The organism is Bradyrhizobium sp. UFLA03-84 (assembly GCF_002289535.1).
In the GTDB taxonomy this organism is placed as follows: Bacteria; Pseudomonadota; Alphaproteobacteria; order Rhizobiales; family Xanthobacteraceae; genus Bradyrhizobium; species Bradyrhizobium viridifuturi.
Genome location: NZ_NSJY01000016.1, coordinates 440645 through 498315, shown reverse-complemented (window position 1 = coordinate 498315; position 57671 = coordinate 440645). Strand labels below are relative to the sequence as shown.

52 protein-coding genes (1 of these 52 cut by a window edge) are annotated in these 57671 nt (G+C 64.5%); 33 read left to right on the top strand and 19 right to left on the bottom strand.

From position 1 onward, the window contains the following. Positions 1–101: 101 nt before the first annotated feature. Together CK489_RS32380 and CK489_RS32375 are read right to left on the bottom strand one after the other, a co-directional pair. On the bottom strand, positions 102–587 hold the full coding sequence (locus CK489_RS32380; RefSeq protein ID WP_349626966.1) for a thermonuclease family protein: 486 nt from the start codon (positions 585–587) through the stop codon (positions 102–104). 88 nt (positions 588–675) lie between these two features. After that, positions 676–2424: a retroviral-like aspartic protease family protein gene (locus CK489_RS32375; protein ID WP_095735152.1), complete on the bottom strand. Its 1749-nt coding sequence runs from the start codon at positions 2422–2424 to the stop codon at positions 676–678. A gap of 116 nt (positions 2425–2540) precedes the next feature. Between CK489_RS32375 and CK489_RS32370 the strand changes: the two genes are divergently transcribed. Next, positions 2541–3020, top strand: a complete 480-nt coding sequence (locus tag CK489_RS32370; protein ID WP_245350569.1) for a LysR substrate-binding domain-containing protein — start codon at positions 2541–2543, stop codon at positions 3018–3020. Between the two features lie 58 nt (positions 3021–3078). Here the strand turns inward: CK489_RS32370 and CK489_RS32365 are convergent, their stop codons facing one another. Next, positions 3079–3285 carry a hypothetical protein gene (locus CK489_RS32365; RefSeq protein WP_050625679.1) on the bottom strand — a complete coding sequence of 69 codons (207 nt, stop codon included), beginning with the start codon at positions 3283–3285 and terminating at the stop codon, positions 3079–3081. A gap of 1147 nt (positions 3286–4432) precedes the next feature. Beyond that, the gene (locus tag CK489_RS41530) at positions 4433–4585 is read right to left on the bottom strand and encodes a hypothetical protein (RefSeq protein ID WP_157860843.1); all 153 of its coding nucleotides are present in this window, start codon (positions 4583–4585) and stop codon (positions 4433–4435) included. 409 nt (positions 4586–4994) lie between these two features. Here CK489_RS41530 and CK489_RS41525 point away from each other — a divergent pair, with 409 nt between their 5' ends. Next, the gene (locus CK489_RS41525; protein ID WP_157860845.1) at positions 4995–5144 is read left to right on the top strand and encodes a hypothetical protein; all 150 of its coding nucleotides are present in this window, start codon (positions 4995–4997) and stop codon (positions 5142–5144) included. A 377-nt stretch (positions 5145–5521) separates the two neighbouring features. Here CK489_RS41525 and pyk read toward each other — a convergent pair whose 3' ends face one another. The 5 genes from pyk to CK489_RS32340 all read right to left on the bottom strand — a co-directional run bounded on the left by pyk (position 5522) and on the right by CK489_RS32340 (position 10730). Further along, positions 5522–6937, bottom strand: a complete 1416-nt coding sequence (gene pyk, locus CK489_RS32360; RefSeq protein WP_095735150.1) for a pyruvate kinase — start codon at positions 6935–6937, stop codon at positions 5522–5524. Positions 6938–7002: 65 nt separating this feature from the next. After that, on the bottom strand, positions 7003–8364 hold the full coding sequence (gene oxlT, locus CK489_RS32355) for an oxalate/formate MFS antiporter (RefSeq protein WP_245350568.1): 1362 nt from the start codon (positions 8362–8364) through the stop codon (positions 7003–7005). A gap of 61 nt (positions 8365–8425) precedes the next feature. After that, complete coding sequence (locus CK489_RS32350; RefSeq protein WP_095735149.1) at positions 8426–9208, bottom strand: fumarylacetoacetate hydrolase family protein; 783 nt, start codon at positions 9206–9208, stop codon at positions 8426–8428. Between the two features lie 5 nt (positions 9209–9213). Further along, positions 9214–10230 (bottom strand): 2-dehydropantoate 2-reductase, encoded by a 1017-nt coding sequence (locus CK489_RS32345; RefSeq protein ID WP_095735148.1) that lies wholly within the window; start codon positions 10228–10230, stop codon positions 9214–9216. A gap of 86 nt (positions 10231–10316) precedes the next feature. After that, the gene (locus CK489_RS32340) at positions 10317–10730 is read right to left on the bottom strand and encodes a CBS domain-containing protein (RefSeq protein ID WP_095735147.1); all 414 of its coding nucleotides are present in this window, start codon (positions 10728–10730) and stop codon (positions 10317–10319) included. Between the two features lie 230 nt (positions 10731–10960). On the opposite strand from CK489_RS32340, the gene CK489_RS32335 reads away from it, so the two are divergent. The 5 genes from CK489_RS32335 (at position 10961) to CK489_RS32315 (ending at position 17287) form a co-directional block, all read left to right on the top strand. Further along, a complete protein-coding gene (locus tag CK489_RS32335) occupies positions 10961–11809 on the top strand; it encodes an IclR family transcriptional regulator (protein WP_095735146.1) in 849 nt (282 codons plus the stop codon). Positions 11810–11991: 182 nt separating this feature from the next. Beyond that, positions 11992–13779 carry a glyoxylate carboligase gene (gcl, locus tag CK489_RS32330; protein WP_050625689.1) on the top strand — a complete coding sequence of 596 codons (1788 nt, stop codon included), beginning with the start codon at positions 11992–11994 and terminating at the stop codon, positions 13777–13779. 38 nt (positions 13780–13817) lie between these two features. Further along, a complete protein-coding gene (gene hyi / locus CK489_RS32325; RefSeq protein WP_095735145.1) occupies positions 13818–14603 on the top strand; it encodes a hydroxypyruvate isomerase in 786 nt (261 codons plus the stop codon). A 25-nt stretch (positions 14604–14628) separates the two neighbouring features. Then, the gene (locus CK489_RS32320; RefSeq protein ID WP_095735144.1) at positions 14629–15516 is read left to right on the top strand and encodes a 2-hydroxy-3-oxopropionate reductase; all 888 of its coding nucleotides are present in this window, start codon (positions 14629–14631) and stop codon (positions 15514–15516) included. A 178-nt stretch (positions 15517–15694) separates the two neighbouring features. After that, positions 15695–17287, top strand: coding sequence for a gamma-glutamyltransferase family protein (locus CK489_RS32315; RefSeq protein ID WP_095735143.1), 1593 nt, complete (start codon positions 15695–15697; stop codon positions 17285–17287). A 152-nt stretch (positions 17288–17439) separates the two neighbouring features. Here the strand turns inward: CK489_RS32315 and CK489_RS32310 are convergent, their stop codons facing one another. The 3 genes from CK489_RS32310 to CK489_RS32300 form a co-directional block, all read right to left on the bottom strand. Beyond that, positions 17440–18174 carry a TetR/AcrR family transcriptional regulator gene (locus CK489_RS32310; protein ID WP_095735214.1) on the bottom strand — a complete coding sequence of 245 codons (735 nt, stop codon included), beginning with the start codon at positions 18172–18174 and terminating at the stop codon, positions 17440–17442. Positions 18175–18333: 159 nt separating this feature from the next. Next, positions 18334–19536 carry an amidohydrolase family protein gene (locus CK489_RS32305; RefSeq protein ID WP_095735142.1) on the bottom strand — a complete coding sequence of 401 codons (1203 nt, stop codon included), beginning with the start codon at positions 19534–19536 and terminating at the stop codon, positions 18334–18336. Between the two features lie 16 nt (positions 19537–19552). Next, positions 19553–20524 carry a polysaccharide deacetylase family protein gene (locus CK489_RS32300; protein ID WP_143278276.1) on the bottom strand — a complete coding sequence of 324 codons (972 nt, stop codon included), beginning with the start codon at positions 20522–20524 and terminating at the stop codon, positions 19553–19555. 142 nt (positions 20525–20666) lie between these two features. On the opposite strand from CK489_RS32300, the gene CK489_RS32295 reads away from it, so the two are divergent. From CK489_RS32295 to CK489_RS32225, 15 genes are all read left to right on the top strand, one after another. Continuing rightward, a complete protein-coding gene (locus CK489_RS32295; RefSeq protein WP_095735141.1) occupies positions 20667–21869 on the top strand; it encodes an ABC transporter substrate-binding protein in 1203 nt (400 codons plus the stop codon). A gap of 40 nt (positions 21870–21909) precedes the next feature. After that, a complete protein-coding gene (locus tag CK489_RS32290; RefSeq protein ID WP_095735140.1) occupies positions 21910–22785 on the top strand; it encodes a branched-chain amino acid ABC transporter permease in 876 nt (291 codons plus the stop codon). Next, complete coding sequence (locus CK489_RS32285) at positions 22782–25316, top strand: branched-chain amino acid ABC transporter ATP-binding protein/permease (RefSeq protein WP_095735139.1); 2535 nt, start codon at positions 22782–22784, stop codon at positions 25314–25316. The genes CK489_RS32290 and CK489_RS32285 overlap by 4 nt, the downstream gene beginning before the upstream one ends. A gap of 120 nt (positions 25317–25436) precedes the next feature. Continuing rightward, positions 25437–26270, top strand: a complete 834-nt coding sequence (locus CK489_RS32280) for an oxamate carbamoyltransferase subunit AllH family protein (RefSeq protein ID WP_245350567.1) — start codon at positions 25437–25439, stop codon at positions 26268–26270. Between the two features lie 205 nt (positions 26271–26475). Further along, positions 26476–26664 carry a hypothetical protein gene (locus CK489_RS32275; protein WP_050625694.1) on the top strand — a complete coding sequence of 63 codons (189 nt, stop codon included), beginning with the start codon at positions 26476–26478 and terminating at the stop codon, positions 26662–26664. A gap of 10 nt (positions 26665–26674) precedes the next feature. Next, the gene (locus CK489_RS32270) at positions 26675–27925 is read left to right on the top strand and encodes a YlbE family protein (protein WP_095735138.1); all 1251 of its coding nucleotides are present in this window, start codon (positions 26675–26677) and stop codon (positions 27923–27925) included. Beyond that, a complete protein-coding gene (gene fdrA, locus CK489_RS32265) occupies positions 27922–29430 on the top strand; it encodes an acyl-CoA synthetase FdrA (RefSeq protein ID WP_095735137.1) in 1509 nt (502 codons plus the stop codon). Before CK489_RS32270 ends, fdrA (CK489_RS32265) begins: the two co-directional genes overlap by 4 nt. Before the next feature lie 4 nt (positions 29431–29434). Further along, positions 29435–30394 (top strand): carbamate kinase, encoded by a 960-nt coding sequence (arcC, locus tag CK489_RS32260; RefSeq protein ID WP_095735136.1) that lies wholly within the window; start codon positions 29435–29437, stop codon positions 30392–30394. Between the two features lie 232 nt (positions 30395–30626). Beyond that, positions 30627–32225 (top strand): acyl-CoA synthetase FdrA, encoded by a 1599-nt coding sequence (gene fdrA, locus CK489_RS32255; protein WP_095735135.1) that lies wholly within the window; start codon positions 30627–30629, stop codon positions 32223–32225. Continuing rightward, positions 32225–33670 (top strand): YlbE family protein, encoded by a 1446-nt coding sequence (locus CK489_RS32250; RefSeq protein WP_095735134.1) that lies wholly within the window; start codon positions 32225–32227, stop codon positions 33668–33670. Before fdrA (CK489_RS32255) ends, CK489_RS32250 begins: the two co-directional genes overlap by 1 nt. 98 nt (positions 33671–33768) lie before the next feature. After that, complete coding sequence (locus tag CK489_RS32245; protein WP_095735133.1) at positions 33769–34755, top strand: BMP family protein; 987 nt, start codon at positions 33769–33771, stop codon at positions 34753–34755. A 2-nt stretch (positions 34756–34757) separates the two neighbouring features. Further along, the gene (locus tag CK489_RS32240) at positions 34758–36314 is read left to right on the top strand and encodes an ABC transporter ATP-binding protein (protein ID WP_095735132.1); all 1557 of its coding nucleotides are present in this window, start codon (positions 34758–34760) and stop codon (positions 36312–36314) included. Beyond that, entirely contained in the window at positions 36307–37416 is a 1110-nt protein-coding gene (locus tag CK489_RS32235) for an ABC transporter permease (protein ID WP_245350566.1), read from the top strand. Before CK489_RS32240 ends, CK489_RS32235 begins: the two co-directional genes overlap by 8 nt. Continuing rightward, positions 37413–38336 (top strand): ABC transporter permease, encoded by a 924-nt coding sequence (locus tag CK489_RS32230; RefSeq protein ID WP_050625699.1) that lies wholly within the window; start codon positions 37413–37415, stop codon positions 38334–38336. The genes CK489_RS32235 and CK489_RS32230 overlap by 4 nt, the downstream gene beginning before the upstream one ends. 44 nt (positions 38337–38380) lie before the next feature. After that, positions 38381–39211, top strand: coding sequence for a cysteine hydrolase family protein (locus CK489_RS32225; protein WP_095735131.1), 831 nt, complete (start codon positions 38381–38383; stop codon positions 39209–39211). 47 nt (positions 39212–39258) lie between these two features. On the opposite strand, the gene plsY is transcribed toward CK489_RS32225, so the two are convergent. Then, a complete protein-coding gene (gene plsY, locus CK489_RS32220) occupies positions 39259–39945 on the bottom strand; it encodes a glycerol-3-phosphate 1-O-acyltransferase PlsY (protein ID WP_095735130.1) in 687 nt (228 codons plus the stop codon). 197 nt (positions 39946–40142) lie between these two features. Between plsY and CK489_RS32215 the strand changes: the two genes are divergently transcribed. The 3 genes from CK489_RS32215 to CK489_RS32205 all read left to right on the top strand — a co-directional run bounded on the left by CK489_RS32215 (position 40143) and on the right by CK489_RS32205 (position 41472). Next, the gene (locus CK489_RS32215; RefSeq protein WP_095735129.1) at positions 40143–40658 is read left to right on the top strand and encodes a GNAT family N-acetyltransferase; all 516 of its coding nucleotides are present in this window, start codon (positions 40143–40145) and stop codon (positions 40656–40658) included. A gap of 85 nt (positions 40659–40743) precedes the next feature. Then, the gene (locus CK489_RS32210) at positions 40744–41199 is read left to right on the top strand and encodes a cupin domain-containing protein (RefSeq protein ID WP_095735128.1); all 456 of its coding nucleotides are present in this window, start codon (positions 40744–40746) and stop codon (positions 41197–41199) included. Between the two features lie 90 nt (positions 41200–41289). Next, positions 41290–41472 (top strand): hypothetical protein, encoded by a 183-nt coding sequence (locus CK489_RS32205; RefSeq protein WP_050625702.1) that lies wholly within the window; start codon positions 41290–41292, stop codon positions 41470–41472. Between the two features lie 27 nt (positions 41473–41499). Here the strand turns inward: CK489_RS32205 and CK489_RS32200 are convergent, their stop codons facing one another. Further along, positions 41500–42435 carry a diacylglycerol kinase catalytic domain-containing protein gene (locus CK489_RS32200; protein WP_095735127.1) on the bottom strand — a complete coding sequence of 312 codons (936 nt, stop codon included), beginning with the start codon at positions 42433–42435 and terminating at the stop codon, positions 41500–41502. Further along, complete coding sequence (locus CK489_RS32195; protein ID WP_095735126.1) at positions 42419–43465, bottom strand: SPFH domain-containing protein; 1047 nt, start codon at positions 43463–43465, stop codon at positions 42419–42421. Before CK489_RS32195 ends, CK489_RS32200 begins: the two co-directional genes overlap by 17 nt. 123 nt (positions 43466–43588) lie before the next feature. On the opposite strand from CK489_RS32195, the gene CK489_RS32190 reads away from it, so the two are divergent. Further along, positions 43589–44296, top strand: a complete 708-nt coding sequence (locus tag CK489_RS32190; RefSeq protein WP_095735125.1) for an NUDIX hydrolase — start codon at positions 43589–43591, stop codon at positions 44294–44296. On the opposite strand, the gene CK489_RS32185 is transcribed toward CK489_RS32190, so the two are convergent. After that, entirely contained in the window at positions 44233–44694 is a 462-nt protein-coding gene (locus tag CK489_RS32185) for a protein kinase family protein (RefSeq protein WP_095735124.1), read from the bottom strand. The two genes, CK489_RS32190 and CK489_RS32185, sit on opposite strands and share 64 nt — an antisense overlap. A gap of 130 nt (positions 44695–44824) precedes the next feature. Between CK489_RS32185 and CK489_RS32180 the strand changes: the two genes are divergently transcribed. The 4 genes from CK489_RS32180 (at position 44825) to CK489_RS32165 (ending at position 48451) form a co-directional block, all read left to right on the top strand. Next, positions 44825–45310, top strand: a complete 486-nt coding sequence (locus CK489_RS32180; protein WP_245350565.1) for a copper chaperone PCu(A)C — start codon at positions 44825–44827, stop codon at positions 45308–45310. Positions 45311–45442: 132 nt separating this feature from the next. Then, positions 45443–47215 carry a PQQ-dependent dehydrogenase, methanol/ethanol family gene (locus CK489_RS32175; RefSeq protein ID WP_244485877.1) on the top strand — a complete coding sequence of 591 codons (1773 nt, stop codon included), beginning with the start codon at positions 45443–45445 and terminating at the stop codon, positions 47213–47215. 115 nt (positions 47216–47330) lie between these two features. Continuing rightward, entirely contained in the window at positions 47331–47825 is a 495-nt protein-coding gene (locus CK489_RS32170) for a c-type cytochrome (protein ID WP_095735210.1), read from the top strand. Next, the gene (locus CK489_RS32165) at positions 47822–48451 is read left to right on the top strand and encodes a hypothetical protein (RefSeq protein ID WP_063781754.1); all 630 of its coding nucleotides are present in this window, start codon (positions 47822–47824) and stop codon (positions 48449–48451) included. Before CK489_RS32170 ends, CK489_RS32165 begins: the two co-directional genes overlap by 4 nt. A 25-nt stretch (positions 48452–48476) precedes the next feature. On the opposite strand, the gene CK489_RS32160 is transcribed toward CK489_RS32165, so the two are convergent. Continuing rightward, complete coding sequence (locus CK489_RS32160) at positions 48477–49415, bottom strand: IclR family transcriptional regulator (protein WP_050625709.1); 939 nt, start codon at positions 49413–49415, stop codon at positions 48477–48479. Positions 49416–49711: 296 nt separating this feature from the next. On the opposite strand from CK489_RS32160, the gene CK489_RS32155 reads away from it, so the two are divergent. Next, positions 49712–51490 (top strand): acyl-CoA dehydrogenase family protein, encoded by a 1779-nt coding sequence (locus CK489_RS32155; protein WP_095735209.1) that lies wholly within the window; start codon positions 49712–49714, stop codon positions 51488–51490. Positions 51491–51510: 20 nt separating this feature from the next. Here the strand turns inward: CK489_RS32155 and CK489_RS32150 are convergent, their stop codons facing one another. Both CK489_RS32150 and CK489_RS32145 read right to left on the bottom strand, forming a co-directional pair. Next, the gene (locus CK489_RS32150; RefSeq protein WP_095735123.1) at positions 51511–53214 is read right to left on the bottom strand and encodes a bifunctional protein-serine/threonine kinase/phosphatase; all 1704 of its coding nucleotides are present in this window, start codon (positions 53212–53214) and stop codon (positions 51511–51513) included. A 33-nt stretch (positions 53215–53247) separates the two neighbouring features. Then, a complete protein-coding gene (locus tag CK489_RS32145; protein WP_095735122.1) occupies positions 53248–54507 on the bottom strand; it encodes an MFS transporter in 1260 nt (419 codons plus the stop codon). A 638-nt stretch (positions 54508–55145) separates the two neighbouring features. Between CK489_RS32145 and nirB the strand changes: the two genes are divergently transcribed. After that, a complete protein-coding gene (nirB, locus tag CK489_RS32140; RefSeq protein WP_095735121.1) occupies positions 55146–57605 on the top strand; it encodes a nitrite reductase large subunit NirB in 2460 nt (819 codons plus the stop codon). Beyond that, a protein-coding gene (gene nirD / locus CK489_RS32135) for a nitrite reductase small subunit NirD (RefSeq protein WP_095735120.1) crosses the window boundary here: on the top strand, positions 57602–57671 show its start. Its footprint extends 260 nt past the window's final position; the window shows 70 of its 330 coding nt (coding positions 1–70); it begins with the start codon at positions 57602–57604; its stop codon lies beyond the right edge, outside the window. The genes nirB and nirD overlap by 4 nt, the downstream gene beginning before the upstream one ends.

The window sequence follows — 57671 nt, the reverse complement described above, 5'->3', positions numbered from 1 at the left end:
TTCGCTTATCCTGTCATCAACCCGCCGCATAGCCGTTCCGACAGCGTGAAATTGTCTAATGATCTCAATCGTCCGCAAGGCTGCAAAATATCGGAATGGGCCTAGAAATCATTGCGGAAATTCGAAGACTTCCAAGCTGAATACGAGGGTTCGATTCCCTTCACCCGCTCCAGTGTTTTCAAGTACTTATCGGACTTTCCACCAGCCCTCATGCATGCTCGACAGAGCCAGGGCGCCACATAGCTACCCGCCCAGATACCGCGCCCGGCGCGCTCTGCATCTCGCTGTGGAGTGCTATGCCTGCCGTGGGAATAGTGCGCCCAATCCAGCGCGAACCCCTCGCGTACAAGCCATTCGCCGAGATCGACGCCACCAACTGTGCACGCGGCAACTGTGCGACCATAGGGATCAAGCGAAACCGGCGCGCAACTCACTGGTCGCTGTGCGATGAAGGCGTCAGGATTGTTCGCTGCTTTTGCGCCACAACGATAGGGCAGGCTATCCTCGTCCCGACACGACTGCTTGCTTTCTGGCGCGTCAATGCCCCAGCCTGATGCGGGTGCTGTGGATCTCCAGGGTATCGCCATCGACGACGCTGGCCTGACCGATCAAATCGGCAGCGATGCAGCATGACGCTGGTGCAGTGCGTAGATAACGAACGGCAAGAGCAGAAAGCTATTGCAGTACAAGCTCGTGACTCACGTTATCCTGTGACCAAGACTTGAACCTATTCAAAAAGGACTGTCCAAGCAGCAAAGGGGCATTCGCGCGTGCGACGCTCGCACGAACATTGGTCACCGTTCGATCTCCAACCGTCAAAGATCTGATGATAAACGTCCTTGATGAGACAATTGAACCATCAGCAAGGCGATGGTTCGCCGATCCAGTAAAGTCGCTTTCGCTGATCGTGCCGGTGCTCATCAAGGTGCGGGCAACATCGGCGGGGATCGAAACGTCAGAGGCGCCGCTGTCAACAACGAAGTTTAGCTTCAGAGTATCGTTTATGAGAACGGGCACGTGAAAGGTCCCGTTGCCTGAAACCATCCTCACGCGCACCTCGCCCACAGATTGTTCGGTCGTTATCGGAGATGCCGCGGGCCGAACCCCGCTGAGACGGGCCAATGCTGCTTGGGCAAAACCATTTCCGTGATCTGCGGCCAACCTGTACAGACGGACGGCTTCGCGCTCATCTCTTACTAACCCGCCGTCGCCGCGCTCGTATGCAGCTGCGAGATTTGCCTGACCTTGAGCGTTGCCGCCCTCTGCAGACATTTTGAAAAACCGTACAGCCTCGACGACATCTTTCGGCAGTCCTCCGAGCCCACGCAAATAGGCAAGTCCTAGATTCGCCTGCGCCAGCGCATTCCTGTGTTCTGCTGAGAGCTTATAAAGCCGTACTGCTTCGGTCTCGTCCCTCGTTAAGCCACCAGAACCGCGCAAATACGCCGCGCCCAAGTTATTTTGCGCCTGATCGTTGCCTTGATCAGCCGACAGCTTGTAGAGACGCACAGCTTCACGATCGTCTCTTGCTAGCCCGCCTTCTCCGCGCTCATAGGCGAATCCGAGGTTCAGCTGGCCGACAGCGTTACCTTGATCAGCCGAAAGCTTAAAAAGTCGTACGGCTTCACGCTCGTTTTTTGATAACCCTGCGCGGCCTCGCGCATAGGCGAGTCCTAGATAGGCCTGTCCGAGAGCATTACCTTGGTCGGCCGATGATTTGTAAAGTCGGCCCGCTTCACGTTCATCTTTGGTGACTCCGCCGCGTCCCTCGAGATAAAAGAGCCCGAGATAGACTTGCGCGAAGGCGTTACCGCGCTCTGCTGCTGCTCTGTATAGACGGACGGCCTCGTACTCATCCTTGGCTAAGCCGCCACGTCCCGTTTGATAGAGCTTGCCGAGATTATATTGCCCCGGCGGGAAGCCCTGATCTGCGGAAAGCCTGAAAAGACGAGCGGCTTCAACATCATTTTGAGGAAGCCCGCCACGCCCCTCTAGATAAAGAACTCCAAGGTCGTTTTGACCTTGCGCATTCCCGCGATCTGCAGCGATTTTCGACAAGCGGACCGCTTCGGCGTCATCTTTCGGGATGCCGCCTTCTCCAATCAGATAAAGCGACGCCAGGTTGGCCGTAGCTTGAACGCTGCCACCCTCGGACGCCTTCAAGTATTGCTGCCGGGCCGCATCAACGTTCTTTGCGGCCTGATATGCCCGACCAAGCTGCAGGGCGATCCGGGGATTGTTTGGGGCCACCTTCGCTGCGCGTTCGCAGGCATCGATCGCGACCTCTGCGACGATCTTTTCAAAACTGACGCCGGCAACTCGATCGCAGGCTGCTAGAAGTTCAACGACTGGCTTCTCGGCGGCGGAAATAGAGGACCCACTAAATCCAATCAAGAGTCCGACGGAGATATAAATCAGCCTCACCGCACTCCCCCTGTGAGACGAATTGAAAGTGTTTCGCTACAATAAGACCCAAGCCTATCCGTCCGGCCCGCTCCTGCCAATGCCGGATACTCAGGAAGATGTGTGGTGCCAGGGTCATGCCTCCGCCGGGACGAGCGAAGGGATACTGTGACGGGATAGCGGCCCGGATCGGATCTATCCGCATCGTCGTTTGCGGGAGCCCTTCATACCTGGAGGCGCGAGGTCGTCCGCAGCATCTGGCCGATCTCGCCGACCACGATTGCGTCACCATCGACGATCGCGTTTCGCCGTCTATCTGGCGCTTCGTGCGAGGCGGTCGGGCCAAGATAGCCCCGATCAAGTCGCGGCTGTGCGTCAACACCTCGGAAGCAGCCGTGCTGGCCGCGATCGCTGGCGCCGGATTGACACGGGTGATGTCGTACAAGATGGACGCGGCAAAGCAGGCTGGAACGCTTGCCATCGTGCTCGACAACTTCGAGCCTGAACCGCTTCCCGTCCATATCGTCTATTCTCCGCGAAAGCCCGTACCGATGAAGCTACGAGCATTCGTGAATTGGATGACGCCGCGCCTCAAGACGCGACTGGCGCTGGACTGACCTTCCCGCCGCAAGCTCAGGCGCCGTCATCAGCATCAGAGGATTCATGCTGGCTCGGTCATCGCATCAACTGGAACAGCTCGAGGACATCGGCGAGACGTAGCTTGGCGCCCTTGGGCATGTGCTGCAGCAGGATATGCCTGGTGTCCGCGGCGATTTCGTCTCGCTTGTGTGGACTGTGCTCGGCGTGAAACAGCCGCATATTGGCCGCGAATTTCTTGGCGACCTCTGGCGGGATCTCGAGCGGATTCCTCGTGATAGGCATGCTCGGAAGGTATCCGGCTCGGTTTTTCGAATCAGCACAGCGCCGTCCGCTTAAAATGCTCGCGGCAGCGCTGGCTCTAATTCCCAGGAAGGAGAGCAAAATCCTGACGATGATTAGACGCGTCAGTCCAGCAATAGTTCTGTAGCCCTGAAGGAGTAGCTCGCGGCTGAAACCAACTCGACCAACGTGGCGTAGCTGCCAAGTCGGCCACCGCTTCTAACTGGGCAAAAGGGAGAAGTGGACCGGCAGGGGTCGTCCGTTTCCAAGTTACGGGCGACCCCACTTCCGGGTTTCAAGCCGAACAGCCGGGTGCGAACAAGCAGAGACTAACCCCTATGGCTTGCCCGTAGAGCCACTGTAAGTCGAAATTTCAACTGCTCGATGTGTGGCTCGGCAGTAGGTTGAAGGGCGAGGGGGCGGCACCTCAAAGGACAGGAAGGGCCGCTATGGAACGACTGTACTTAGGCATCACCATCACGAGCACATATGCTCTGGTTACGATGCTATTGATGGTGGCATTCCTGCGCTAGCGACACACGACAGGCTCGGTAATTCATGCCGTGGGTTGCCCGACGGTCGCATGCACAAATCCGATTGTTGGCTGATTGTGCGCCACTCTCTCAACGACTCGCACCGGTCGCCCGTTTGCGAGTTCTCAAGTTGAGAGCTGGGCGACCCAATGCGAACGCCCTCCGAGCGCACCATAACCCAGGCGCGCGGCGTTACCGTCGCCGATTAGCCTTTTCGATTGGCAGACTTCGCCAACTTTGCCGTAGGCTGAAACGCGAAGCAGACCCATGGATCTTGAGGCTTCGACAATGATGGTACCGGCATCGCAAAGCAAAGAGGCGATTTCGTTTGGTCCCTTCAGTCTGCTCGCGAGCGAGAGGCGGTTAGGCAGCCTCGCCTTGACGACGCTACGGCAACCGTCGGATTGAACGTGCACTGTAATGAGGTAGAGGAGGCCGGCGATACACGCGGTCGTTAGACTTGCAGCCAGTACGGGCTTCCACCTTGCAGCAGTAGCTTACCTGGTTGGATGCCCCGCGGGATAAGCTTGAGTTGCTAACCGTACGCACGCCCGCATCGGTTGGACGCAACCAGAGAAGCTCCGAAACTCGGGTTTCTCGCAAGGCACGGAGGCGATTTAGTCGGCCAAGCGTCGAATGGCGACAATTCGCCAACGAGCCCCGTCGAACCACTTCTCTGCCACGCTACGGGCCGAGTCCTCGTTGAGCGCTTTGAGGTCAGTCTTGAGGCTCTTTTCGCCGTCGGCGAGTTGAATTCGAAACATTGCCATTTGCGACTCCTTGGTACGGGGTCAGGAGGGTGGCGCCCTCATGGTTAATCGAAGGTTAATGGAGCGGCCTACGGGCATGTTCCAATGACTTCGTGAGACGCCATCGGAGACCGGCACCAATTCGGGCCGGCCAAGATTGGCAGGTATCGTTCGCTTATCCTGTCGCCAACCCGCCACATAGCCATTCCGGGTTCGATTCCCTTCACCCACTCCAGTATTTTCAATCACTTGCGGCACGGTCTCGGCTGCTGCTCCCTCGGACAGAATCCGCGCATTGGTTCGCGCTGCGCGGTGCTTCCAGATCTCGCCGAGTGCCTGGCGGGGTGCGCCGCAACGGCGTGCGGCCTCCTTATTGAACTCGGCCCAGGATAGCGACGACCAATCTGTCGGTAGACCGGAGGACCGTGACATGCCCGACTGGATTCTCGCGCCGATCTGTGTGGCCGCGCTGGGCGGCTTTATCTGGTTCGCGTTTCGACAGGGGTTCAGGGTCAAGCCCGACGAGAACAACCGCGACCATCCGACCTTGCCCCTTGGGCCGGACGGGTCGTGGCGCTAAGGGCAGCATCGCGCGAGCGGCGCTGCCGGCGCCAGGATTAGGTATCAATGACGCCCCTTGCGGTCGGCGATCTCTACAGCCTTTGGAGTATGCCGATCGTCACGTGAACTCTCTGCCCCGATGTGCAACCCTAGTGGCTACCGGGATTTTGCAATTCCTTCCTGGGGCTAGGGCCGACACCGTTCGCATGCATTTTAAGCGGGCGGTGTTGCGCTGATCTGAACCACCGCCCCGTCGCAGCATCCCGCTCCCGCGCGCGGAGGCGGCCCATGAAGCGAATACCGACGAGCGAAGCGATCATCACTGTCGTCCTGCTGGTGATGTTCGCGCTCGTGATCTGGTATGGCGCCATGCCCTGAGCCTCGGGCGCCGCCCCGTCAGGGGAGCGAAACCACTCGCAGATTGTTGGTGCTTCCCGCTTGCCCGAAGGGAATGCCGGCGACGACGACCAGCAGGTCGCGGCTTGATGCAAACTGCTCTGCGTGCGCGAGGGCCGTTGCGCGCTCGACCATCTCCTCATAGCTTCCGACATCGTCGGAAAGGACGCTGTGGGCGCCCCACAGCAGGCAGAGGCGGCGGGACACCTCGCGGCTCGGGGTGATGGCGAGGATCGGCAGGCTCGGCCGCTTGCGTGCGACGCGCGCGGCGGTGGTGCCGCTCGACGTGTAGGCCACGATCGCCGCGGCGTGAATCACGGAGGCGAGGTCGGCAGCAGCCGTGGCGACGGCATGCGGCGGCGTCTGCTCCTCGCCGGGCTGGGTCGCCTCGACGATCGAGCGGTACATCTTGTGCTGCTCGGTGCTGCGGATGATGCGATCCATCATCTCGACGGCCTCGCGCGGATAGCGGCCCGTCGCGGACTCCGCCGACAGCATCACGGCATCTGCGCCATCGTAGATTGCGGTCGCAACGTCGGAGACCTCCGCGCGCGTCGGCGTCGGCGCGGCGACCATGGAGTCCAGCATTTGCGTGGCGACGATCACCGGCTTCACCGCGAGACGGCACGCCCGCACCAGCTCCTTCTGACGTCCCGGCACGTCCTCATCCGGAATTTCGACGCCAAGGTCTCCGCGCGCGACCATGATGGCGTCGCACAGCTGGATGATATCATCGATCCGCTCGAGCGCCGCCGGCTTCTCGATCTTGGCCATCAGGCCGGCGCGGTCGCCGACGAGGGCTCTCGCCTCGATGATATCGGACGGCTTTTGCACGAACGACAAGGCGACCCAATCGACGCCCAGCTTCAGGCCGAACTCCAGATCGAGGCGGTCCTTGGTGGTGAGCGGCGAAAGATCGAGCACCGTCCCCGGCAGGTTGACGCCCTTGTGGTTCGAGATCGTGCCACCGACGATCACCTTGGCCTCGATGAAATCGTCACCGAGACCGGCGACGCGAACCCGCACCCGGCCGTCGTCGATCAGAAGGTCGTGGCCAGGGGCCACCGCCGCAAAGATTTCTCGATGCGGCAGGGGAATTGAGGTTCGGTCGCCTTCCGATCCGGACAGCACAAACCGGATGGTCTCTCCGGCCGCCACGGTAATCTTGCCGTCGCGCAAGGTCCCGACGCGGATCTTCGGGCCTTGCAGATCCATCAGGATGCCGATCGGACGGCCGACGTCTTGTTCCAGTCTGCGGATCGCGGCGTGGACGGTCGCGTGGTCGGTCTGGGTTCCGTGGCTGAAGTTCAGGCGAAACGTATCGACGCCCGCCAGCAGCAGCGCCTTGAGCATCTCGGGGGAACTGCTCGCAGGGCCGACGGTTGCGACGATCTTGGCCCGTCGATGACGACGCATGGGTCACCTCATTGCTGGTTTGCCGGCTGCAACCAATCGTGAGGCTCCGGCCGATAAGTCTCGTATTATGGCGTCTTCTTGAGACCTTCGTAAGACGCCGGTGCCTCCAATAGATCATTTTCGCCGAGGGCTGGCTTTGCGCGGGCGATTGTAACGCCAGCCGTCCGTTCGCTGCCGAGAATGAACGCGCGCCGCATCGGCTTGATCACCAGCAACGCCGTGAGGGCTGCGGTGGCATTGAGCGCCACCGCGACGATGAACACGGCCTGCCAGCCGAACTGCGAGGAGATGATGCTCGCGAGCGGGACGAGCAACGCCGCGGTGCCCTTCGCGGTGTAGAGCATGCCGTTGTTGGTGGTTGCGTATTTGGCGCCGAAGGTGTCGCCCGACGTCGCCGGGAACAGGCTGTAGATTTCGCCGAACACGCCGAAATAGACCGCCGTGGCGAGCACGAAGACCACCGGAATGTGACCGTAGACGGACAGCGTCAGCAGCATCAGCGCCGCCGTCGCGAACGCAATGAACATCGTGTGCTCGCGGCCGATCGTGTCGGAGATCCAGCCGAAGAATGGGCGGCCGAAACCGTCGAGGACACGATCGAGCGAGATGGCAAAGGTCAGCGCCGCCATCTGGAAGCCCGCGAGCGTAACCGGCGTATCCGCGATCTTGAAGTCATGGGCGATCGGCCCGATCTGCGCGGCGGTCATCAGTCCGCCGGAGGCCACCATCACGAACACCAGGTACATGACCCAGAAGATCGGGGCGCGCAGTACCTGGGGCGGCGTGTAGTCGATCGCGCTCTGCGGCAGGTTGAGCTGCTTCTTCCTGGGTGCCTCGACGCCTTCAGGCGGACGGACGAACCAGGCCAGCAGCAGAACCGTGAGGCCTTGCCCGATTCCGAACGTCAGGAAGGTGCTCTGGTAGCCGCTGGCGGCGATCATGTTGGCAATCGGTACGACGGTGAGGGCCGCGCCCGCGCCAAATCCGGCGGCGGTCGCGCCTGCGGCGAGGCCACGCCGATCCGGAAACCATTTCAGCGCGTTGCCGACGCAGGTGCCGTAGACGGCGCCGGCGCCGATGCCCGCGACAATGGCTGCGGCATAGAGCATGACGAGAGACGCGGCGAATGCGTTCAGCACCCAGGCCAATCCGATCATCAGCCCGCCGAACATGATGACGATGCGGGGACCGTATTTGTCGACGAACAATGCTTCCACCGGCACCAGCCAGGTCTCGGTCATCACGAAGATCGTGAAGGCGAGCTGGATGGCCGGACGGCCCCAGTGAAATTGCGCGTCGATCGGATCAACGAACAGCGTCCACCCGTATTGCAGGTTGGCGATCATCGCCATGCAGACGATGCCGATCGCAAGCTGCAGCCAACGGAAGCCGCCGGGCGACGTTGCCGGTTTCGTGCTGGAGATCATGTGCGCTCCCAAAGCAGGTGTGGTCGTTTGGTCCGGCGTCGGGCCGTCGTCCTGCCGCCGCCTACTGACGAAATTCGTTGGTCAGTTCGCCGATCCCGTCGATCGCGACGGTGACCGTATTGACCGGCTCCTTCATCACCCCGACACCGATCGAGGTCCCGCAGCAGATGAGATCGCCCGGCAACAGCGTCATGTCGTGCGAGATCTTGCTGACCAGCGCCTGTGCGCTGAAGATCATGTCCGCGATCGGATAGTTCTGGCGCTCCACGCCGTTGAGGATGGTGCGCACCACGAGGCGCGCGGGGTCGAGGCCCGAGGCGATGACGGGGCCGAAGGGGCCATATCCGTCGAAGCCCTTCGCGCGCGCCCATTGCGGGAAGGTCGGGTCGCGATTGAGGATGTCCGCTGCGGTGACATCGTTGGTGCAGGTGTAACCGAAGATGAAGGCGTCGGCCTGTTCGGGGGTGACCGCCGTGCAGCGCTTGCCGATGACGATGCCGAGCTCGCCTTCGTAGGTCGTCTTGCCGTCGTAGCCCGCCGGGCGCGTGATCACGGCGCCGGGCTCGGTCACGCTGGTCACAGCTTTCAGCAGGTACAACGGTTCGGGCGGCTCAGGTGATTTCAGCTTCGCCGCAAGGGCGTGAAAGTTGTTCCAGAGCGCGATGACCTTGCTTGGTTGGGCCGGCGCCAGCAGCTCGACGTCGTCGAGCGCCAACGTCCGTCCGGTCGGTCGTGTGTCGCCGAACATCTCCCCTGCGTGCACGGAGATGCCGGACGGAGTGAGTTGCCCGAAGCCGATTTCGGTATCGTGGCGGAAGCGGACCCAGCGCGTCACATTGGCCATCGCGATCACGCCACCGCAAGCGAGCGTGCTTCGACGCCGGCCGCCCCGTCGTAGAGACCGGCCAGCCTGGTGCGTTGCGCGACCAGCGCGAGCACCGCGTCGAGGGCGGGCGTCGCAATATCAGTCATCCGGCCCATCTCCTGCACCACGGTGATCAGCGGATCGATCTCGACGGGACGTCCACGTTCGAGATCCTGCAACATCGAGGTCTTGTGCGCGCCGACCTTGCGTGCGCCCTCGATGCGGCGTTCGACATCGACCCGGAACTTGACGCCGAGGCTTTCCGCGATCGCCTGGGCCTCGAGCATGATCGCCCGGGACAGCGCGCGCGTGCCGGGATTGCTGCAGATCACGTCGAGGGTCGCGTGGGTGAGGGCGCTGATCGGGTTGAAGCAGACATTGCCCCACAGTTTGAGCCAGATCTCGTCGCGGATGCGGTCGAGGACCGGCGCCTTCATGCCCGCCGCGGTGAACAGCTCGGACAGGCGCTGGACGTCGGGCGTGACCTCGCCGGAGGGCTCGCCGAGCGGAAAGTTGTTGCCGTAGACGTGACGGATCACGCCGGGCGCCTCGATCTCGGTCGCCGGGTACACCACGCAGCCGATGGCGCGCCCAGCGCCAAGCTCGCTCCACTGCCGTCCGCCGGGATCGATGCTCTCGAGCGTCGATCCCTCGTGCCGGCCGCCATGCTTGTAGAAATACCAGTAGGGAATGCCGTTGACGGCGGTGACGATGCGGGTCCGCTCGCCCAGCAGGGGGCGCATCGGTTCGATGACGCCGGTGATCGAATGCGCCTTGAGGCAGATGATGACGTAATCCTGCTCGCCGAGTTCGGCGGGATTATCGGTGCAACGAGGATGCACCACGCGCTCTTCTTCGCCGATCAGGAGCTTCAGGCCGTTCTGCCGCATCGCGGCGAGGTGCGCGCCGCGTGCAACCAGGCTGACATCGGCGCCAGCGCGCATCAATTCGACACCGAGATAGCCGCCGATGGCACCGGCGCCGTAGATGCAGATCTTCATGAAAATCCTCGCGAGCAGAGTGGGGACACACTACGAGCCGTAACGGCTCGAGCCGGGTTACATGGCAATGGTTTTCGGAACGTCCGTCAGGCCGCGCACTCGGCTTCCTCGAACGCAAGGCTGATGTCCCGCATGCTCACGACGCCGACGAGCCGGCCGTTGTCGATGACCGGGATATGGCGGACGTCGTGACGGGCCATGAGGTGCTCGACCTCGGTGAGGGTGTGCTGCGAAGTGCAGGACACCAGCGGCCGCGGCGAAATGAACTGCGCGATTTTTGCGGCGAGGCCACCAGTGCCGCGCTCGGCGATCACGGCGACCACGTCGCGCTCGCTGAACATTCCGACTACGGCAGCGTCGACGCTGCGCGAGACGTTCCTGACCACGAGTGCGCCGACATTGCTGGCGTACATCAGGTTCGCCGCGATGCTGACGGTTTCGCTTGAGCCGATCGTCACCGCGGGCGCACGGTGGGTGCGAAGGATGTCCCCGACGAACATGGCATGGTCCTCCCGATTGGGTTGTTAAGAAACAATCGTGGTATACATTATCCCAGAAGTCAAACAAAAGAATCGAAGCATTCTTCGATAAGAACGGCACAATTGCTGACCTATTCGCCAGTATTGTCGCCTTGACTTCGATGTCTTTTGGTATGCCATATGCCAATTCCGGCGCTCGTTGCCGGCAAGCGATTTCGTTCTGAACCACAACCGGTTAGGGTCAGGTCGTCATGAAAAGAGAGCCGATCCGCCGCAAGCCGTCCGATCCCGATGTTCGCGCGCAACCGGATCCGGACGCACGAGATGGCGGCGTTCAATCCGTCGATCGCGCGCTGCAAATCATGGAAGCGCTTGCAGAGGACGACGAAGGCTATCGGCTGACCGATCTTGCGATCCGCATCGGCTTGCCGCCGTCGACGGCGCATCGGCTGCTGACGACGCTGGAGAATCGCAGGTTCGTGCAGTTCGACCGCGAGGAGTCGAAATGGCACATCGGTGCGCAGAGCTTCGTGGTCGGCTCGACGTTCATGCGCCGGCGCAATTTTTCCGCGCGGGCCTTGCCCTATCTGCGCAAGCTGCGCGACCAGACCAGGGAAACCGCGAATCTTGCTGTGGTCGACGATGAATCCATCATCGTCGTATCCCGCATCGAAAGCCGGGAGATCATGCGCTCGCTGACCAAGGTTGGCGGGCGCGTCGCGTTGATTGCTTCGGGCGTGGGGAAGGCGGTGCTCGCCGCGTATTCCGATGCCGACATCAATGCGATCATCCGCCGTCGCGGCATGCCGCGCCTGACCGAAAAGTCGATCATTCGACCGGGCGAGTTGTTCAGGGAATTGGAGATCGTGCGGCGGCAGGGCTATGCGGTGGACGATGAAGAGGCCCGGCTCGGCCTGCGCTGCGTGGCCGCGGTCGTCTTCAACGATTGCAGCGAGCCGTTCGCTGCGGTCTCGGTATCGGGCATGGCGGATCGGATGACGGACGAACGCCTGCCGGAGATCGGAGCCACCGTGCACAAGATCGCAGCCGAGCTCACGGCGGAGCTGCGCGGCAGCAGCCCTGCGCAGCCGCAGGCGTGAGCGCCGCCGGCTTTCCCGTCGTTGCCGATTTCCATTTCGTCGTCGGCGCTAATCGCTTGGAGATAGGCAAGAAATCGCGAGCGCTGCCACAGCGTGGAAAATCCCATCGATTGCGTTGAGATCGATGGTCGTGGCGCTGATGATCCTGCTCAGGCCAACTCATAGCGAAGCGGGATCATCACATGAAGATGCGAGCGGTGGATGCGGCAGTCCGCATACTTGAACGCGAGGGGATCACTTGCGCTTTTGGCGTTCCCGGCGCCGCGATCAACCCGCTTTACTCCGCACTGAAGCGCAACGGCTCGATCCGACATATCCTGGCGCGGCACGTGGAAGGCGCCTCGCATATGGCGGAGGGCTATACGAGGGCGAACGCGGGCAACATCGGCGTTTGCATCGGCACGTCGGGCCCCGCCGGAACCGACATGATCACCGGTCTTTATTCGGCGATCGCGGATTCTATTCCGATCCTCTGCATCACCGGACAGGCGCCGCGGGCGCGGCTCTACAAGGAAGATTTCCAGGCCGTCGACATCGAGTCGATCGCAAAGCCGGTGACGAAATGGGCCGTCACCGTACGCGAGCCGGCGCTGGTGCCGCGCGTGTTCAGCCAGGCTTTCCATGTCATGCGGTCGGGGCGGCCGGGACCGGTGCTGATCGACCTGCCGCTCGATGTTCAATTGGCCGAGATCGAGTTCGACGATGAGACCTATTCGCCGCTGCCGGTCTACAAGCCGACGGCGACGCGCAAGCAGATCGAGAAGGCGCTCGAGATGCTCAACGCCGCGGAGCGGCCGCTGATCGTCGCCGGCGGCGGCGTGATCAACGCCGATGCATCCGAGCTCCTGGTCGCCTTCGCCGAAGCCGTCAACGTGCCGGTGGTCCCGACGCTGATGGCGTGGGGTGCCATTCCCGACGATCACGCGCTGATGGCCGGCATGGTCGGCCTGCAGACCAGCCATCGTTACGCCAACGCCACGATGCTCGAATCCGATTTCGTGCTCGGCATCGGAAACCGCTGGGCCAACCGGCACACCGGTTCGATCGAGACCTACACCAAGGGGCGCAAATTCGTCCATGTCGACATCGAGCCGACGCAGATCGGGCGGGTTTTCAATCCGGACCTCGGCATCGTGTCGGACGCCAAGGCCGCGTTGGAACTGTTCGTGAGCGTCGCCCGGGAGTGGCGCAAGGCCGGCAAGCTGCGCGACCGGCAGGCCTGGCCCGCGGCGTGTCGCGACCGCAAGCGATCGATGCTGCGCAAGAGCCACTTCGACAACATCCCGATCAAGCCGCAGCGCGTCTACGAGGAGATGAACAAGGCGTTCGGCCGTGACACCTGCTACGTCACCGTGATCGGATTGTCGCAGATCGCGGGCGCCCAGTTCCTCAACGTCTATCGCCCGCGCAACTGGATCAACGCCGGACAGGCCGGTCCGCTCGGCTGGACACTGCCGGCCGCGCTCGGCGTGCGTGCCGCCGATCCCGATCGCGACATCGTCGCGCTGTCGGGCGACTACGATTTCCAGTTCCTGATCGAGGAGCTCGCGGTCGGAGCGCAATTCAATCTGCCCTACATCCACGTCGTCGTGAACAATTCATATCTCGGGCTGATCCGGCAGGCGCAGCGCGGCTTCGACATGGACTATCACGTCCAGCTCTCGTTCGAGAACATCAACGCGCCCGAGATCGGTGCCTACGGCGTCGACCATGTGGCCGTCGCCGAAGGGCTCGGCTGCAAGGCGATCCGCGTGACCGATCCGAACGACGCGCAGGCCGCATTCGCGACCGCGCGCGAGCTGATGGCGAAGCACCGCGTGCCCGTGGTGGTGGAGTTCATCCTGGAACGGGTCACCAACATCGCGATGGGAACGGAGATCGACAACATCGTCGAATTCGAGGAGGTGCTCGACCTTCCGCTCGATGACGTGCCGAGCGCACAACGATCCGGCACCTTGCTGCCGGCCTGACGACATCATCCAGCGCTGCCCAAGCGGAGATCCGACCCGTGCCTCAATTTGCCGCCAACCTGACCATGCTGTTCAACGAGCTGCCGTTCCTCGACCGGTTCGCAGCCGCCAAGGCCGCCGGCTTCAATGCCGTCGAGTATCTGTTTCCCTACGAGTTCGAAAAGGGCGCATTACGGGAGGAATTGTCGCGCTGCGGGCAGACCCAGGTGCTGCACAACCTGCCGGCCGGCAATTGGGCCGCCGGCGAGCGGGGCATTGCGATCCTGCGCAACCGGGTCGATGAATTTCGCGACGGCGTGGTGCGCGCGATCGACTACGCCAAGGCGCTGGAGTGCCGGCAGCTGAACTGCCTGGTCGGTATCGCTCCGGCGGGCGCGGACGCGACGGAGCTGCGCGAAGTCCTGGTGCCCAATCTGCGCTTCGCCGCCAGCGCTCTCGCGCAGCATGGCATCAAGCTTCTGATCGAACCGATCAACACGCTCGATATTCCCGGCTTCTTCCTGAGCGGGACGGAACAGGCAGTGCAGCTGATTGCCGACGTGGGCTCACCCAATCTGTTCATCCAGTACGACATCTATCACATGCAGATCATGGAAGGCGATCTGGCGCGGACCCTGCAAAAGCATCTCGGCCGGATCGCGCATGTCCAGCTCGCCGACAATCCGGGCCGTTTCGAACCGGGCACCGGCGAGATCAACTATCCCTATCTGTTTAAGCATCTCGACAGCATCGGATATCGCGGCTGGATCGGATGCGAATACAAGCCGCGGACGACCACGCTCGAGAGCCTTGCCTGGCACGCCGCGCAGACGCTCGTGACTTGAATCAGGCTGATCGGAGCATCACCACATGAAAGACATAGGATTCATCGGGCTCGGCACCATGGGACGTCCGATGGCGAGCCACCTCCTGGCTGCCGGCTATCGGCTGTTCCTGTACGACGTCGCACACATTCCGTCGGAGCTGATTGCGGCCGGCGGTGTTGCATGCGAGTCCGGGAAGCAAGTCGCGCAGGAAGCGGACGCCGTCATCATCATGGTGCCGGATACGCCGCATGTCGAAGCCGTGCTGTTCGGCGAGGGCGGCGTCGCGGAGGGCGTCTCCAAAGGCATGATCGTGGTCGATATGAGCTCGATCTCGCCGCTGGCGACCAAGGATTTTGCCCGCAAGATCGATGCGCTCGGCGCCGACTACCTCGACGCGCCGGTCTCCGGCGGTGAGGTCGGTGCCAAGGCGGCAAGCCTGACCATCATGGTCGGCGGGCGGGAGCGGGCGTTCAATGCGATGAAGCCGGTATTCGAGACGATGGGCAAGAACGTCACCCATGTCGGCGGCAATGGCGACGGCCAGACCACCAAGGTCGCGAACCAGATCATCGTGGCGCTGACCATCGAGGCGGTGAGCGAGGCCCTGCTGTTCGCCTCCAAAGCGGGCGCAGATCCGGCGCTGGTGCGCCAGGCGCTGATGGGCGGCTTCGCGTCGTCCCGGATCCTTGAAGTGCACGGCGATCGCATGATCAAGCGCAACTTCGATCCAGGTTTCCGCATCGAGCTGCATCAGAAGGATCTCAACCTCGCGCTCGAAGGCGCGCGGGCACTCGGGCTGTCGCTGCCAGGCACGGCAGCCGCCCAGCAATTGTTCAACACCTGTACCGCCCTCGGCGGCAAAGCCTGGGACCATTCGGCGATATTGAAGGCGCTGGAAGTCATGGCCGGCCACGAGGTCGCGGCTGCCTGAGCCTCATGCAGCGGATTGGATGAGCTTCAACGGCCGGCCTCTGGCGATGCTATGCTGGTCCGGCGGGTGAGGGGGCGTCGCGCCAGGCGACGAACCCTGCATCCGAGGGAAGGATCTTTAGCTCCTTGACACGGTAAGTAAAAATATTATTACATACCGGACTTGGAGAAACGGGCTGATGTTGCAGACAAAACGAAGCTATGGCGGCATGGTGACCGCGCCGCACCACCTCGCGGCGCAGGCTGGACTCGCGGTGTTGTCGGAAGGGGGCAACGCCATCGAGGCGATGATCGCCGCGGCCGCGACGATTGCCGTGGTCTATCCCCACATGAACGGGCTCGGCGGCGACAGCTTCTGGCTCGTCGGCCGCGCCGGTTCGATGCCGGTCGGGATCCAGGCCTGCGGGCGCTCTGCGATGGCGGCCGATCGCGACTGGTATCGCGCGCGCGGTTGCAGCAGCATTCCCGGCCGCGGCCCGCTCGCTGCGCTCACCGTCGCCGGCACGGTCGACGGCTGGCAGAAGGCCTATGAACTCAGCCGTGATCGTCATGACGGCCGGTTGCCGCTGGCGCGGCTGCTCGAGCCCGCGATCCGGCATGCCGAGGACGGCGTCGCCGTCACCAGCACGCTGCATGAAAACATCGGCAAGAAGCGGCATGAGCTCGAAAACGTGCCCGGCTATGCCGAGGTCTATCTGCCGCAAGGCGCTCCGCTTGCGGTCGGTGCGCGGCTGCGCCAGCCTCGCGTCGCCGAGACGTTGCGGCGGCTGGCGAAGGCGGGCCTCACTGATTTCTATCGCGGCGAATTGGCGCGCTCGATGGCGGCCGACCTCGAACGGGTGGGCAGCCCGCTGCGGCTGGCCGATCTGGAGCGCCATCAGGCGTCGCTGGTGACGCCGCTCTCGGTCGAGGTGTCCGGACACAAGATCTACAACATGCCGCCGCCGACGCAGGGGCTGGCTTCGCTGCTGATCCTGGCGCTCTATGCCCGGCGCATGGCCGGGGAGGCCGACGGCGTCGATCATCTGCACCGGCTCGTCGAATGCACCAAGGCCGCGTTCCGGATTCGCAACGGCCATGTCACCGATCCCGACTACATGAAGCGTCCGGCTGCTGAATTCCTGTCCGAGCAGTCGCTGGCCGCGCTTCACGAGACGGTGTCCGACCGGCGCGCCGCATCGTGGCCCGATCCGTCCAAGCAGGGCGACACGGTGTGGCTCGCGGCGACTGATCGCAATGGGCTCAGCGTCAGCTTCATTCAAAGCGTGTACTGGGAGTTTGGTTCGGGCGTCATCCTGCCCGAGAGCGGTGTCACCTGGCAAAACCGTGGGACGAGCTTTGGCCTCGGCGAGAGCGATACCAACAGGCTGGACCCGGGACGCCTGCCATTTCACACGATCCAGCCGGCGATGGCCGAGCTCGGCGATGGGCGGCTGATCTCGTATGGCACGATGGGCGGAGAGGGGCAGCCGCAGACCCAGGCCGCGATCTTCAGCCGCTACGCCATGCACGGTCAGGAACTGCAATCGGCGATCACCGCGCCGCGCTGGCTGCTCGGCCGCACCTGGGGCGAGGAAAACAACAATCTGAAGATCGAATCCCGCTTCGACCCGGCGATCATCGAGCGGCTACGCGCGCTCGGCCACGACATTCAGGTGACCGGCCCGTTCGAGGAGTTCATGGGACACGCCGGCGCGATCGTCTGGCATCCGGATGGTCTGATGGAAGGGGCCAGCGATCCGCGCAGCGACGGCGTCGTTGCGACCCGCTGAGGGCCGTCACAGCGAGCGAGCCGCACGAGATGGCCTCGTGCGTTTCGCCCGCTAGAGCATGATCCGGAAAAGTGCGAAGCGGTTTTCCGAAAGGATCATGCGCAAACTAAAGGCCAAAGCGCGATGACGATTCAACCCAATCTCATCGCGCTTTAGCGCGACGGCTTGCGGGGCTGCGCGGTTGCCTTCGATCCTGTGGACTTGTACTTGCGTTCCCCGGCGGGAGCCGTCAGCCAGGTCAGGATCATGTCCTGCGCATGCTCGCGCCGCAGCGCAAGCCAGTCGGGATCGCCGAGGTCCTTGTCGAACATCGCCGACAGCGTGTAGCGGTTGGACACGTGGAAATAGCTCATCGCCGTGATTGAGACGTAGAGCTGGATCGGATCGACGTCGCTGCGAAACAGGCCGGCCGCCACGCCGCGCCGCAGGATGCTTTCGATGCTTGCGACCAGCGGCAAGGTGAGATCGGCGATCTTGCGCGACTTGCGCATGTTGCGACCGCGCTGAAGGTTCTCGGTGTTGATCAGGGCGATGTAGTTCTGGTGCTGCCCGAAGAACGTGAAGGTGAAATCGATCAGCTCGCTCATGGCGGCGATCGGCTCGAGATCATCGAGCTTGAGCTGCTGTTCGGCGGCGCGGATCTCGGTGTAGACGTCCTCGAGGACCGCGATGTAGAGCCCGTTCTTGTCGCCGAAATAGGCGTACAGCAGGCGCATGTTGGCCTTGGCGCGCTGCGCGATGGCCTCGACGCGTGCACCCCCGAGGCCATTGTGGCAGAACTCGAAGGTCGCCGCGCGCAGGATCGCCTCCTTGGTGAGCGCGGAGTCGCGCGGGCGTTTTCCGCGGGTGCTGCGGGTGGGGCTGGTCTGTGCTGTTGTCTCTGTCACGGCGTCAACCTTGCCTGGGCTCGGGTAGTCACGCAAGGCACGGCCGCATCCGGCCACAAAGGGCAGCGGACCAGTTCCCGGCGCAAGCAGCCCGGATTGAGATCGGCATTGCGGCTGTTCGTCAAGGGCGATTCCTCCCTGTTCACTGCTTCCGGCGCCTTAGGTCGCCATCACGCCGCCACGCGCGACGAGCCGGCCGGCCTTGTAGACATCGCGCGGCTTCGGACGCGCGACCACCGCTTCCTGGACGTGCCGGGCATCCAGCACGACGAAATCCGCGGCCCCGCCGACCGTGAGGCCGAAATCCTTGAGGCCGAGCGCACGCGCCGCGTTGGCCGTCACCATGTCGAAGGCCGCAGCCAATTGATCGTCGGTGTTGAACCCGGAGCGATAGCCGACCATCATTGCGCGTTCGAGCAAGTCGCCGTCGCCGTAGGGCCACCAGGAATCGCGGATGTTGTCGTTGCCGGAGAACACGTTGACGCCGGCGTCGCGAAGCAGCAGCACTGGCGGAAATGCGTGCGAGCCCGGAGCATTGGTGAAGATGGCAACGCCGGATTCGGCGAGCTGTTGCGCGGTCCGTTGAGCGACGTCGGCGGCCACTTCGCCGAGCGCGTAGGCATGACTGATCGCGACCTTGCCGCCAAGGCCCGACGCCCTGGTCCGTCGGGCGATTTCCTCGATCTCCGAGATGCCCTGCAGTCCGCCGTCATGCAGGTGAATGTCGATGCCGACGCCGTGCCGCTCCGCGATGCCAAAGACGACGTCGAGATGTCTGGCGGCGTCACCATCATGGCCTGCTGGATCAAGTCCGCCGATCAGGTCGGCACCGGAGCGAACCGCGTCCTCGAGCAATGCGGCCGTTCCGGGCGAGGTCAGGATGCCGCTCTGGGGAAACGCGACGATCTGGATTGAAACCTTCTCGCGATGCGCCTGCCGCGCGGCGGCGATCGCCTCGAAATGCCGCAGGCCGACCGCGGTGTCGACATCGACATGGCTGCGCATGTGCGCCGTGCCTTGCGAGACGCAGAGGTCGATCAGGGCTGCTGCCCGAACGGCGATCGGCTTCGCGCCGGCGAGCGCTTCCTTCTCGAATTTGACGCGCTCGCGCACGCTGAAGCCCGCGGTGCAGGGCCGATGCGGCTTCCAGTCGTCGCCGATGAAGCATTTGTCGAGGTGGATATGGCCTTCGACCATGCCGGGAAGCACCAGCCGCCGGCCGAGATCATGGGTATCGCCGACCGCGCCGTAACTTTGCCGGGACGGCGAGATGGCAACGATCTTGCCGCCGCTGACGGCGATTTCCACCAGCTGGCCATCAGTCAGCCGAGCGTTTTGAAACAGTGTGTCGATGGCGGTCAATTGAGTCTCCAGTTTCTTATGTCGGCACGATGCCGTCGGGCAGGGCGCGAGAAAATGCCGCGATCTCGCCGGCAGTGGTGATCCAGATGTCGTCGCGCCTTGCGACGATCGCCTGCAGAGCGCGCCGCAGCGGCCGCAGCCGGTGTGGCTGGCCGACCAGGTACGGATGCAGCGCGATGCCCATCACCAGCGACTGCTTGGTGGATTGCGCCAGCATTTCCTCGAAACTGTCCGCGATCATGGTCGCAAACTGTTCGCCGCTGTCCTTGCGCCCGACAATCGAGGGGATGTCGTTCAGTTCCTGTGGATATGGGACGGACAGGATGCGTCCGCCACCGCGTGTCGAGAACCACACCGGCTGATCGTCCATGCACCAGTCGAGCAGGTAGTGGTAGCCGGCTTCAGCGAGCAGGTCCGGGGTCACGGCGGATTGCGAGATCCACGGACCGAGCCAGCCGAGCGGCCGCCCTCCCTCGGCGCGCGTGATGACATCCGTCGCCTCCTCGATCAGTCGCTGCTCGTCGGAAGGGGAGAGCACGCCCTGGCGTTCGGAATTGGTCCGGCCGTGGCCGACCACCTCGTCGCCGCGTGCGCGAAAGGCGTCCATGACCTCCGGGCAATAGTGATAGATGCTGCTGTTCGCGAGCACGGAGAGCGGCAGCTTCAGTTCGTCGAACAGATCGATGAGCCGCCACACGCCGACCCGGTTGCCATAGTCGCGCCAGGCGTAGTTGAGAACGTCCGGGTGCGGGCCGCCCGGGCAGAGCTCGGCGCCAAGCCCGTCGCCGAACGCGAAATGCTCGAGGTTGAGCGCGATGTAGACCGCCAGCCGCTTGCCGTTAGGCCACACGAAGTCGGGGCGGCGCGTGATCGCGCTGTAGCGGTAGCGGTCATGCGAGACGAGACCGCGCGCCGGATCAGGTGGTTGCGCAGATGTTGCATCGCCGAGCACGGCTCGCTCCGGTTCCGCTCTAATCTCCCGCTGCATCGCAATCTCCATTCGGCGCGCGATCGGCCGCTTGACATTCGCCAATTTGTGAAGAAAGTTTTTACTTCCGTCAAGGCCGAGAAACGGCGGCAGCGGGACCAGAGGCGGCAAGGGAGCCGTCGGAGCGGGAGGAATTGCAGAAATGAACTACGCTTGTACCCCCATTACCGGGTTGTGCCGCCGCGTTGTCTTGCAGGGCGCGCTCGCCATTCTCGTCGGCTCGCTGCCGTTTGCGCAGCGCGCCCAGGCGGCCGACCCGATCAAGATCGGCCTGGTCACGGCGCTGTCGGGGCAGTCGGCCCGCGCCGGCGAAGCATTGACCCGCGGCGCCACGATCGCGATCGAGGAGATCAATGCGAAGGGCGGCGTGCTCGGCCGTCCGCTCGAACTGGTGCGTCGTGACGACGAAAGCAATCCCGCAAAGGGGCTAACCGCCGCGCGCGAATTGATCCAGCGCGAGAAGGTCGCGGTCCTGCTCGGCGGCCTCGATACGCCGGTCCAGCTTGCGATCGTGCCGTTCGTCAACAACGTCAAGATGCCGTTCGTGGTGCCGTGGGCCGCCGGAACCAACATCACGCAGAACGGCGCTGCGTCCAACTACGTGTTCCGCGTCTCGGCGATGGACGACGAGGTCGACAAGGCGATCGTCGCGTTCGCCGGCAAGACCTTCGCGGCCAAGAAGCCCGGCCTCATCCTCGTCAACAATCCCTGGGGCGAATCGAACGAGCATGGCCTGCGCGCCGCGCTGAAGGCCGCCGGGATCGAACCGGCCGGCGTCGAGAAGTTCGAGGCGAACGATGTCGACGTCGTCGCGCAATTGTCCCGGCTCAAGCAGGCGGGCGCCGATTCCCTGTTCCTGGTCGGCAATGTCGGTCCATCCTCGCAGGTCGTGAAATCGCTCGACCGGATGGGCTGGTCGCCGCCGATCGTGTCGCATTGGGGACCGGCGGGCGGCCGCTTCACCGAGCTTGCCGGGCCGAGCGCCGAGAGCGTCGTGTTCGTCCAGACCTACAGCTTCTTCGGCAACCTCTCGCCGGTCGGCAAGCGCGTGCTCGCCGAGCTGCAGGCCAAGTATCCCGACATCAAGGGGCCCGCGGACGTGACCCCGGCGGTCGGCTTCGCCAATGCCTATGACAGCGTGCTGGTGATCGCCGGCGCGATCCAGAAGGCCGGCAGCACCGATCCGACCGCCATTCGTGACGGCTTCTACGGAATCGACCGGCTGGAAGGCCTGATCAAGACCTATGACAAGCCGTTCGCCCAGGACAAGCACGATGCGCTGACGGCGCAGGACTACATCTGGGCCCACTTCGAAGACAACCACATCCTGCCATTCAAGAATTGACGGCAGCGGTCGTCCAGCAAGCAGATCGGGGTGATCATCAATGTCGTTTCTTTCGGCGATAATAACCGGAATGGCGCTGGGGAGCATGTACGGTCTGCTCGCGCTTGGCTTTCACGTCACTTACGCCGTGTCCGGCACGGTCAACTTCTCGCAGGGCAGCTCGATGACCTTGGGGGCCGTTGCCGGATACTTCTTCCTCGTGGTGTGGGGCTGGCCTGCCGCGATCGGCATCCCCGCGGTGCTGCTGGTCTGCGCCGTCTACGGCGTTCTGATCGAACGCTACGCGGTTCGTCCGTTCGTGCAGCGCGGATCGGACAACTGGCTGATGGCGACGGTTGCGGTCGGCATCATCGTCGACAATGTGATGCTGTTCGTGTTCGGCAAGGAGCCGCGCAGCTTCCCGTCGGTGCTCGCGGCCAAGCCGATCCAGATCGTGGAAGGGGCAGGGGTCTACCCCCTGCAGCTCCTGATTCCCGTGGTCGGCCTGCTGCTGGCCCTGGCGCTGCATCTGATCAGCCGCCGCACGCGGCATGGCGTCGCGATGCTTGCGGTGGTGCAAAATCCCAATGCCGCACGGCTGATGGGCATCAATGTCAGCGGCGCCATCGCCGCGAGCTACGCGGTGTCGGCGATGCTGGCGGGCGTCGCTGCGCTGCTGATCGCGCCGCTGCTCAACGTCTCCTCTGAGATGGGCACGCTGTTCGGCATCAAGGCGTTCGCCGCCGCGATCATCGGCGGTCTCGCCAGCGCCTGGGGCGTCATGCTGGCCGGAATATGCCTTGGCCTGATCGAGGTGTTCGCCACCAACTATCTCGGGTCGGTCTACACCCAGATCATCACGTTCGCTTCCGTCATCGTTATCCTCGTCATCATGCCGCACGGGTTGCTCGGCCGAGCTGGAGTTAAGAAGGTATGATTTCTCGCGCTTCCCTTCTGATCGCGGTCGCGGCATTCGCGATTGCCATCGGCTATGCCGCGGTCGCGGACAGCTACGCGGTGTTCCTGATCGCGACGATTTCTCTGACCGCGATCGCCTGCATCGGGCTCAACGTCCTGCTCGGCCTCGCGGGCCAGATCTCGCTCGGACATATCGGCTTCATGGCGATCGGCGCCTACACCACGGTGCTGCTGATGGAGAAGGCCGGCTGGCCCTACCTCGCCGCGACGGCGGGCGCTATCGTCCTGGTCAGCATCGTCGGCGGGCTGCTTGCGCTGCCGGCGCTGCGCGTGCGCGGGCCGTATCTGGCGATGGTGACGATCGCGTTCGGCTTCATCGTCGAACATGTCACGATCGAGTGGCGCGATCTCACCGGCGGCGGCAACGGCCTGATGCTGAGTGCGCCGCCCAGCGTGTTCGGCTATGCGCTGTCCGAGCGTTCGCTGGCCATCGCGGGCATCGTGCTGGTGTTTGCCGGCCTGTTCCTGTTCGAGCGGTTGAAGCGCAGCGGCTGGGGATATGCCATGCGCGCCGCCCGCGACACCGAGGTCGCGACGCGCTCGCTCGGCATCGACCTGGTGCATGTCCGCGCCGTGGCCTTCGTGATCTCGGCGGCGGCAATGGCGCTGGCCGGCGCGCTGTTCGCGCCGCTGCAGGGCTATATCAGCCCGAGCTCGTTTCCGTTCCTGCAATCGGTGCTGCTGCTGTTCGGCGTGATGGTCGGCGGCGCCGGCTCGGCGCTCGGCCCGGTGATCGGCGCCGCGCTGGTGGTGCTGCTGCCGGAAGCGCTGTCGGATCTCGCCGAATATCGCCTGCTGGCGTTCGGCGTGTTGCTGTTCGTCGTGCTGCGCGCCGCACCCTCCGGCATCGTCGGCCTTGTGGAGCAGCTCGTGGCAAAATTCCGGCCGGCGCGCAAGCCCGCGGCCGGGCCCGCGATCGCGGTGGCGAATGTCGATTCGGCGATCCTCGAAACGCATAACGCGGCGGGGCTCGACGTGACGGATCTCTCGATCTCGTTCGGCGGCGTGCGCGCCGTGCAGGGCGTGTCGTTCCAGGCGGCGCCGGGTGCCGTCACCAGCATCATCGGTCCCAACGGCGCCGGCAAGACCAGCGCGCTCAATCTGCTCTGCGGCTTCTACCGGCCGCAGGCGGGAACGGTGATGCTCGGCGATCGCGACGTCACCGGCATGACGTCGCATCTGCTGGCGCGGGTCGGCGTGGCGCGCACGTTCCAGACCACGCAATTGTTCGGCTCGCTCACGATCCTGGAGAACATCCTGCTCGCCGAGCGGGTTGGTCGTCTCGGCGGCGTCGTCTCCGCCTTGCGCAACGCGGAGACCGAGGGATTCGCCCGGTTCCTGCTGCGCTTTGCCGGTGTCGACGGCGACGTCGACCGGCTTGCGGATTCGCTGTCCCATGGCGAGAAGCGGCTGGTCGAGATCGCGCGTGCGCTGGCGCTGCGGCCCCGCATCCTGTTGCTCGACGAGCCTGCGGCGGGCCTTTCGAAGGGCGACAAGCAACGCCTGACCGCGCTGCTGCGGCGGATCGCCGATCTCGGGATTGCCGTCATCATCGTCGAGCACGACATGCCGATGATCATGTCACTGAGTGATCTCATCGTCGTGCTCGATGGCGGCAAGCGCATTGCGATCGGCGATGCGACGGCGATCCGCAATGATCCGGCGGTCCGCAAGGCCTATCTGGGCGATGCCACGCCGGGTGAGAAGAGCCGTGCGCCGCGGCCGGCGCGGCAGGGCACCGCACTCGAGGTCAAGGCACTCGACTCGTTCTATGGCCTGTCGCGCGCCCTGAACGGGATCGATCTGGTGGTCGCGCCCGGCGAGGCGGTTGCCGTGCTCGGCGCCAACGGCGCCGGCAAGACCACCCTGATGCGGTCGATCGCCGGTCTCGAACCGCCGCGATCCACCGGTGAAGTCCGGCTCGCCGAGACCCGCATCGACACGTTGCCTGCGCATGTCCGTGCCCGCGCGGGCGTCGTGCTCGTGCCGGAAGGGCGGCAGGTGTTTCCGGAACTGACGGTGAAGCAGAACCTTGAGCTCGGCGCCTATGCGCGCAAGGGCCTCGACCTCGATGCCGAGATCGAGGCGATGTTCGTGCGCTTCCCGCGGTTGAAGGAGCGTATCGAGCAGCGCGCCGGCCTGTTGTCCGGCGGCGAGCAGCAGATGCTCGCGGTGGCGCGCGGGCTGCTGACCGGGCCCAAGATCTTCATGCTGGACGAGCCGTCGCTCGGCCTCGCGCCACTCGTCGTCGATGAACTGTTTGCATCCTTTGAACGGCTGCGCAGCGAGGGCATGACCATCATGGTGGTCGATCAGATGGCAGGCCATGCGCTCGCGTTGGCCGATCGGGCCTATCTCCTGGAGACCGGCGCGATCCTGAAGAGCGGCGCCGCCGACATCATCGCCGAGGACCCGCTGCTTGAGGCGGCCTATCTGGGCGGCGAGGCGCAGGCCGGCGCGGCGCAGCGGTTCGCGGCGCAGGCACGCTGAGGGAGGCGAGGGCGGATGTTGGTCGGAGGCCGCGAAGCTGACGGAGGGCAGTCCGGTCGCATGGGGGCACGGGACGAACGGCGTCCCGGGCCCGCACCGACCGTCTGCGGTGACGTGGAAGTGGGGCTGCTTGCCGACCGGGCGCTTCGCGATCGCGCCGCGGGGCAGGTCGTCGCCGTATTCGAACGTTCGTTCTACGCCGTCATCGACGGGATCTGGATCTGCGTCGGACAGGCCGGCATCGGATCGGGTCCATTGCATGTGCTCGGCGATTTCCGATGGCCGCGACTGGCAGTCGGCGATCCCGTGCGGGTCGCGGACTCCATGCTGTGGATCGCAGGCGTGCCGCTGGCAAATCTCGCCTCGCGGACGATCTGGGCGCCGCGCGACGCACCGCATTGGTCGATCGGCAGCCTGCAACGCGGGCTTGATGCGGTCGATGCGGCGTGGGGCGATGAGCTGACGTCGGAAGGCCTCGCCGTGCTCGGCTCCGGACGTGTTCCGGGCGATGCTTCGCTGCTCGTTCGCGCTGCCATGCCCGGTCTCGCTGCCCTGGAACGAATCCTGTCGGGCTCGGATCACGATGCGGATCGCGACGCGGGACTTGGCAGCTTGATCGGTCTCGGGCCGGGGCTCACGCCGTCAGGCGACGATTTGATCGGCGGCGCGCTGATTGCGCTGGCTGCGCTGGGGCGCACCGAATGTCGCGATGCATTGTGGGAACAATGTCGTGCGCTGCTCGACGGCACCAATGACATCAGCCGGGTCCATTTGCGTGCGGCGGCGCTGGGTTACGGCGCAGCAGCGCTGCACGCCGCCATTCATGCAACGATGAGCGGCGAGGGCGCCGGATTTCGTCGCGCGCTCGCGGCACTGACGGCGATCGGACATACATCCGGACTGGATGCATTCGCAGGCAGTCTGGTCGTCCTGCGTCATGAATTGCGCGGATGATGATGCCGTTGCAGTCCAAATTTTGAGTTCTCCCAGACTGCTCCGAACGAAGTTCGGAGCATTTTTTTTAGCGGGAATTGCCTCTCGGCCAATCCATGAATCGACGGCGAACAGAGATTTCGCATTTTCCGAGAATCCGGTCTTGACTAAGTAAGTGTTTTCTTATTAGCTCGACAAAACGAAAACGAACTTTAGGGCGGAGACGATGACGGAACAGGATAGGCCGCAGTATCAGCAATTGCTGGCGCGCAAGGTCGAAGTCGTGAATGTCGGGCTTGAGGGGTTCGTGAAGGACCTTCGCGATTGCGACATCGGCGTCGTTCATGTCGACTGGAAGCCCTCGGCTGGCGGTGATCCGCAGATGGCGGCTCTGCTCGCGAAGCTCGGTGTGTGAGGGCGCACCGATGAAGCTGATCGAAGACGCAAACCAGCAAGCGCTCACCCGGATCCTCGAAGGGGAGCCGCGGCTGATCGACATCGTTCCCGCCCGTCAACTGATCCCGGACCTGCGCGAACGGATGATCCTCCACGCCGGACCGCCGATCTCCTGGGACCGGATGTGCGGCCCGATGCGCGGCGCGGTCGCCGGTGCCATCGTGTTCGAGGGCTGGGCAAAGGATCTGCCGACCGCGACCAAGCTCGCCGCCAGCGGCGAGATCGAATTTCATCCGAACCACCACTTTGGCGCAGTCGGCCCGATGACCGGCATGACGACGATGTCGATGCCGTTGTTCGTGGTCGAGAACGCGCGCTTCTCCAACCGCGCCTATTGCGCGATCAACGAGGGGCTCGGCAAGGTGATGCGCTTCGGCGGCAACGACGCGAGCGTGTTGAAGCGGCTCGCCTGGTTGCGCGACGTATTCGGGCCGACACTGGGCAAGGCGATCCGAGCCGCCGGCGGCATCGACCTGAAATCGATCGTCGCACGTGGCTTGTCGATGGGCGACGAACTGCATCAGCGCAATCTCGCCTGCTCGAGCGTTTTTCTGCGCGAGATCGCGCCCTGGATGGCGCGCACCTCGACCGACAACACCGTCCTCGCCGAGTGCCTCGCATTCATCGGGCAGAACGACCAGTTCTTCCTCAACATCGCGATGGCGATGGGCAAGGCGATCACCGATCCCGCCAACGGCATTCGCGGTTCGACCATCGTCACCACGATGTGCCGCAACGGCACCGATTTCGGCATCCGCGTCTCTGGGCTCGGCGAGCAGTGGTTCACCGCGCCGGTCGAAATGCCGGAGGGGCTGTATTTCGCCGGCTATTCCGAGAAGGACGCCAACCCGGACATGGGCGATTCCGCCATCGTCGAGACCATCGGCCTCGGTGGATTTGCGATGGCGGCAGCGCCGGCCGTCGCCGGCTTCGTCGGTGCCGGCGCGCCGTCCGAGGCCGGCAACTTCACCCGCTCGATGGGCGAGATCACGGTCGCGCAGAATCCGGAATGGACCATTGCGGCGATGGACTTCGCGGGCGTGCCGACCGGCATCGATATTCGCCTGGTTGTCGATTCCGGCGTGGTGCCGGTCATCAACACCGGTATCGCGCATCGCGAGCCCGGCATCGGCCAGGTCGGTGCCGGCGTGGTTAAGGCGCCGCTAGCGTGCTTCCAGCAGGCGATCGTCGCGATCGCCAAGGATTTGGGTGTGTCATGAACGTCGTCGTCCTGAACGAGGTCCGCAAGGGATTCTATCTCGACTCGGTCGCGCTGATGCGGCTGTCGCGCGAGGTGGCCGGCTCGCCCGGCGTGATCGAAGCGGCGTTGATGATGGGAACGCCGTCAAACGCTGCGATCATGCGCAATGCGGGGCTGCTGGAGGAGAGCACTGCGGTCAAGGGCAACGACCTCGTGATCGCGGTCAAGGCCGAGTCCGAGGCCGCCGCCCGCGAAGCGCTCGACAGCGCGATCAAGTCGCTCGACAAGCCGAAGACCCAGGGCGAGGCGCAGGCCGCCTGGCGGCCGCACTCGATTGCCGCCGCTGTCAAGGCGAAGCCGGAGATCAATCTTGCGCTGATCTCCGTTCCCGGCGAGTTCGCCGCCGCCGAAGCTCGCAAGGCGCTCAATCGCGGCCTGCACGTGCTGATGTTCAGCGACAACGTGTCCCTCGAAGACGAATTGTCGCTCAAGCAGCAGGCGCGGGCGGCCGGTCTCCTGATGATGGGGCCGGATTGCGGAACGGCCGTGATCGGCGGCGCGCCGCTGGCGTTCGCCAACAAGCTGATGCGCGGCAGGATCGGCATCATCGGCGCATCGGGTACCGGAACCCAGGAGGTCTCGTGCCTGATCTCGGAAGGCGGCGCGGGAATCTCCCATGCCATCGGGGTCGGCGGACGCGATCTGAAGAAGGATATCGGCGGCATCACCACGCTGATGGCGATCGATGCATTCGATGCCGATCCGGAAACCGACCATGTGGTGCTGATCTCGAAGCCGCCGCATCCCGATGTCGCGAAGTCCGTGCTTGAGCGGATCGGTCGGAGCAGGAAGTCGTACACCGTGTGCTTCATCGGAGCGTCGGAGGTCGAGGTCCCGCCGAACGCCCGCTTCTCGCCGACGCTGAAAGGCGCCGCGGAACTCGCACTGGGACACAAGCAAATCGGCGCAGACTTCGACGCGAACGCTGTCGCGTCACGGCTTCTTCGGAACGGTCGGGGCGGCATCGAGGGCTTGTTCGCCGGCGGCACGTTGTGCGCCGAGGCCCAGGTGATCCTCGCTGCCGCAGGCCGGAAGGTGGCGTCGAACGCCGCGATCCCCGGCGCGCTCAAGCTCGGCGTCGAGCCGAGCGGCGGGCGGGACCGCCTGATCGACCTCGGCGACGACGAATATACCCGTGGCCGGCCGCATCCGATGATCGATCCGTCCGTGCGTGACGATGCGCTGCGGGCCGCGCTCAAGAACCGCGATCTCTCGGTGATCCTGCTCGACCTGGTGCTCGGCTATGGCGCGCACGCCGATCCCGCCGAGCATCTGACCAGGATCGTCGCCGATCGCGGGCGGGATGCGCCGGTCTTGGTCGCGTCCGTCGTCGGCACCGAGCAGGACCCGCAAGGGCGCTCCGCCCAGGTCAGGAAACTTGAGCAGGCCGGAATCCTCGTTGCCCCGTCGAATGCGCAGGCCTGCGAGCTTGCGGTCGCCATCGTCCAGAATGCCGGGAGATAAGGAAATGCGTACACTCAATGACGTGCCGCGTCGCCTGGTGGTCGCGATCGGCGGCAATGCGGTTCACCCTGAGGATATCAGGGGCACCTCCCAGGAGCAGAAGTCGGTCGCGCAGATCACCGCGGAGGCGCTGCTGCCGCTGGCGCAGCTCGACAACGAGCTGGTCATCACCCACGGCAACGGCCCGGTGGTCGGCAAGATCATGATGCGTCAGATGCTGACGATGAGCCGGATTCCGCCGATGGACATGGACATCTGCGTCGCGCACAGCCAGGGCGGCATCGGCTATCTCCTGATGCAGGCGATCGAGAATGCGCTGCGCGAACAGGGCAACCAGCGGCATGTGGCAAGCCTGCTGACCCAAGTCGAGGTGGACAAGGACGATCCCGCGTTCAAGAATCCGACCAAGTTCGTCGGGCCGTTCTTTTCCGAGGACGAGGCCAAGAAGATCAGCGCGGAGCTCAATTGGGCGATGCGCGAGGATTCGGGGCGCGGCTGGCGTCATGTCGTGCCGTCGCCGAAGCCCAAGCATGTCTGCGACATCTCGCTGGTCGACGCATTGGTCAAGCGGGGAACGATCGTCATCGCGGGAGGCGGCGGCGGCGTTCCCGTGGTCCGCGACGCAAAGGGCGTGCGCACCGGCGTGCCGGCCGTGATCGACAAGGATCTGACATCCGCTCACATCGCCAATGTGCTGGGCATCGAGGAGTTGCTGATCCTGACCGCGGTCCCGCGCGTCGCAGTGAATTTCGGCAAGCCGAACAAGAGGGACCTGGATCAGGTCAGCCTCGAGGAAATCAAGGCTTACCACCGCGAAGGACATTTTCCTCCCGGCAGCATGGGACCCAAGGTCGATGCGGCGATCCGGTTTCTCGAGGGCGGTGGCAAGCGGGCAATCATCAGTCACCTCGATTGCGCCATGGCGGCGCTGCGGGGCGAGACCGGGACGCACGTCATTCAATAACCATCGGGAGTGGCGCATCGGCGGGATATCCGCCAGCGCCAATCCGTACCGAGTGTCGCGCAAGATGGCGGTCCGGTCTTCATGGCCGCAATGGCGCCGGCGCTCACCGAGCAGACGCAGTTGAGACGCCGGATCGGCGCCGCAACCGACCAGGCAATCGAGCTGGCCGCCGGCTGAAGCTCAAGCACAAGACAAACAAGCAGCCTGCGGGATTCAAGGGAACGACAGGGCCATGGCCATCCAATCCAGCATTAAGGCGAACCTGTACAAGGATTCCGTATCGTTGATGCGGATCTCGCAGGTCACGGTCGCGCGGACCGGCGTGCAGCGCGTCACGCTCTTGATGGGAACGCGCAGCAACAAGGAATTCCTGCAACAGGCCGGGCTGATGAGTCCGGCGCTCGAGGACGCCAAGCCCGGCGATATCATGATCGTCGTGGCGGACGAGGCGCCCGAAAAGCTTGCAGCCGCGGAGCGGGAGATTCACTCCCTGATCGTCGGCGAAGAGCCGAAGGGTGGCCCGGCCGAAGCGGCGGCGGAAGCGCCGCCGCGCTCGATCTCCCGCGGCGTCGCGATTGCCGATCACGCCGACCTTGCGTTGATCTCGGTGCCGGGTCCCTATGCGGCGGCGGAAGCGCTGAAGGCACTGCGGCAGGGCCTGAACGTGCTGCTGTTCAGCGACAACGTGCCGATCAAACAGGAGCAGGCCATCAAGCGCGTCGCGGCGCAAAAGGGCTTGCTGGTGATGGGGCCGGATTGCGGCACGGCCATCATCAATGGCGTGCCGCTTGGATTTGCCAACGTCGTTCGGCGGGGCGCGATCGGGCTGGTCGGCGCATCGGGCACCGGCCTGCAGGAAGTGATGTGTCAGATCCATCGGCACGGTCAGGGCATATCGCAGGCCATCGGCACCGGCAGTCACGATGTTTCCAGCGAGGTCGGCGGCATCACCATGTTGCAGGGTCTGGATCTGCTGGCCGCCGACGCGCAGACCAGGGTCGTCGCCATCGTCTCCAAGCCTCCTGCGCCCGATGTGCAGAAGCGGGTGATCGAGCGCGCCGGCAAGATCGGCAAGCCGGTCGTGATCTGCTTCCTCGGCGGCGAGCCGGCGGCATCGGCCGGCAATGTTCACCGCACGTCGTCGCTCGAGGAGACGGCGCGCCAGGCCGTCGCGCTTGCGGCGTCAAACCAGTTTGAGCGTGACGACGGAGCGATCGAGGCGTTGGTAACGCGGGTTTGTGCGTCGCTGGCGCCGTCGCAGCGCTATCTGCGCGGGCTCTATTCCGGCGGAACATTCTGCTCGGAGGCTCAGACCATTTGGCGATCGGTCGGCCTTCGGGTCCGGTCGAACGCGCCGCTTGCGGAGGCGGACCGTCTGGCCGATGTGGAAGCGAGCCAGGGACACACCGCGATCGATCTCGGCAGTGATGAATTCACGGTGGGGCGTCCGCATCCGATGATCGACTATGGCGTGCGGATCGAGCGGCTGCTGAAGGAAGCGGACGATCCGACCGTTGCCTGCATCGTCCTGGACGTCGTGCTCGGCTACGGCAGCCATCCGAATCCGGCGGAGATCCTGGCTCCGGCGATCCGCCGGGCGAAGGCCGCCGCGGGCGGGCAGGGGCGGGAGCTTCCCGTGATCTGCTTCGTCTGCGGCACAGATGCCGATCCGCAGGCCTACGAGACCCAGAAAGCCATGCTGGCGGACGCCGGCGCGGAGATTGTCGGCAGCAGCAGCGGCGCAGCCCGTGCCGCGCAAGCCATCGCGAGCCGCATGGCCGCTGACGACAACGCCACGGGACGTCGCGTCATGCAAGGTGGAGAACGATGATGAACGCAGCTCCTTCCGCGCTCCAGAACAAGACATCGGTCATCAGCCTCGGCGCCTCCGATCTCGATCGCGGCGTCGAAAGCAGCGGCGCCCCGCTGGTGCGTCTGCGCTGGCAGCCGGTCGGCGACGGCAGTCCCGAGGTGGCCTGGAGCCTCGCGCAGCTCGTTGGCGATACCACCGATGCGGATTGCTTGGGATCGCGGATCGATCGCGCCAATGCCGAAGTGCTCGAGCGGATCCTGACCGCGCAACCGGTATGGGTCGACATCGCGGCACATGCGTCGGAGGTCTGGCCGGACATGGGCCGGACGCTGCTCCATGCAGGTCCGCCGATCGCCTGGCACGATATGTGCGGCCCGATGAAGGGCGCGGTGGTCGGCGCAATCCTCTATGAGGACTGGGCGGCAACGCCGCGAGAGGCCGAGCAACTCGCCGCGTCAGGCCGGATCCGCTTCGCGCCGTGCCATGAATTCGGCGCGGTCGGGCCGATGACCGGCATCATCTCGCCCTCGATGCCGCTCTTTGTGGTGCAGAACAAGACCGCCGGCAATCGCGCCTATGCGCCGATGATGGAATCCGGCGGCGCCAAGACGCTGCGGTTCGGCGCGTTCGCTCCCGAGGTGATCGAAGGCCTCAAGCTCATCGAGACGGTGCTGGCGCCATGCCTGAAGGCCGCGGTCGCGGGCATCGAGGGCGGGTTGCCGCTGAAGCCGCTGATGTCGCAGTCGCTGCACATGGGCGACGATGTCCACAATCGCAACACGGCCGCAACCCTGCTGCTGTATCGCGCCGTTACGGAATCGCTGCTCAAGTCTTCGATCTCGCGCGACCTCGTTCACGAGACGCTGCGGACGATCGGGGCGGACGATATGTTCTTCCTGAGCCTGTCGATGGCGGCCTGCAAGGCGACCATGGACGCGGCGCACGGCGTGCCGTTCAGCAGCATCGTCACCGCGATGGCGCGCAATGGCGTCAATGTCGGCATCAGGGTCAGCGGACTGGACGGGCAGTGGTTTGTCGGTCCGGCCGACATCCCGGTCGGCCTGTTCCTGCCGGGCTTCAGCGAGGCCGATGCCAATCCGGATATCGGCGACAGCGCGATCACCGAAACCGCCGGGCTCGGCGCGTTCGCGATGGCGGCAGCTCCCGCGATGGTCCAGTTCGTCGGCGGCACGCCGCAGGACGCCCTGCGCTATTCGCGCGAGATGGCGCACGTCACGATCGGCCGCAATCCAGGCTTCACTCTGCCGATGCTCGATTTCATCGGAGCGCCGGTCGGCATCGACGTCCGCAAGGTCGTGGACGAGAGCATGCGGCCGGTCATCAACACCGCAACGGCGCACAAGGAGCCGGGCATGGGGATCATCGGCGCCGGCGTCGTGCAGGCTCCGATGAAGTGCTTCGTCGATGCCGTCGGCGCGCTGGCGACGATTGGCGCGGGATGAGATTGCTTCGAATCTGAAACTGACGGCGCTGCCGCGCCGCCGCTGCAAAAATGCCGCAACAAAGAGCGGCAACACCGGGAACGAACAGGAGGAAACACATGAGCGCTACCCGTCGTGCATTTCTGCAAACTGGCCTGCTCTCGGCAGCCTTTATCGGTTCATCAGTCCGGCTCGGCTTCGCCGACGATGCGAAGCCGCTTCGCATCGGCATTCTCATTCCGGGGTCGCGGGCCGACCATGGCTGGATGGAGTCGGCCTATAACGGCATGAAGGCCGCCGAGCAACGCCACGGCAACAAGGTCGCGATCACGTCGATCGAGAACGTCAAGTTCGCCGACATGGAGCAGGCGCTGGTCACGCTCGCGTCCAAGAACGACATGGTGATCGGCGCGGCGGGGCAGACCCAGGCATCGGTGCTCAAGGTCGCCAAGCGGTTCCCGAAGGTGAAGTTCTCCATCGTCGGCCCGACCGGACAGCCGACCGACAACGTCGCGCAATACGACGTGCTGCAGGCGCAGATCGGCTTCATTGCGGGCGCGGTTGCCGCGCTGATGTCGAAGAACGGCGCGGTGAGCTATGTCGGCGGCCTCGAAATTCCGGCTATCGTCAACACCGGAACGGAATTCGCCAATGGCGCCAAGCACGTCAAGCCGGATACCAAATGCTTCGTGACCTACACCGGCGATTTTGACGACGTCGCCAAGGCCAAGGAAGCGACCCTTGCCGCGATCGCGCAGGGCGCCGACGTCCACTACAACATCCTCAATCTCGGCGTGCGCGGCATGGAGCAGGCGGCGCGCGAGAAGGGCACCAAGATGATCGGGAGCTACACCAACTACTGCTCCGACAACAACCCGCTCTATATCGCCTACACGGTGAGCGGCATCGGGTTCATGGTTGAGTACGCCATCGACCAGGCCGTCGCCGGAACGTGGCACCCGGAGTACAAGCAGTTCGGCCTCGCCATGGGACCGCGCTCCGCCGACATCGAGATCTGCACCGGGGCAACGCCCGAGATCCAGGCCATGATCAAGGAGCTGAAGGACGACCTGCTGTCGAACAAGATCAAAGTCAAGGTGGGCTGACCGTGGCTGTTCTCGAACTGTCTGGCTTGACCAAGCGCTTCGGGGCCTTCACCGCGCTCGACGACATTTCGCTGCAGATCGAGCGCGGCGAGGTACATTGCCTGCTTGGCGAGAACGGTGCCGGCAAATCGACATTGTGCAACCTGGTGTTCGGGGTGCATCGGCCGGATGCCGGCACGATGACGCTGGGCGGAGAGCCGTTCCATCCCCGCGGCCCGGCGGAAGCTCTGCAGCGCGGCGTCGTGATGGTGCACCAGCATTTCAGCCTGGTGCCCAACATGAGCGTGGCCGAGAACCTGATGCTCGGCCGCGCCAGCGCGGTGCTGAAGCCGCAGGACATCATCGTGCGGATGGAGCAGCTCGCGGCGGAGTACGGGCTCGAGATAGATCCTGAGGCGCGCATCGAGGACCTCTCCGTCGGTGAGCGGCAGCGGGTCGAGATCATCAAGTGCCTGCTCGGCGATCCGCAACTGCTCGTGCTCGACGAGCCGACGGCCGTGCTGCAGCCGGACGAAATCGACGCGCTGCTGGCGATCTGCCGCCAGGTTGCGCTGCGCGGAAAGTCCGTGATCCTGGTGACGCACAAGCTCGGCGAGATCAGCCGCGTCGCCGATCGCACCACGGTGCTGCGGCAAGGCCGCATCATCGAAACCGTCGCGATGGAGGGCGCCGACATCCGCTCGCTGGTGCGCTCCATGGTCGGCCGTGATGTGCAGTCGGCAGGTTCGGTGCTCGCCGCAGCGGTCGATATCGAGGGCAAGACGCCGGCAAAACCCAATGCGGATTCGGCTAGCCCGGTATCGGCGGGTGAGGCGGTGCTGCAGATCTCGGATCTCGTGTACCGCGACCCACATGGCGTGCCGCGGCTCGACGGCTTGAGCCTTACGGTTGGCACCGGCGAGATCGTCGGGATCGCGGGCGTCGAGGGCAATGGCCAGACCGAGCTCGGGCTGATTCTGGCCGGGCTCGCCGCGCCGAGCGCAGGGGCGATCGTCGTCGGCGGAACGCCGGTCGGCGGCGCCACGCCGCAGGAGATCACGGATGCGGGTGTCGGCATCGTTCCCGAGGATCGCCATGCGGTCGCCTGCATCAAGGAATTGTCGGTGGCCGAGAACCTGTTTCTCGGCGCGATCGGAAAATTCAGCCGCTTCGGCCTGCTCGACAAGTCGGCGCGGCGCAAGGCGGCGGAGGCGATGATGCGCGACTTCGACGTGCGGGCGAGCAGCCCTGACGTGTCGATGGCGAGCCTGTCCGGCGGTAACCAGCAGAAGGCGGTGCTTGCACGCGAGCTGTCGCTCGATCCGCTGGTGTTCCTGCTCGCGGCGCAGCCGACGCGAGGCCTCGACGTCGGGGCGATCGAGGCCGTCTACAATCGTATCCGCGCCGCCCGCGATGACGGTCTTGGGGTCCTTCTGATCTCCAGCGAGCTCGAGGAGCTGATGGCGGTGTCGGATCGGATTGCGGTGATCTACCGCGGCAAGCTGGTTGGCGAGCTCGCAGCCGGGTCGTTCAGCCGCGAGGCGATCGGGGCGATGATGTCGGGGCACGCACATGTCTAGGTTGGCCATGGTCATGAAGAATCCGAAGCTGGCGCGGGTCGCGCAGGGCGCGCGACTCGAGCTCGTGCCGATGCAGGTCGTGGTGCCGGTGGTATCGACCCTTATCGCGCTCGGCATCGGCCTGCTTATCATCGCTGCGACAGGTGCGTCGGTCGTCGAGGCGATCGAGGCCTTTTGGGACGGCATGGCGGGAAGCGATTTCAACATCGGCGCCTCGATCAATCGCGCCATCAGCCTCGCGCTGGTCGGTCTCGGTTTCATCTTCGCCAGCCGCGCCAACCTGACCAATGTCGGCGGCGAGGGGCAGATCGCGATGGGCGGCATGTTCGCAACCGCAGCCGCGCTGCATGGCGCCGGCGGTCTGCCGCTCGGATTGGCGTTCATCGTGCCGCTCGCTGTCGGAACCATCGCCGGCGCCGTTTGGGGTGGCCTTGCGGGCGTTCTCAAGGCGGCTCGCGGCACCAACGAGGTGATCAGCACACTTTTGTTGAGCTTCATCGCGCTGCCGCTGGTGTACTGGTCCGTCGAATCCTTCCACCTCCTGCGCAAGCCGATCAGCGACGTGTCGTCGCTGCCGGAATCGGCGGAGATTCCGGATTCGACCAAGCTGCCGTTGCTGTTCCCGGACAACGGATCTCCGCTCCATATCGGATTGCTGATTGCGGCGATCGCGGTCGTCGTGGTGTGGCTGGTGCTCAGGCACAGCTCGCTCGGGCTGCGACTGCGCGCCGTCGGCTTGAACGCGATGGCCTCCCGCCGTGCCGGGATGCGGACCAGCTTCTACGTGATCCTGGCCATGACGGTGTCCGGCGGCCTCGGCGGTCTCGGCGGTGCGATCATGATCCTCGGCCAGCAATTCTATCTGACGAGCGATTTCTCGTCGGGCTACGGATTTGACGGCCTCGTGGTCGGCCTGCTGTCGCGCGGCTCGGCCGTCGGCGTGGTGATCGGTGCATTGCTGTTCGGATTCCTGCGATCGGGATCCATCAACATGGAGATCTCGGCGCACGTCCCGTCGGCGGTCGTCCTGATCTGCCAGGGCCTGATCGTCATTGTCATTGCAGGCTCCGCAATCCTCACCAACCGGAAGGTGACCCGATGATTGACGAACAGATGGCCGTGTTCATCGGCTCCGGACTTCGCCTCGCGGTCCCGATCATTTTCGCCGCAACCGGCGAGATGCTGAGCGAGCGCGCCGGCGTGCTCAATCTCAGCCTCGACGGCATGATGCTGATGTCGGCCTTCACGGCGGCGCTGGCATCGTGGGCCACCGGCTCGCCGCTCATTGGCGTCGCGGCCGGCGTATTAGTTGCGACCGCGGTTGCCGCGGTCCAGGCCGTGCTGAGCGTGACGTTGCGCGCCAATCAACTGGTGGTCGGAATCGGGTTCAATATCCTGGCGCTGGGCTCAACCACGTTTCTCTACCGCGAGATCTTCGGGCCGCTGTCGCGCGACCCGATCCCCGGCTTCGCGCAGCTCAATCTGCCGTGGCTCGCTGGCATCCCGGTGATCGGACCGGCGTTGGCGAACCAGACCGGCCTTGCCTATGTCAGCATCCTGATGGTCGTCGTGACCTGGTTGATCCTGAAGTACACGTCCTTCGGGCTGGCGGTGCGGGCGGTCGGCGAGGATCCGCGTGCGGCGGACAAGGCCGGCATCAGCGTGGCGAAGACCCGCTATCTCGGCGTGCTCTATGCCGGCGTCCTGGCGGGCCTCGGCGGCGCGTTCATGTCGGTCGCGGACAGCAACACGTTCACCGAGAACATGACCAAGGGCGCCGGCTATCTTGCGATCACGGCCGTGATCTTCGGCGGCTGGAATCCCTGGTACACGCTGGCGGCGTGCCTGCTGTTCGGCTTTGCGACCGCGCTGCAATTCCTGGTGCCGGCGCTGCAACTCGACGTGCCGGTCGCGCTGCTGTTGTTGCTGCCGTATCTGCTGGCACTTGTCGCCATCGCGGGCTTGGTCGGAAAGAGCAGGCAGCCCTCGGCCCTGACCATTCCGTTCGAACGGGGCGGCTGATCGAAACAGACTTCAAGAAAGCATAAGCAAGGGAGGAAAGTCCGATGACGAGTTCCACGTTAGCAAAGGCAGCGGCGTCCGCTGCGTCCAGCGCCGCCAATCCTCTTGGGTCCGCTCCCGGCTACAAATGGCTGGTCGACGACAACAACGTCAACATGGCGATGGCGCCGCCGCCGCCGCGGGTGGTGACGATCGACGCGCAGCCGCAGACGGTGACGATCGACCTGCATCGCACCGCCCTCATCGTCGTCGACATGCAGAACGACTTCTGCGCGAAGGGCGGCTGGGTCGACCATCTCGGCCTCGATCACACGCCGGATCGGGCGCCGATCGAGCCGCTGCAAAAGCTACTCCCGGTGTTGAGGAATGCCGGCGTACACGTCATCTGGCTGAACTGGGGCAATCGGCCCGATCTCAAGAACATGGCGCCCAACCAGCTCCATCTGTACAAGCCGAAGGGCACAGGTATCGGTCTCGGCGAGCCGTTGCCGGGCAGCGGCGCGCGCGTGTTGCAGAAGGACAGCTGGGCCGCGGCCGTCGTCGATGAACTGAAACAGGAGCCCGAGGACATTCACGTCGACAAATACCGAATCAGCGGCTTCTGGGACACGCCGCTGGACAGCATCCTGCGCAATCTCGGCACCAAGACCATCCTGTTTGCCGGCGTCAACACCGATCAATGCGTGCTGCATTCGCTCACCGACGCGAATTTCCTGGGCTATGGCTGCCTTCTGGTCGAGGACTGCTGCGCAACGACCTCACCTGGCTTCTGTGTTGAGGCAACCCTGTTCAACGTCAAGAAATGCTTCGGCTTCGTGACGCATTCGTCCGACGTCATCGGAGCGGTTCAGGAGCACGTCCAGCAGCACCGGTAACGTCCCGGGCAAGTCGTGGCTTCGCGATCTCGGCAGGCCTACACAGGCTAGGTTTGCGAAGTCGCGTTCGATTCCCGTCTGCCCGATCCCAGGCGTGGCTCGGTTCCAGCCAGCAGCCGCTGAATGTTGGCACGATGGCGTGCGATCACGTAAAGGCCGCCTGCGACGACCAGCAGCCGATATGGCAACGGCTGTTCGAACGCGCAGACCAGCGCGATCGCAGCGAACGCCGCCGACATCGAACTCAAGGACACAATCCGGGAAATTGCCAGCACAACGCCAAAGACGAGGGCAGCACCCAGGCCAACCGGCCAGGACATTGCCAGCAACACGCCGAGGCCGGTTGCTGCGGATTTGCCGCCGGTAAAGTTCAACCAGATCGAGCGGCCGTGCCCCAACAACGCGGCAAGTCCCGCCAGGCAGACTGCCCAAGGCAGCAAGGTTTGCAGGTCAACGGTCGTCGGGGGCGTGACCGACGGCAGGGCATAGAGCCAGGGATAAAACCAGCGGGCAAACGCGATCGCCGCCGCGCCCTTCAGCACATCCACCAGGAGCACTGCCAACGCAGGCCACTTGCCGAGGGTTCGCAAGACGTTGGTTGCGCCGGTGGATCTGGAGCCATGCTGCCGGATGTCGATGCCCTTGAGCAGTTTTCCCGCCAGATAGCCCGTGGGCGTTGAGCCGAAGAGATAAGCGGCCGCCAATCCGGCTACGCTTGCTATCCAAAAAACCATAGGCGTCCCCTCCATGCCGCAGTGTCGGGCAAGCTTCATCCGGAGTCTACCTCCATCCGGCGGCCGAAACCGTCGATACCAAAGGTGGATTTCCACAAGCTTCAATCTGCTTTGGAACAGGCGCGCCGTGCGATAGATACGGCGATCGACTGGCCGATTGGATCGACCATGCTGTCGCGACGAAGACAGGACACGGAATGACGACGCACGCCATCGAGATTCGCCGCCTCTTGCCCGCGGACGCCGCGCTTTATCGCGGCATCCGTCTCGAAGCGCTGCGCTTGAGCCCCGAAGCGTTCGGCAGCGCGTATGAGACGGAGAGCGCGCATCCCGTCGACTGGTTCGCGGAAAGGCTCGCGCACGGGGCCGTGATCCTTGGCGCGTTCCGTGGCGGTGAACTCGCCGGCATTGTCGGCTTCATTGTGGCTGATGGGCCGAAGCGGCAGCACAAGGGCATGCTGGTCGGGATGTATGTGCGGCAGCAGGCGCGGCGCGCCGGCGTCGGCCGTCTCTTGGTCGAAGCCGCGCTCGAACTCGCCGCGCAATCGGTCGAGCTGGTGCAGCTCGTCGTAGTGAAGGGCAATGAGCCGGCCTTTCGGCTCTATCAGGACCTGGGGTTTGTCGAGTACGGGCTCGAGAAGCACGCGCTGAAGATCGACGGCCGCTACCATGACGACATCCTGATGGCGAAGGATTTGGTCGGGCGGGCCTGACGGCTTCGAATCGAACGACACATTTCCGACGGGTGATCGCGCTAGGTATGGGCACACCCGGGAAGCGCTCGCTCAGGACGTCGCCATGCCGAAGATCGATCTGACAAAAGTGCCGGAACGCAAGGGGACCGGCTATCCGGCCGAGTTCGCCGCGCCATGTGCAGAGCGGGTGCGGCAGCGCCTCGGTGATGCCGGCGGGCTCGGCGATTTCGGCGTCAATCTGATGCGGTTGCCGCCGGGCAATTGGTCGAGCCAGCGCCATTGGCATTCCGACGAAGACGAATTCGTCTACGTGCTCGCAGGCGAGTTGGTGCTGATCGAGGACGGCGGCGAGACGGTGCTCTGCGCCGGCGACTGCGCCGCGTTTCCGAAGAATTCCGGCAACGGGCATCACATGGTCAACCGGTCGCAGATGACGGCGACCTATCTGGAGGTCGGCTCGCGCTCGCGCGCCGACGTCATCACTTGCTCCGACATCGACATGATGAGCCCGAGCTCCGATGGCCGCTTCCTGCACAAGGACGGCCGGCCCTACGAATAGACCTTGGATCGCCGGCCGGCGCGAAATCGGGCGTTGCGGATTGCCCCGCGAAGGACCAATCTTCTGGCGAGGGAGCATCGGTCGCGTACTATGGCTGAATGGTATTTCATCTGGATCGACGGTCCGCGCGGGCCTGAGCCGCAGAAATGGTCGTCGGACGCGCTGTGGGGGCAGCTTGCGCGCCAGGACATCATCGTCCGTTTCCCCCTGAGCGACCGCGAGGCTCGGCTGTCGCTCGATCAGCTGGCAAGGCTGCATCCCGTGCCGCAGTGAGTTGCCTTGCTGGATAGCGCGGCGGCGTCACACCACCAGCCGTCCTTCACGATCAGCGACCGTGATCTGCGCTTCCGTTCCGGAATTGAAGTCGAGCCGGTCGGCCTCGATGCCATCGCTGAAGATCACGCCGTTCTCCGGCATCAGCGAGCGCACGCTGAGGTGCTCGGTGCGGTCGAGACTGCCGCAGACGAGATTGACCTGCGAGGTACGGCTCGGAAACGGCTCGCGCACCGCAAAGCGCAGCGCGCCGGCGTCCCATGCCTGCGGCAGATAGGGCGGGCCGTCGTTGCCGCCGCCAAAGGCGCTGGCGATCGCGAGCGAGCCGGTGACGATGCTCTTGAACCAGGCGGTCGAGCCGAGCCCGGTCGCGACGATCAGGCCGCTCGACGATTGCCGCTCCTTCTGCTCGGCGAGCGCGATTTCGTAGACGGCCGACGTGTGGGTGCGCGCGCCGATGAACAGGTCGTTGACCGCGTACAGCACCTGGCCGTTGGTGAGCGCGGCCTTGGCCATCGTTACCGCCTTGTGACCCCGTCTGTCGGAAGCGACCTCGCGCAGCAGGGCAGGGAGGTCGCGCGGCACGAACGGCAAGAGGATGCCGTCGTAACGCTTGGCATCCGGGTTGAGCCCGATCAGCGGATGACCATCGAGATACTTCATCGTGTTGGCGACGACGCCATCCTGGCCGAGCGCCACCACGATGTCGGACGGGCCGAAGATGAAGTTCGGCAGGAAACTCCGGTCGATGATCTGGTAGCGGCCCCATTGCTCCAGCGCCTGCACGGTGACGCGGCGCTCGGCCTGGTAGACATCGTGCTCGCGCTGGTAGTCGGAGAAGTCTGCGCCGAGATGCTCGACATAGAACCGGGCCTGCGCCGCCGTCAGGTATTTGGCGATCAGCTCCTCGAGCCGCGTCTTGCGGGTGACGAGGACGATCTTGCGATCATTGTCGGCGGGCACGGGCGGCCTCCACGGCGGCGGGCTTCTCCAGCAGCGTGTTGAGCAGATCGGGCGAGACGTTGAGCTGGCCGATCTTCTCGGCCTTTTCGGCAATCCCGCTGAAGGCCTGCGCGATCAGTTGCCCCGGCTGCATGCCGGCTGCGGCCAGCGTCTGGATCACGCGGGTGTCGACGCCCTCGAAGATCTTCATCAGCGCACCGACCCGATAGGCCTCGGCATCCGCCAGCGTGCGAGTGTTCTCGGCGTTGAGGCCGACGAAGTCCTTGCGCTTGCTCTCCAGCGTGATGTCGGCGACCATGCCGGCCTCGCGCAGCTCGGCCTGCTTGGCCGCGACGCTTGCTTCGGCATCCATCTGGGTCTCCCGGATCGAACGCTTCTTCTGCTCGACCGCGATCTCGGTGTCGAGCTCGCTTTCGCGGATAGCGCGTTCCTGCTCCACGGCAAAGTTGCGTCGCGCGAAGATCGCTTCGTCCGCGCTCTTGAGGATTGCCTCGCGGGCCTCGGCCTCCAGCGCCTTGGCGGTGTCTGGCGTCGGCTTCACGGCGCGGATCGAGACGCCGAGGATTTCGAGGCCAAGCGCTGCGATGTCGGCGCGGCCGCGCAGTCCGCTTTCGATAAGGCCGGCGATGCGATCGGCGGCCTGTAGCGCTTCCTTCAAGGTCAACTCCTTGACCGCCTGCTGCGCCAGCACCTCGACGGTCGCGAGAATGCGCTGCGGCAGCTTTTCCGGGTCGTCGGATTCGTATGTCTTGCCGTCCGGCTTGAGGGTGAAGTTGAGCATCGCGGCTGCCTTTTGCGGCTCGCCGATCCGGTAGGTGACATGGCCCTGAATGGTCAGCGCCTGAAAGTCGCGCGCGATCTGCTGGAAGATGAAGGCGGCGTCGCGGCTGCCGATCGGCACCGCGACCAGCGAGGTGACCGGCCCATAATAGAAGCCGGACAGGCCGGCGCCTTGCTGGGTCACCGCGCCGCCGCGGTATTTCATGAGGTAGGTGGTCGGCTGCGCCTTGATGAAGCGAACACCGAACATGGCGGGCTACTCCTGAGTAAGTGTGTCTGAGCAACTAAGTTAGTTGGACTGTACAACTAAGTATGCTATTGTCAAGCCGGGCGGTGAAAAGGTTCACGGCACCAGGGAAGAGCGGGGGAGAGCATGCCCGAGAAGCCGGAACTCGACTTTCCGCGGCCGCTGACGACGGTCGACGTCGTCATTTTCGCCATCAGGTCAGACGCGCTTCAGGTTCTGCTGGTTCAACGGCCGAGAGCAGAAACCGAACCGTTTCCAGGGGCTTGGGCGCTGCCCGGCGGCTTTGTCGATATCGCCGGCGATCGCGACCTCGAAGCCTGCGCCGCACGCAAGCTGAAGGACAAGACCGGCGTCGTCAGTCCATATCTGGAGCAGCTCGGCAGCTGGGGCAGCGCAATGAGGGATCCGCGCGGCTGGTCTGCGACGCACGCCTACTTCGCATTGCTGCCGGAGCACGCCACGGGCGGCACGCTCGCGCCGGATGCGCAGTGGTTCGCGGTCGAGGGCGAGAGAGTGCGGCCGAAGCTTGCCTTCGACCACGCCGAGATCCTGCAAACGGCGGTGCAGCGGCTGCGCAGCAAGGTCGAGTACACCTCGCTGCCCGCCTATCTGATGCCACAGGAATTCACGCTGCCGGAATTGCAGCGCACTTACGAGATCGTGCTCGACCGTCCGCTGGAGAAAAGCGCCTTCCGCACCCGCATGCTGGCCGCCGATTTGATCGAGCCGGTCGCAAAGATGCGCAAGGGGCCGAACCGACCCGCGCAGCTCTACCGGTTGAAGAAGGCCAAGACGCCGGTGTTCTTCACCCGTACGTTCAATCGGCCGAGCTGAGATTCACCCGAAAGATCGAAGCCGGGCGTTGCGACGTCGGTGAGGAACGACGCGAGCAACGTCTTGCCGGGCACGTGCTTGGCTGCTGGTGTGCTTCGGGAGATGAAGTCCATCAGGTCGACGTGCGATGTCTCGTTGACGTAATAGAGGCGCGGCGCGATGCCAGCTTCGGCGGATCCTGGGTGAAACATATTGATACTGATTGCGCAGGGGCTGGGCACGCCTTCGATTCGTAGCAAATAATTCTCGTCGCCTGCATCGATTCTGAACAGCCGCGCCGATGTCGCGTCGCCTGAGACAGACGTGACGGCATCAATCGTCGCCGTACCGATCATCTCGCGCGCTGCAGTATGTGCTGCATCGCGCTCCGCCTGCGTTATCGTATCGCGAACGCTCATGCGCAAAAATGTGGCATGACGGCTATGCGTATCGAAATCGCAATGAATCGCTGTTCCCGATCTTCAATCGCTGGCCGCGCGCGACGAAGCATGAAACAATGTCGCAAAAATCACGTCGGGAGAAAACTTGATGTCGTTCGAGCCGGGGTTGCATCGCGCCGTTGCGTGCAGCGCAGTTAAATGCAGGCGGTGGATTGCGTTGCCATTATTCTGCCTGATCGGCACGTTCGGAGTGGTGCATAACGCGGTAGCGAACGAATCCCTGGCGATTGTGGATGCGCGCGTACCGGCGGCAGACAAAGAAGGCGGAGACCTTCCCTTGACGATGACGATCAAGAACGAGGCCGACAGCGCCGATGCGCTGCTCCGTGTTCGCTGCCCGGTCGCAAATTTTTCCGAACGTCACACCGTCGATCGCGGCGAAGGCGCGCCCGCCATGCGCTCGATATCCAATATACCAGTCCCGGCCAAGGCAACGCTCGAGCTGAAGCGCGACGGCTATCACGTGATGCTGCTGCAGTTGCGTCAGGCGCTCGCTCCCGGCGAGACGTTCAAATGCGCGGTCGTTTTTCAGAAAGCTGGAACCATCGAGACGGAGGTAACGGTCCAGAAGTGACCAGAAACAAGTGACCAGGAATGCGGCGGGCGGCACAGCCGATCGCCGGGACTCAAGGCTTCTCGCGAAACTGTCCGTATGTGACGGGCGGTTCGATCAATGAAGAATGCTAGATCCGGAGGAAATGAACCTATGACAAGGTTGAATTGGGTAAAGTCTCATATGCTCGCGGCGGCAGTAGCATCCGCCGCGACCCTCGCGGGCTCGTTTGCGCTCGCTGAGGATGTCAGCCAGGACCGTCTGCTCAATGCTGACAAGGAAGCAGGCAACTGGCTGCATCATCACAAGAACTACTCGGCGACCCGCTTCTCGTCGCTGGCTGACATCAACAAGGACAACATCAAGAATCTGAAGGTCGCCTGGACCATGCATCTCGGCGGCGTCGAGGGCGGCGGAATCTGGGCGCATGGCGGCCTGGAGGGAACTCCGATCGTCGAGAACGGATTCATGTACGTCACCGACGGCTGGGGCTCGGTCTACAAGATCGATGCGCATGGCGGCAAAGGCGTGCTGGTCTGGAAGATGGATCCCAAGACCGACCACGACTGGGCCGGCGCGGTCGCCTGCTGCGGCGTCGACAATCGCGGTGTCGCGTTGTGGAACAACCTCGTCATCTCGCACACGCTCGACGGCCGCCTGGTCGCGACCAACAAGGAGACCGGGCAGGTCGCCTGGCAGCGTCAGGTCGCCGATCCCGACAAGGGCGAGGTGATCACCGGCGCACCTCTCATCGTCAAGGACAAGGCGATATCAGGCGTCGCCGGTGCGGAATACGGCATTCGCGGCTGGATCGCTGCGACCGACCTGAACAGCCAGAAGGAAGTCTGGCGCACCCACACCATCCCCGGCAAGGACGAGCCGGGTGCGGAGACGTGGAAGGACGACAAGAACGCCAAGGCGAGCGGCGGTGGTTCGACCTGGGTCACCGGCAGCTACGACCCCTCGACCAACACCATCGTCTGGGGCGTCGGCAATCCCGGACCGGACTGGGACAATGAATACCGGCCCGGCGACAATCTCTACACCGACTCGTCGCTCGGTCTCGATGCCGACACCGGCAAGATCAAGTGGCACTACCAGCACACGCCGAACGATCCCTACGACTATGACAGCGTGGCGGAGAACGTGCTGGTCGACGTCCCCGGCCCGAACAACACGACGCTGAAGCTCGCGCTCGAGGCCGACCGCAACGGCTTTGCCTATGCGATCGATCGCAACAGCGGCAAGTTCGTCTGGGGTCTGCCCTTCGTCAAGAAGGTGACCTGGACCAAGGGGCTCGATCCGGAGTCCGGCAAGCCGGTGGAATATGATCCGAAGCAGGGCGTGCAGAAGTACAACGCTTCGGTCACGCCGAGCCGCTCCAACAAGGAAACGGATATCTGCCCCGGCAACATGGGCGGCAAGAACTGGCCGCCGACCGCGTATAATCCGAACCTGAAGCTCTGGTACATTCCCGTCATCGAGAGCTGCAACCACATCAAGGTCGAGGAGATGACGCCGGACAAGGTCAAGGCGCGCGAGTTCTTCACCGGCGGCGGGCCGAGCCAGAACGTCAAGATCACCGGTAGCGTGACCGCGATCGACGTCACCACCGGCAAGGTCGCAGGGAAGGCGGAGACGCAATTCCCGAACCTCGGCGGCATCCTGGCGACGCCCGACCTCGTGTTCTCCGGACAGCCGTCCGGTGAGCTGATCGCCTATGACGCGAAGTCGTTGCAGAAGCTGTGGGAGTTCAACACCGGCGGCGGTCTCAACGCGCCCCCGATGACGTTCTCGGTCGACGGCAAGCAGTATGTCGCGGTCCTGGTCGGCCTCGGCGGTGCCTGGGACAAGTGGTTCATCGATGCCACGCCCGAGCTGAAGCGGATGCAACCGGGCTCGATGCTCTACGTGTTCGCGCTCTGACATCGCAAGCGCGGGAGGCTTCAGCGAGGAGCCTCCCGCGTCGATCTCGCCAACAGAAACGGAACAAATGAAACAAACATGGCTGATTGGCGCGTGGCTCGGCTGCGCGCTGGTGATGGGATTTGCAGGCATGGCGCATGCACAGTCGGCGAGCGATCCCACCGATGCGGGCAAGGCGGTGTTCAAGCGCGGCAATTGCATGGGCTGCCACAAATGGCACGGCAACGGCGGCGGCGGCTATGGCGGCGACGCGCTGTCGCTGCGCAAGACCGAGCTGACGAAGGAACAGATCATCGAGACCGTGACGTGCGGGCGGCCGGGCACCGGCATGCCGTTCTTCGTGCGCGGCTCCTATGACACCACGAAATGCTACGAGATGACCCGGCAGGATGTCGCCGACCGCATGCCGCCGGAGGCGAACGTATTCCTGCGGCCGAACGAGATCGAGGCCGTCGCCGATTATGTGCTCGCCCACGTCAAGGGCAAGGGTGAGCCGAACTATGACGAGTGCATCGCTTTCTTCGGCGACGGCTCGCGCGTCTGCAATATCTACAAGGAGGCCGGCCACGCCGCCGCGCCGTCCGACCCAAACGAGAAGGCAAAGCCATGAGCAAGCAGAGATCGGCGATCCGCGGATTGGTCTTCGCTGCGTCAGTCACAGCGGCCGTGCCGGCGATGGCGACCGCGGGAGACCTGCGCGACATCAATGTCGGCATGGCGATATCAAGCTTACCCGACGCCGGTTACATCAACCTGACCTGCGCCGGCGAGAAGACCACCCACAGATTGGCGGAATGGGCGCAGTGGTCGAACTGCCCGGAAGGCCCGGATCAGTTGCGCGGCATTCGCTTCGAGTACGATCGCGAGACTGCGCGCGAAGGCACCATGGTCGGCGGCCATCCAGCGATCCTGACCGTGATGATCGACAAGGACGCCAAAATTGCCGCGCTGACCATCGAGACCGATCCGAAGGCGCGACTCTATCTGCGCAAGAAGGCGTTCCTGCTCGGCCTGCAGGCGAAGTCGCGCTACGGCGAGGATGGTTGGAGCTGCGCGGAGGCGAAGCCGGGTGCCGACAAGCAGGAGGTCGGCGGCGTGTTTGTCGACGAGAAGTGCACCAAGACGACCGATGGTCGGACGGTCGAGATCGAGCGTCATCTCTACCGCGAGCCGAACAAGGAGCTTAAGGACATGACCGACGAGAGCAGGATCACGATCCGCCGCGCGGGGTCCTGACGTCGACCTGACGCGTTGCCCGATCTCAGGTCTCGATCGGCGCCGAGTCGATGTCGATCTGCGGCAGCAGGCCGGGCGACTGGCGCTCGACCAGCTCGCGCATCTTGCCGATGATCGCTTTGGCCTCCGCCGAGATGATCGAGCTCGGACCTGCGACGGTGATGACGAGCGGCGGCGTCTGGTCGATATCGGTCAGCCGCATCGCGATCGCGCTCAGGCCGGGCGTTCCCATGTCGCGGGTATAGGCAAATCCCTGCCGGCGGATGGTCGCCAGCACCTGCTGGATATCGCCGAACCGGACGGCAGATGACGGCGCTTCCTCGGCGTTGATCCGCTGCACGATCCGCCGGGCGTCCTCGTCGTTCATCAGGCTGAGGAACACGCGGCCCGGGGTCGAATGGGTCAACAGCCGCCGCGCGCCGGGCTCGAGATAGTAGCGCACCGGTGTCGTGCCCTGCAGAACGCGGATGTATTGGCTGTAGAGCTGATTGCGCGCCACGACGAAGGTCGTCAGCCGCGTCGCCTCCTGCAGCTCGCGCGTGATCGCATCGAGCGTGCCGGCGGGAAGCGTCTGGCTCTTCAGCCAGCCGCCGAGCAGCGCGACGCGGACGGTCGGCAGATAGCTGCGCGCCTGCCGGTCGTGATCGAGATAGCCGAGCTCGACGAGGCTCTTCAAAAGCGCCGAGGTGCTCGACGGCGGGTAGTTCAGCCGCCGTGCGATCTCGGTCATCGCCGCGGGCCGTTCGATCTCGGCAAAATACTCGAAGATACGAAGCACGCGATGCGCCGATTTGACGACAGACGGATCCGGACTGCGATCGGCGGCACGAAACAATTCATCATGCCGATTGGCCTCGATCACCGTCGCCGAGGGATCGTCGGGCTGCGCCCGGACCCGGTCGGCGACGATGCGCCTGCGGCCTCGCCGGGATGGAGGCGCATTGCCGGAGCGAACTCCCTTCATCTGTTGCCGTTCGTATCCTTGTGCGTCGCAACATGTTGCGCGTCTCTGGGCGAGTGTGCAGCGAAACCAGTCGAGGTCAATACTGCCGCGCTGTGACCTGGGCCTGGCGCGCGTAGCGCGTTCGGCATTTCCTCCATGTATCTGAAATTATTTCCGCGCGGTGGACATCGCCGCGATCGTTCTCGATGTTGCAGAGGGAGTTTGAACACCGGGACTGGCATCCCGCACGGCGGCACGGCTGGTGCGACGTCACCCCATAACGACGTCACCCCATAACAAGGAGAGCCCAGATGCAGATGAGCGCACGCGACCTTCGCAGCCCCGATGAGGCCGCAGAGCCGGCCGATCCGGCCCGTCACATCTCGCATGATTGCGCCGGCCTCAACTTCTATGACCTCGACCGCGGGCTTCGCAGTCTGCTTGGGCTATATCTGTCGCGCGCGGATCGCGAGACGCTGGAGCCGCATTTCCATCGTCTTGGCGCACTGGCGGGAGGCCGGCTCGACCAACTCGCCCGCACCGCCGATAAGCATGCCCCGGTGCTCAATCCAAGGGACGCCTTCGGCCGCGACGAGGATTGGATCGACTATCATCCGGCTTATCGCGAGATGGAGGCGATCGCTTTCGGTGATTTCCAGTTTCATGCCATGAGCCATCGCGCCGGCATGCTCGGCATGGACCGGCCGCTGCCGGCCGTGGCCAAGTACGTGTTCCAGTATCTGTTCGTGCAGTCCGAGTTCGGGCTGATGTGCCCGATCAGCGTCACCGACACCTCGACGCATCTGATCCGCAAGTTCGGCTCCGACGAACTCAAGGCCTATCTGCTGCCGAAGATGCTGTCGGACGACATGGCGAGCCTGTGGAAGGGCACGCAGTTCATGACAGAGCGGGCAGGCGGCTCCGATGTCGGCGCGGTCGAGACCGTCGCGCGCCGCGACGGCGACGTCTGGCGCCTGACCGGTGACAAATGGTTCTGCTCGCACGCCGATGCCGATGTCGCGCTGATGCTGGCGCGGCCGGAAGGTGCGCCCGCGGGCACCAGGGGGCTCGCGCTGTTCGCGCTGCCGCGCCGACTGAAGAACGGCCGCCGCAACAGCTACCGGATCGTGCGTCTCAAGGACAAGCTCGGCACCAAATCGATGGCGTCGGGCGAGATCCGTCTCGACAATGCGGTGGCCTACCTGGTCGGCGATCCCACCCAGGGCCTGAAGCAGATGATGGAGCAGGTCAACCTGTCGCGCCTTTCGCATGGCGTGCGCGCCGCGGCGATGATGCGGCGCTGCGTCAACGAAGCCGTCGTCAGCGCCTCTTCGCGGGTGGCGTTCGGCGAGCGCGTGATCGACTTTCCGCTGCTGCGCCGGCAGCTAATGAAGCTGATCGTGCCGACCGAGCAGGCACTGTCGATGATGCTGGTGGCCGCGCGCGCGATGGACGATGCCAATGCCGGCTCGGCGCAGGCGCGCGACCTGCTGCGCATCCTGACGCCGCTGCTGAAGTATCGCGCCTGCCGCGACAACATTCCGGTCGCCACCGGCGCGATGGAGGTCCGCGGCGGCAACGGCTACATCGAGGAGTGGGTGCAGCCGCGGCTGGTGCGCGACGCCCATGTCGGCGTGCTCTGGGAGGGCACCAGCAACATCAACGCGCTCGACATCATTACGCGCGCCGTCGGCAAGAGCGGCGCGCATAAGGCCCTGGCCGCGGCCCTGCACGGGCGCCTCGACGAGGCGAAGGCGCTGCCGCAGCCGTTCCGCCAGCGCCTCGGCAGCGCGCTCGACCGTGCGATTGCCTTCGCCGAGCAGGTTGCAGCCGATCGTGAGGCGGAGCACGCGGCGCGGCTCGCGGCCAGCGCGCTCTACCACGCGGCATCGGCGATCACGCTCGCATGGGAAGGATGCCAGCCGGAAGTCGATGCGCGGCGGTTGCTGCTGTCGCGGTTCGTGCTCGAGCACCGCCTGACCGCGAAGGACCCGCTGGCGCCGGCCGAGGACGCGTGGGAGCGCGACGCCATCGCGCTGGTGCTCGGGGATCAAGCGGTGCCGCTCGCGCAGGCGGCGGTGTTGCTGGTTGCCTGACCGCGGGGGCCAGGCGCGGATCAATGCCGCGCCAGCAGCACCACGATGACCAAAGCGAGGATCGCGCACAGCACCTTCCAGAAGGTCACGGGATCGCGGTCGTGCAGCGATTTGCGGGTGGTGACGGCGGGACCCGCCCAGGTCGCGCCGTTCTCCAGTTCGTGTGCGAACTCGATGGCGTCGCCGAAGCGCTGCGCGGGCTCGACGCTGAGCGCCTTGCCGATCACGGCATCGAGCCAGGCCGGCAGGTCCGGCCGGTAGCGTGACAGCGGCGCCGGCTTGCCGAAGCGCGGCCGCGAGAACGGCTCGATCTCGCCGAACGGATAATTCGCGGTGAACATGCGGTAGACCGTGACGCCGAGCGCGAACAGGTCGGAGGCCTCGTCGCCGGCCTTGCCGCCGAACAGCTCGGGCGCCATGTAGCTCGCGGTGCCCGGAATGTCCTCGGCGGGGAAATCCTCCAATAGCGGCACCCGCGCGACGCCGAGGTCGACGAGCCGCAGCCCGCCGTCCTTCGAGAGGATGACGTTATCGGGCTTGATGTCGCGGTGGATGATGCCGGCGCGGTGCAGGGCGGTGACCGCGCGCACCAGCTTGGTAGCGATCGCGATGCCGTCGGTCAGCGACAGCCGCGGCGCGCGGTTGAGCCGCTGCTCCAGCGTTTCGCCCTCATAGAGCGGCATCGCCGAATAGAGCCTGGTCTGGCGCTCCGCCGGCACCTCGATGATCTCGCCGATCCACAGGCTGCGCACGCGCGCGGCGACCCACGCCTCGCGCACGAAGGCGAGGCGGTAGGAGCCTTCGCTCGCGACTCGCGGATGCGGGAATTTCAGCACCACCTCGCGGCCGGCGCGCTTGTCGACAGCCTTGAACAGGCGGCTGTAGCGTCCGTCGGACAGCACGTCGCCGAGCGCGAAGTCGTCGATCGTGTCGCCGCTGTCAGGCAAATCGAGGATCGGCAGCGTCGCGATCGCGTGGGTGAGATCGTCGCGATCCGCCAGCGGCAGGTCGACGACGTCGAGCACCAGCGCGGTCGTGTTGTCGCTGCTGCCGGCCGCGAGCGCGGCATCGACGATGCTGCGCGCCGATTCGTCGGGCGGCGTGCGTTCCTCCAACAGGTGCTGAAGTCGGGAATCGCCGAGCGCGCCATGAACCCCGTCGCTGCAGACCAAGAGACGATCATGCTGCCGGAGCCCGACCGAGGTGTAGTCGAAGCGGGCGAACTCCTCGAAGCCGATGGCGCGGTTGAGCATGTGGGCGAGATCGCCGCGGCCGGCGATATGGTCCTGCGTCATCCGTTCCAGCCGTCCGTCGCTCAGCCGGTAGGCGCGGGTGTCGCCGATATGGATCACATGGCATTGCCGCCGCGACAGGATGATCGAGGAGAACGCGCAAGCCATGCCGCTGCGCGCGGCATCGACCCGGCCTTGGCCATAGATCCAGCTGTTGGCGGCTTCCAGCGCCCGCGCCGCGCGGCGGCGGACCCCGAGCGTCTCGGGTAGCGAATAATAGGCGTCGATGAAGCTGCGGACCGCGACCTCCGCGGCCTCGTGTCCGCCCTTGTGGCCGCCGACGCCATCGGCGACCGCAGCCACGACATCGCGATGCAGCGTGCCCGGCTGGCCGAGGCAGGCCGCGACATAATCCTCATTGGCGGCGCGCTTGCCGGTCTCGCTGGCGAAGCCGACGCGAACGCCCAAGTCCGGTTGTGCGCCGTTCGCCACGTCCGAGCTATCCTCTCCCGAGGGAGCGCGCTATCAGACGCGCGCTCCCGACACCGCGCCCCAGGTGGTGCGCCAGCGGACCTTGACCATGGCAAGTCCGATGAAGCCAAGCAACGCCAGCGCGCCGAAGAATAGGAAACCGGCGCCGAAGCCGCCGGTCATGCCCTTGGCGTAGCCGAGCGTCTGGGCGAGGAAGAAGCCGCCGACGCCGCCGGCGCAGCCGACCAGCCCGGTCATCAGGCCGATCTCGTGACGGAAGCGCAGCGGGATCAGCTGGAACACCGCGCCATTGCCTATGCCGAGCGCCAGCACGCCGATCGAGAACAGCAGCACCGAGATCCAGGCGATGCGCGGCAGCTCGCTCAGCGCCCAGCCGCCCGGCGTCGCCGCCACTGGGCCTTCAGGCATGAAGGCGATCACGACATAGGCGGCGACGACGATACCGAACAGGATCGACAGCGAACGGATGCCGCCGATGCGGTCGGCGATCATGCCGCCGACCGGGCGGAATCCGGAGCCGAAGGCGACGATCAGCGCGACCAGCATGCCGGCCGCAACGCCGGAGACGTGATACTGCACGGTGAAATAGAGCGGCAGCGCGTTGGCGAGGCCGACGAAGCCGCCGAAGGTGATGAAGTAGAAGAACATGAACCAGCGGGTGTCGGAGTCCTTCAACAGCGTGCCATAGGCCTTCAGCGAAATCGGCTTGCGCTCGCCCGGCGCGTCCTTGGCGGCGAATGCGTAATAGGCAAGCACCATCAGCATCGGAATCAGCAGGCATCCGAACACGGCCTGCCAGCCCCAATGCTCCGCAATGGACGGGGCAAGCAGCGTGTCGAGCACGACACCCATATTGCCGGCGCCGGCGATCCCCATCACGACGCCCTGATATTGCGGCGGATACCAGCGGCTGGCCTGGGGCAGGGCGACGGCGAAGGAAGCGCCGCCGACGCCGAGCGCAAGCCCGAACAACTCGATCGCAAGCTTGCTGGTCAGCCCGAAATGCCAGACCGAAGCGGTCGCCCCGATCACGACGAACTGGGCGATGATGCCGGTGCGCTTGGCGCCGATGATGTCGGCGAGAATGCCCATCGGCACGCGCAACAGCGCGCCGGCGAGCACCGGGATGGCGACCAGAGTGAACTTCTCGTTCACCGCCAGATTCATGTCGCGTGCGATGTAGACGATCAGCGGCCCGAGCGCGACCCACGCCATGAAACTGATGTCGAAGTACAGGAACGCGGCGAGCAGTGTCGGCCAGTGGCCGGCCTTCTTGAACTCGGCTAGCTTCATCGCAATCGTCTCGCGGTGATGCGGCGGAGACCGCCACAGACGTGCGGCGATCCCAGGCGCAGACAAATCGAATGTGGGTGAAAGCGTGAGCGCGCTCGTCGTTGAGACGCACTCCGTTAACAGATGAAGTCAGCAATTCCCGTGCCAGCGAATCGTCGGCACCGCTTTGCCTTGCAGTCGCAAGGCGTTGCCGCGAGATCGCGAACCACGTTCGGCGATCGGAATTGGCGTGGCTCGCAGCAAGTACCGCCGCGCAAACGCGCAGGCTGATGCTTTCTTGTGCGATGCGCCATCGGGAAGCGATGGCGCATCGATCGCGGGCCCGCCATCGTCAACGCTGACGTCGATGCTGTGATGCACAAGAGATCATCGGCTTGGCTAAAAAATCGGCCGGCAATCTCGGTGGCGCATCATCAGGCCGATTCGATGTTGCCGAAAACCGATTGATCTTGCAGCAAAATTTGCCCGCGGCGAGTTGGCACGCGTTTTGAATATCAATCGATAACGGAACATCGATCGTCATTGAGGACGGTCTGCGCCCGCGGCTGGGCTTCCTAACAACTCCAAACCTTTATCGGTGTCGATCGACGACGCGCGTCGCGTCGCTGAAGGCCGCCGTCGGAATTGAAAGGCAGACCATGCTCGACAAAGTGACCAAGCAGAAGCTGGTGGTGATCGGTAACGGGATGGCCGGCATCCGCACCGTGGAGGCGCTGCTCGAACGCGCGCCCGATCTCTACGACATCACGGTGTTCGGCTCCGAGCCGTACGGCAATTACAACCGCATCCTGCTGTCGCCGGTGCTCGCCGGCGAGAAGACCGTCGACGACATCATGCTCAACACCGTCGACTGGTACGAGGACAACAACATCACGCTGCGCAAGGGTGAGACGATCAGCATGATCGATCGCCGCACCTGCGAGGTCGTCACCGATGCCGGCGATCGCGTTCCCTACGACCGCCTGCTGATCGCGACGGGCTCAAACCCGATCATGCTGCCGCTGCCCGGCAAGGAGCTGCCCGGCGTGATCGGCTTCCGCGACATCTACGATGTCGATCGCATGATCAAGGCCTCGACCGACTATCGCAACGCGGTGGTGATCGGCGGCGGTCTGCTCGGCCTTGAAGCCGCCAACGGGCTGATGAAGCGCGGCATGAACGTCACTGTCGTGCATCTGCTCGACACCCTGATGGAGCGCCAGCTCGATCCGGTGGCCGGCGGCCTGTTGCGCAAGTCGCTGGAAGAGCGGGGCATGGTGTTCAAGATGCCGGCGCAGACCCAGGCGATCCTGGGCGAGGACCGCGTCACCGGCGTGCGCTTCGGCGACGGCACCGAGCTGCCGGCCGACCTCGTGGTGATGGCCGTCGGCATCCGCCCGAACTTCGAGCTCGCCAAGAAGGCGGGGCTCTATTGCGAGCGCGGCATCGTCGTCTCCGACACCATGCAGACCTATGACGGCCGCATCTATGCGGTCGGCGAATGCGTGCAGCACCGCCGCCAGACCTACGGTCTCGTCGCGCCGCTGTTCGATCAGGCCAAGGTCTGCGCCAACCATCTCGCGATGAAGGGCTTTGCCACCTATGACGGCTCGGTCACCTCGACCAAGCTGAAGGTCACCGGCATCGACCTGTTCTCGGCCGGCGACTTTGCGCCGGGACCGGACAAGGAGGAGATCGTGCTGCAGGACGCCAACCGCGGCGTCTACAAGCGCATCATCCTGAAGGACAAGAAGATCGTCGGCGCCGTGCTCTACGGCGACACCATCGACGGTCCCTGGTACTTCCAGCATCTGCGCGACGGCACCGACGTGTCGCATATGCGCGAGCGTCTGGTGTTCGGCGCCGCCAATCTCGGCGACGGCGGCGTCAGCGGCCAGAACTCGGTGGCTGCGATGAGCGACGAGACCGAGATCTGCGGCTGCAACGGCGTCTGCAAGGGCGCGATCGTCAAGGCGATCTCGGACAAGAAGCTGTTCACGCTCGACGACGTCCGAGCCCATACCAAGGCGTCGTCGTCCTGCGGGTCCTGCACCGGCCTCGTCGAGCAGGTTCTGGCGTTCACGCTCGGCGGCGACTATTCGGCGGCGCCGAAGGTCAAGCCGCTGTGCAAGTGCACCGATCACAGCCACGACGACGTCCGCCGCGTCATCGTCGAGCAGCAGCTCAAGACCATTCCGGCCGTGATGCGCTTCATGGAGTGGAAGACGCTGAACGGGTGCCATTCCTGCCGTCCGGCGCTGAACTATTATCTGCTCGCGACCTGGCCGGGCGAATATCGCGACGACCAGCAGTCGCGCTTCATCAACGAGCGCGTCCACGCCAACATCCAGAAGGACGGCACCTATTCGGTGGTGCCGCGGATGTGGGGCGGCGTCACCACGCCGAGCGAGCTGCGCGCCATCGCCGACGTCGCCGAGAAGTTCAACATCCCGACGGTGAAGGTCACCGGCGGCCAGCGCATCGACCTGCTCGGCGTCAAGAAGGAGGACCTGCCGGCGGTGTGGGCCGATCTCAACGACGCCGGCATGGTGTCCGGCCACGCCTACGCCAAGGGCCTGCGCACGGTGAAGACCTGCGTCGGCTCGGAGTGGTGCCGGTTCGGCACCCAGGATTCCACCGGCCTCGGCGTCAAGCTCGAGAAGTTCATGTGGGGCTCGTGGACGCCGGCCAAGGTCAAGCTCGGCGTTTCCGGCTGCCCGCGCAACTGCGCGGAGGCGACCTGCAAGGACGTCGGCGTGGTCTGCGTCGATTCCGGCTACGAGATCCATTTCGCCGGCGCCGCGGGCCTGCACATCAAAGGCACCGAGTTCCTGACCAAGGTCGAGACCGAGGACGAGACGCTCGAGGTGATCGTGGCGCTGACCCAGCTCTACCGCGAGGAAGGCTGGTATCTCGAGCGCATGTACAAATGGTGCGATCGCGTCGGTCTCGAACAGATCAGGAAGCGGGTGGTCGACGACGTCGCGAACCGCAAGGCGCTGTTCGCCCGCTTTGCCCATTCGCAGCAGTTCGCGCAGACCGATCCGTGGGCCGAGCGCGCCAGCCGCGGCGTCGACCGCAACGAGTTCGCGCCTCTCGCCGAATTGGAGCTCGCATGACCAGCTGGATCGAAATCGGCGCACTCGACGACATTCCGCGGCTCGGCTCGCGCGTGGTGCGCACCT

Excerpts from the sequence above, each read along its gene's own strand:
- fdrA (WP_095735135.1), top strand. The coding sequence starts at position 30,627 with ATGGCCATCCAATCCAGCATTAAGGCGAACCTGTACAAGGATTCCGTA.
- CK489_RS32320 (WP_095735144.1), top strand. The coding sequence starts at position 14,629 with ATGAAAGACATAGGATTCATCGGGCTCGGCACCATGGGACGTCCGATG.
- CK489_RS32195 (WP_095735126.1), bottom strand. The coding sequence starts at position 43,465 with ATGTTCGGTGTTCGCTTCATCAAGGCGCAGCCGACCACCTACCTCATG.
- gcl (WP_050625689.1), top strand. The coding sequence starts at position 11,992 with ATGAAGATGCGAGCGGTGGATGCGGCAGTCCGCATACTTGAACGCGAG.
- CK489_RS32245 (WP_095735133.1), top strand. The coding sequence starts at position 33,769 with ATGAGCGCTACCCGTCGTGCATTTCTGCAAACTGGCCTGCTCTCGGCA.
- CK489_RS32285 (WP_095735139.1), top strand. The coding sequence starts at position 22,782 with ATGATTTCTCGCGCTTCCCTTCTGATCGCGGTCGCGGCATTCGCGATT.
- CK489_RS32335 (WP_095735146.1), top strand. The coding sequence starts at position 10,961 with ATGAAAAGAGAGCCGATCCGCCGCAAGCCGTCCGATCCCGATGTTCGC.
- CK489_RS32315 (WP_095735143.1), top strand. The coding sequence starts at position 15,695 with ATGTTGCAGACAAAACGAAGCTATGGCGGCATGGTGACCGCGCCGCAC.
- plsY (WP_095735130.1), bottom strand. The coding sequence starts at position 39,945 with ATGGTTTTTTGGATAGCAAGCGTAGCCGGATTGGCGGCCGCTTATCTC.
- CK489_RS32205 (WP_050625702.1), top strand. The coding sequence starts at position 41,290 with ATGGCTGAATGGTATTTCATCTGGATCGACGGTCCGCGCGGGCCTGAG.
- CK489_RS32225 (WP_095735131.1), top strand. The coding sequence starts at position 38,381 with ATGACGAGTTCCACGTTAGCAAAGGCAGCGGCGTCCGCTGCGTCCAGC.
- CK489_RS32165 (WP_063781754.1), top strand. The coding sequence starts at position 47,822 with ATGAGCAAGCAGAGATCGGCGATCCGCGGATTGGTCTTCGCTGCGTCA.
- CK489_RS32345 (WP_095735148.1), bottom strand. The coding sequence starts at position 10,230 with ATGAAGATCTGCATCTACGGCGCCGGTGCCATCGGCGGCTATCTCGGT.
- nirB (WP_095735121.1), top strand. The coding sequence starts at position 55,146 with ATGCTCGACAAAGTGACCAAGCAGAAGCTGGTGGTGATCGGTAACGGG.
- arcC (WP_095735136.1), top strand. The coding sequence starts at position 29,435 with ATGCGTACACTCAATGACGTGCCGCGTCGCCTGGTGGTCGCGATCGGC.
- fdrA (WP_095735137.1), top strand. The coding sequence starts at position 27,922 with ATGAACGTCGTCGTCCTGAACGAGGTCCGCAAGGGATTCTATCTCGAC.
- CK489_RS32155 (WP_095735209.1), top strand. The coding sequence starts at position 49,712 with ATGAGCGCACGCGACCTTCGCAGCCCCGATGAGGCCGCAGAGCCGGCC.
- CK489_RS32295 (WP_095735141.1), top strand. The coding sequence starts at position 20,667 with ATGAACTACGCTTGTACCCCCATTACCGGGTTGTGCCGCCGCGTTGTC.
- CK489_RS32250 (WP_095735134.1), top strand. The coding sequence starts at position 32,225 with ATGAACGCAGCTCCTTCCGCGCTCCAGAACAAGACATCGGTCATCAGC.
- CK489_RS32235 (WP_245350566.1), top strand. The coding sequence starts at position 36,307 with ATGTCTAGGTTGGCCATGGTCATGAAGAATCCGAAGCTGGCGCGGGTC.
- CK489_RS32275 (WP_050625694.1), top strand. The coding sequence starts at position 26,476 with ATGACGGAACAGGATAGGCCGCAGTATCAGCAATTGCTGGCGCGCAAG.
- CK489_RS32215 (WP_095735129.1), top strand. The coding sequence starts at position 40,143 with ATGACGACGCACGCCATCGAGATTCGCCGCCTCTTGCCCGCGGACGCC.
- CK489_RS32300 (WP_143278276.1), bottom strand. The coding sequence starts at position 20,524 with ATGCAGCGGGAGATTAGAGCGGAACCGGAGCGAGCCGTGCTCGGCGAT.
- CK489_RS32370 (WP_245350569.1), top strand. The coding sequence starts at position 2,541 with ATGCCTCCGCCGGGACGAGCGAAGGGATACTGTGACGGGATAGCGGCC.
- CK489_RS32270 (WP_095735138.1), top strand. The coding sequence starts at position 26,675 with ATGAAGCTGATCGAAGACGCAAACCAGCAAGCGCTCACCCGGATCCTC.
- CK489_RS41525 (WP_157860845.1), top strand. The coding sequence starts at position 4,995 with ATGCCCGACTGGATTCTCGCGCCGATCTGTGTGGCCGCGCTGGGCGGC.
- CK489_RS32210 (WP_095735128.1), top strand. The coding sequence starts at position 40,744 with ATGCCGAAGATCGATCTGACAAAAGTGCCGGAACGCAAGGGGACCGGC.
- CK489_RS32340 (WP_095735147.1), bottom strand. The coding sequence starts at position 10,730 with ATGTTCGTCGGGGACATCCTTCGCACCCACCGTGCGCCCGCGGTGACG.
- CK489_RS32365 (WP_050625679.1), bottom strand. The coding sequence starts at position 3,285 with ATGCCTATCACGAGGAATCCGCTCGAGATCCCGCCAGAGGTCGCCAAG.
- CK489_RS32290 (WP_095735140.1), top strand. The coding sequence starts at position 21,910 with ATGTCGTTTCTTTCGGCGATAATAACCGGAATGGCGCTGGGGAGCATG.
- CK489_RS32160 (WP_050625709.1), bottom strand. The coding sequence starts at position 49,415 with ATGAAGGGAGTTCGCTCCGGCAATGCGCCTCCATCCCGGCGAGGCCGC.
- CK489_RS32145 (WP_095735122.1), bottom strand. The coding sequence starts at position 54,507 with ATGAAGCTAGCCGAGTTCAAGAAGGCCGGCCACTGGCCGACACTGCTC.
- CK489_RS32350 (WP_095735149.1), bottom strand. The coding sequence starts at position 9,208 with ATGGCCAATGTGACGCGCTGGGTCCGCTTCCGCCACGATACCGAAATC.
- pyk (WP_095735150.1), bottom strand. The coding sequence starts at position 6,937 with ATGCGTCGTCATCGACGGGCCAAGATCGTCGCAACCGTCGGCCCTGCG.
- CK489_RS32175 (WP_244485877.1), top strand. The coding sequence starts at position 45,443 with ATGACAAGGTTGAATTGGGTAAAGTCTCATATGCTCGCGGCGGCAGTA.
- CK489_RS41530 (WP_157860843.1), bottom strand. The coding sequence starts at position 4,585 with ATGGCAATGTTTCGAATTCAACTCGCCGACGGCGAAAAGAGCCTCAAG.
- CK489_RS32190 (WP_095735125.1), top strand. The coding sequence starts at position 43,589 with ATGCCCGAGAAGCCGGAACTCGACTTTCCGCGGCCGCTGACGACGGTC.
- CK489_RS32180 (WP_245350565.1), top strand. The coding sequence starts at position 44,825 with ATGTCGTTCGAGCCGGGGTTGCATCGCGCCGTTGCGTGCAGCGCAGTT.
- CK489_RS32185 (WP_095735124.1), bottom strand. The coding sequence starts at position 44,694 with ATGAGCGTTCGCGATACGATAACGCAGGCGGAGCGCGATGCAGCACAT.
- oxlT (WP_245350568.1), bottom strand. The coding sequence starts at position 8,364 with ATGATCTCCAGCACGAAACCGGCAACGTCGCCCGGCGGCTTCCGTTGG.
- CK489_RS32170 (WP_095735210.1), top strand. The coding sequence starts at position 47,331 with ATGGGATTTGCAGGCATGGCGCATGCACAGTCGGCGAGCGATCCCACC.
- CK489_RS32230 (WP_050625699.1), top strand. The coding sequence starts at position 37,413 with ATGATTGACGAACAGATGGCCGTGTTCATCGGCTCCGGACTTCGCCTC.
- CK489_RS32380 (WP_349626966.1), bottom strand. The coding sequence starts at position 587 with ATGGCGATACCCTGGAGATCCACAGCACCCGCATCAGGCTGGGGCATT.